Source organism: Sulfurimonas denitrificans DSM 1251, from assembly GCF_000012965.1.
Lineage (GTDB): Bacteria > Campylobacterota > Campylobacteria > Campylobacterales > Sulfurimonadaceae > Sulfurimonas > Sulfurimonas denitrificans.
Genome location: NC_007575.1, coordinates 1,383,859 through 1,441,529, shown reverse-complemented (window position 1 = coordinate 1,441,529; position 57,671 = coordinate 1,383,859). Strand labels below are relative to the sequence as shown.

Sequence of the window (57,671 nt, the reverse complement as noted above, 5' to 3'; positions counted from 1 at the left end):
GCTACTCAAAAAACAGCGGCAATCCTTGGCGATGATTTGGCTGTAAATGCTCAAAAGGCAACAGGATTTGAGCAATCAAGAGAGTTGGCGGTTATTTGGGCGATAACAAAAGGTTCACTGAAAAATAAAGTTATTATCTTGCCAGTTGCATTTTTACTAACAGCAATAGCTCCAACTTTGATTACAGTTATACTTGTGTTTGGTGCGCTTTTCTTGCTTTATGAGGGCGTTGAGAAGATTGAAGAGTATCTATTTCATAAAGCTAGTGAGGAGAAAAATGAAGAGCTACTAAACTCAACGCCAGAGACTATTTTAGAGATAGAAAAGCAAAAGATAAAATCAGCAATTTTAACAGACTTTATACTCTCGATAGAGATTGTAGTAATCGCCCTTGCTGCGGTCGCTACAAAGCCATTTATGGTGCAAGTATCTTCTACTATAATAGTTGCACTCATTGCTACTTTTGGTGTTTATGGACTTGTTGCAATGATAGTTAGAATGGATAATGTCGGATTTTATCTCATAGATAAAGAGCATCAAAAAAGTGGACTTTTTCTTATAAATGCCATGCCAAAACTTATAAAAACATTGGGCTTTGTTGGAACATTTGCGATGATTTTAGTTGGTGGTGGAATTTTAACTCATAAAGTAGAATTTTTTCATAACTACTTTATAGATGGAATCCCTGCAATTTTAAATGACATGTTGATTGGCTTAGTTATCGGAGTTGTAGTTCTGTTTATTGTAAAGATTTTTAAGAGACAAAAAAATTAAGAATAAACCAATAAATTCAGTTTTTAATAAAAATGAAAAAGAGAGTAAAAAAACTCTCTTTTTACTCTCTTAAAAATTATAAATTTCCACTTAAACTCATCGCGAGGTATGTGTTATAAGCAACATAAGCAACGACTAAAAATATACCTTTTATTCGAGTAATCTTTCCATCTTGATTTTTAAACCTATAAGTCATGATTAAAAGTGCAATTGTTAAAACTAACATTACAAGCCAATCTCTTTGCAATACTTCTAAAGCAATATTATTCATAGGTGCAATAAGCGTTGCAATGCCTATAACGGCTAAGATATTAAACATATTAGAACCAACGACATTTCCAATAGCGATGTCATGTTCACCTTTTCTTGCAGCTATGATAGAAGCTGCAAGTTCAGGCAGAGAAGTTCCAAGAGCGACAATAGTGAGTCCAATAATCAAATCACTCACACCAAATTCTGTAGCAACTCCAACAGCGCCCCAAACTAAAAGTCGAGAGCTTGCGATGAGCATAACAAGACCAATAATAAGCCAAATAACTCCTGCCCTTAAACTCATTTTATGTTCAATGAGCTCATTATCCATTTCAGCTTCTAGTGCATCACCTTTGCCTTTAATAGCGGCAAAAATTGACCAACCGATAAGTGAAAAGAAACCAATTATGAGGACAATTCCTTCATTGAATGTAAGCGCATTATCAACTAACATATATCCTGCGAGTAAAACAATTAAAAGTAATAAAGGAATCTCTTTTCTTACAATTTTTGACTTCACACTAATAGGAGCGACAATCGCTGTAACTCCTAAAATCAAAGCAATATTAACAATATTAGAACCCAAAGCATTACCAAGAGCAAGTGCTGGATTACCTTCCATCGCTGCAATAGCTGAGACGACCATTTCAGGTGCACTTGTTCCAAATCCAACTATCAAAATACCTATCAGTAAACTAGGCATTCCTAAATGTTTTGCAACAGAAGCCGCACCACTAACAAACTTATCCGCACTCCAAACAAGAATTACAAATCCTGCAATAATTGCGAGTATATAAAGTATCACTAAACCTCTTTTTTAAAAATCGAAAAGTTCTGAGAAAAAGCTCTCTTTTTTCTTTTTATGATATCCATTATTATCATGACTATTATATTTATTGAAATGTTCTTTTTGAGCATTTTCATATCTTGGTTGAGCATGTGAGTTGCTATTATTTGCACTTGAAGAAGATGCACTTTTTTCGATTATCTTATCAAGTTCGCCTCTGTCAAGCCATACACCTCTACAAGTTGGGCAATAATCTATCTCAACACCCTGTCTATCACTCATAACTAAATCAACATTTGTACATACAGGACACTTCATTTTATAACTCCCTAATTAAACTATTTTTTGTTTGGAATTTATTTAAGTTATCGATACTATGTTTATTAAACTTAATATTTTTAGCTCCATAAAATAAATGTGAGAATTGTACAATTAGTATGTTAACCAAAAAAGATAGTTCTAATTTTTATTTTAAAATTATTTTCTATTAAAAACTTAAGTTTACTTATTTCTGTTCTTAAACTTTGATTTTTTTTGGAAAGTATATCTGATGCAAAGATATCCAATATATTTAATCAATAAATTTTAGATTTTATATTAAACATTTCGTAGTAAATATCTACCATCTCTCTTAGAGTTTTATCATCTAAATTACTTTTTGCTTTTATTCCAAATCTGTTTATATACTCATAAGGCAATATCGCTTTTTCGATTGTAGGCTCTCTTAAATATTCAAATATTGCCTCTTTAATTTTTTTCTCACTGCTATATTTTTGGGTATATTTTTTTATTATCATGTTGAATTTAAAGTCATTTTCGTGACAACTTAGACAATTTTTTTTAAAGGTAGAACCATAAAGTGAGCTTAAAAACAGAGTGATAATAAATATAGCTTTTACCATTTTAGCGTTACCTTTGTACCTTTTTGAAGTTTTGACTCTATGTTTATATCTATATTGTACTCATCTATTATTGATTTTATGATGCTGTATCCTATGCCAAAACCGCCTTGTGTTTTATCAAATCTTTTGTATCTTTGAAAAATCACACTTATCTCTTTTTGACTCATCCCATTTCCCTCATCTGAAATTAAGAGATATGATGGCTTTAGTACAATGGTTATAGTTGTTGCTTTGTTTGTGTATTTTATAGCGTTTGAGAGTATGTTGTCTATAAGTTTTTCTATCTTTTTTTTGTCTGCAAAAAAGGTGACGTCATCATCTATATCAACTATTATATTGAGCTTTTTTGCATTTGTCATAAAAGAGAAGTAGCTAACTCTATTGTGCAAGATTTGAGATAAGTTTAGCTCTTCATTTTGTGATGATATTTTGTGGTTTAAGAGTAGATATACCAAATCCTCATAAAGATTTGAGATGGTAGCTGCTGCGCTTTTTATCCTTAGTAATTTTTTGAGGGATTTTTCATCACAGTTTTTACTCTCAAGTGTCTCTATGTTTGCCATAATTGTAGTTATTGGTGTATTTAACTCATGCGTTGTTTCTTTTATGAAGTTGTCAAGCAGTCGCAAGTTGTCTCTCAATGGTTTTAGTACCGCTCTTACAAGAAAATAGGAGGTTATAAAGGTGAGGATAATAACGAAAATAGCTGTTGCTATGAGGTCATTTAAAATATTTAATGATTTTGTATTTTTTTGGACAACCATAAAAGCAGCGCCCAAATAGTGAGGGTTCATAGAAGATACATAGTACGTTTTAGCCTCTTTAAAATATAGTTTATTATCAAGAGTCTCTATTTTTGAATCTATTGTAGAGAAGATAAGGTTTTTGTCAATATCATAAATGGCACTCTCAAACTCTTTAAATCTAGGGTACATGTACTTATCATCGCCATTTTCATGTACATCAAAGAGCTTTTCTTGTAACTTTGAGCTGTACTCCTTTAGGGTATCTTCTTCCAAGTGCATAAGCTCATCTTGCTTATAAAAGTAGTAGCTGCCAAAGAGCGTGGCAATAAGCAGAAGTGTTGAACTTAGATAAAGTCCAAGCACATAAAAAATGGTTTTTTTTTCACTACTGTACAAGTTTATATCCAACTTTTTTTATGCTTATTATCATCTCTTTTCCTATAAGTTTACGTAGATTTTTTATATACGTTCTTAAACTCATATCGCTATATGGCTCATCATGTGTCCAGAGCTCGGAGTAGATATCCTCTAGCAAGACGCACTCATTTTGATGTTTTAGAAGAAGTTTTAGCAAAAGAGTCTCTTTTGGGTTTAGTGCTGTTTTTCGCTCCCTAATATATAGCTCATTTGTAAAGGTGTTAAACTTTACTCCATCTTCTATTTTAATAATAAAATTTTGTGATTTAAACTCTCGTTTTAGAAGTGCTTTTATGCGAAAGAGTAGCTCTTTTAAGGCAAAGGGCTTTTTGATATAGTCATCAGCGCCACTCTCATAACCCATAGATAAATCATTTATACCTTGAAGTGAAGTTGTAAAGATGGTAGGAGTTAAAATATTTGCTCCTCTTAACTCATGTAATAGCTTAAATCCATTGATTTTTGGAACATTTACATCAAATAAAAACAGATCAAAACTCTCTTTGTAAACTTGCTCTAAAGCTTCTTCTCCATCATAAACTGCTTTAACATCAAACCCCTCTTCAATGAGATATTCCGCAATAGTATCACAGAGAGTTATGTCATCTTCAAGATATAAAATTTTCATAAAAAATTATATCTACAAATCATGAAGAAAATTTTAAAGTATCTGATTTTCATCTAGCTCTTCAAAAACAATGCCTCTGTTTTGTATCTTCATAATCTTGTCAAAGTAGGGTAAAATTCTCTCATCATGGGTAACTGTGATGATGGCTACGTTTTGCTCTATTGCTATTTTTTTGAGCATTTTTATAACGCTGATTGAGCGATGGGCGTCTAGTGCGGCTGTTGGCTCATCGGCTAAGATAATTTCTGGGTTGTTAGCTAAAGCTCTAGCTATTGCTACTCTTTGGTTTTGTCCGCCTGAGAGTTGTGATGGCATAGCGTGGGCTTTATCGGCAATCTCAAGATACTCTAGCAGCTCCATCGCTTTTTGTTTTGCCTCTTTTTCGCTTACTTTGTTGACTTGAGGCAGAAGTGTTATATTTTCTATAACATTTAAAAATGGAATGAGGTAGTGGGCTTGAAAGATAAAACCTATCTTCTCTCTGCGAATACGGCGTGTATCTTTTGCAATCCATTTGTTGTTATAGACCACTTCTTCTCCTAACCAAATCTCTCCGCTAGTAGGCTCAAGCACACACCCAATCATCATCAAAAGTGTCGTTTTTCCTGCACCGCTTGGAGCGATAAGTGCTACAAGTTCGCCTTTGTTTATCTCAAACGAGGCGTTGTCAATTACTTTGACTAAGCTATCATTTTTGCCAAAATTTTTAACTAATTTTTTGATTTTTATGGCAGATTTTTTTTCCATTTCACCCTCCGATTGCCGCTGCAGGGTCGGCACTGATAACTTTTTTAACACCAACAAAAGAGGCTAGTATAGAGGCTATGATGATAACACCAAAGAGCATCCATGCATCTGGAATTTCTAAGACAATTCTCTTTGGAAACTTATCGTAAGTAAGATGAGAGAAGATATTTCCAAATATAAACGCAAAGACCCCAAGAAGCAGTGTCTCTTTGACAATCATTGAGATGATAATCGAGTTTGGAAGTCCCATAAGCTTCATAATAGCTATCTCTTTCATCTTCTCTAGAGTCATAGTGTAGATGATAAGAGCGATAATAATGGTTGAGACTACAACTAAAATAGCGGTAAATAATCCTATCTGTTTTGAGGATTTCTCTATGAGGTTTTTTGTCAAAATCTCTTTTTGATCTTTTGCACTATATACGCTTTTGTGTTGCCATTTTCTTATCTCTGATGCCACTTCTTCTATGTCGTAGCCGCTTTTTACTCTTGCAATTATGACATTTACCATATCAGATTCTGAGTTTTTCACCCCTCTTGCTACACTATTTTGAATCTCTTTATTTGAGTATAGAAACTGAAGCTCTTGCGCATCTTTTAGGTTAAGATAAACAAGAGGGTCTCCGCCATTTGAAACAGTGTCGTGTGTGATACCGACTACTGTATAGTTGTTTCTTCCTAATTTGATTATTTCACCTAATTCAAACCCTGTTTTATCCGTTACCACGATTTCGTAATGCTCATTTTTTAAAGCTCGTCCTGCTACTAATCTTGCCTCGTTTATGGGGTTTATTGAGCCATAGATGTCATAACCCACCGCTACAACACGAACTGGTTTCTCACGAGATGGGAGCTGGATATTTTGAAATGTCATCGCTTCACTTTTCTCAATGCCTTGCATAACATAGATAGTCTCTCTCATATCTCTATAAACTCTTGAAGATTCAGCAAAAGGTCCTAGTGTATCTTCTTGAACTATCCATAAATCAGCTTTTATATCATTTAAAAGAGTTTCAGCATCAGCCATCATTCCACGATAAACGCCAATCATAATAAGAACAATGCCAAGCAACATTCCAACACCCATAGCAGTTACTAAAAACTTGCCAAGAGTATGTTTGATATCTTTTGCAGCTAAATCAATCATCTAAAAATCTTCATTCCATTGCTTAGAGGTTTTTTACTTATATCTAGTTCGAGAAGTTCTGCCTCTGCGCTTATTCCAGATTTAACAGCAACTTCGTTGTCATTTTGTGCCAAAATTTCTATAGGTTTAAAGAGAGCGCTATCCCCATCAGCTACCCAAACGCCTCTTTGCTCTTTGTAAGTTCTAAGAAGTTTGGCAGGTATTTTTATAGCGTCTTTATATGTTGCAACTTCTACATGTACCTCTGCTTGTTCATTTATGTAAAATTTATCTGGAGTAACATCAAAACCGACATTTATCTCTCTCTCGAGTGTTACGGCGTTGCTCGTTGCTACAACTCTTTGAAGCGTTGCAGGGATATTTTCGTTTGGTTTAGATCTTAAGTTGATCGTTGCCTTTTGCCCTACTTTTAGCTCTGAGGCTACTCTCTCATCAATATTTGTACGAATCCAGAGTGTTTTTGGATCAACGATTTTAAAAATAGTAGAAGAGGGCAGAACGTAAGAGGCAAGCTCAGCATCTTTTGAGATTATATATCCATCTACTGGAGAGTAAATTTTAAATCTTTGAAGCTTCTCTTTAAGTGCTTCTATGCTCTTTTTAAGTCGTAACTCTTCAGATGATGCAGATGCAATTTTAGCTTTTGCAGAGGCTATTTGAGCATCTATATTGGTTAAATCACTCTTTGCTTTGTCATACTCTGCTTGAGATAAGTACTTCTGCTCTAAGAGTTTTTTGTATCTTGCGTGAGTTGATTCTATAAGAGTTCTTTGAGCTTCAAGAGCCTCTTTGCTCTCTTTTGAAGATGATGCTTCAAACCCAGCTTTCAGCAGTGAGGCTTTTGCTTCTTCAACTAAAAGAGGCATATCTACGCTATCTATAATAAGGAGCAGGTCTCCTTTTTTTACAAAATCGCCCTCGTCAAAAAAAATCTCATTTATCTTCCCGCCACTCTGTGCTGTGATGTTGTAGATATTTTTAGCGTCCACATTTCCTATACCACGGATAGTTACATGTAACTCACCAATTGAGGGTTTTATAGTTTGAAATGTTGATTTTACAACATAAACTTTATTGTAAAAAATAGCTCCAATAGCGACTACTATAACTCCTGGTATTATATATTTTAAGTAATTTTTCACTCACTCTCTCCTCTTAAATATTCTAATCTATCCATAATTTTTTGTATAGCAAATTTTGACTCTAAGAGTCCTAGCGTAGCTTGTAAGTTTAGAGATGAAGCATCAAGCACCTCTATGTAGGTTGATAGCCCCTCTTTGTATCTTGCTTCTACTATTGTTTTTGTAGCTAAAGTAGAATCAATGAGAGCCTCTTTTGCCTTTGTTGTGTAGTGAAATCTTTGTAAATCAATAAGAAGGTTGTCTATCTCCTCTTGCAGTTGGAGTTTTTTTGTGTTGTATGCCTCTTTTGCCATCTCTATATCTATGCGAGAGATTTGCTCTTGTGCTGAGATTCTACCTCCGCTGTATATTGGAATTTTTATTCCAATGCCAACCATTGAAGCGTCATATTCGTTTAGTGAACTTTGACGTGTGTAAGAGGCAACTGCATCGAGAGAGCCATAATTTTGGGCTTTTACTGCGCTATATAGAAGTGTATCTCTCTTGATAAGTTCTTGTGCGCTAGAGAGAGCATAGTTTTTTTGCATAACATCTTCTTTTGTAGTTTTAAAATCCTCTCTTTTATCTATGCTGTTATCTTTGAGAGTAGCGTCAAACTCTACCTTTTCGCCCATATATAAAGAGAGTGTCGTTAGCGCTTTATGAAGTTCAGCTTTACTTTGTGCTCTTGCATCATCTGCGCTATATAGTGCACTAAGCATACTCATCTCATCTGCTTGTGTCTTTAAACCTTCACGAACAAGTGCCGCTGCTTGTTTATATAGCTCCTCTTTAGTTTGATAGTCTCTCTCTCTAGTTTGTAGGGCTTTTGTTTGAAATAGTGCTAAGTTGTAGATGTTTTTAATGTTATAGCCAAGAAGAGCCTCTGCATCTTTGAGTGAAAGAGAAGCTATTTTTTGACTCTTTTCGTTTGCTTTTATAGTTGAGGTGGTTTTTGAGAAATCATATATTTTTTGATTTATCTGAGCACCAACTTGCCAGCTATCACCAGTTATGGTTTTAAAAGCACCATTTTGTGGCATTACAAAAGTGTTGTGAGGATTATAATCTGCACTTAGATTTACTTGAGGCAAGTAGTCAGCTTTTGCTACATCAACTCCAAAAGAGCTCTGCTCAAGAAAAAGAGAGAGTTTCTTGATATCTGGATGATTCCGCAGAGATTTTTCGATACAGGTTTCAAGCGTCAGGGTTTGTGCATGTAAGCCCAAACCAAAAAGAGCTAAAAAAAGAGCTAAAAATTTACTCATAAAAATAGGTCCTTATATGAAATATAGACGTATTATTGCGTACATTTGTGAAATTTTTGTGAAATTGAAATTTGCACAGAGATTCAATATGGTTATTTTTTAGATTGCTACATTTATAAACCAATAATGATAAGCCAATAATAAACTCCTCTTAGCTACTATACGAAAAATATATTTATAGAAGTTTTTATATGAAAAATATGATTTATAACTCAAATATCGGTGAGATTGATTTGAGTAAACTTATCCGTCTTTATCCAGCTGTTGTCGTTGAGCTAAATGGCGATATCGCAGAGATGAGCCTTGAGTGGGTAGAACTTTATGGTAGCAAGGTAAAGATTATCTCTTTTGTGCTTGTTTTTGATTTTACTCCACCTTCCGAGGAAGAAAAAGATAAAAAAATCCTAGAATTTAAAACAAAAAATGAGCTAATAATGGCGATGCAAGAGGTATCACAATTTTTTCAAGAGTAATCTCTAAAGATACCCGCAAAGTACTCTCCATAGCAATTCCAGCCGCACTAAAGCATCTCGTAGATATATTACAGATTCTCATAGATATGCTTATGGTTGGAATGATTAGTATCTCAGCTCTTGCAGCTGTTGGTATGAGCATGCAGTTTATGATGGTTATAAATGTTTTAATGACGCTCTATGTTGTGGGTGGAAATGCTCTTATTTCCAGATTTATAGGGCAGGGGAGAAAGAGAAGAGCGTCATCCCTTCTCTACTCACTGCTTATAGTCGCTTCTATCTTATCTATCTTTGTAACAATAGGCGGATATTTTGGGAGTAAATATCTCTATGCTATTATGGGTGCGCAGGGCGATGTGGTAGAGCAGGGCGCACTCTACTTTAAGATACTCTCACTTGGAATCATTCTTGTCTTTATAGACACACTCATCTACAACGCACTCTCAGCGGCGGGAGATACAAAAAATTCACTCTATATAAAGCTAGTCTCAGCGGCAATTAACGCTTTTTTAAACTATGTTTTTATTTTTGGTCATTACGGTTTTGATGCAATGGGAATTGAAGGGGCAGCTTATGCTACTCTTATGGCATACTGTTTTAATCTTTTAGCGTACTATATACTTCTAAAAAAACCATACTCAAAACTAAATATCATCCCAATTATTCGCATAAAAGATATTATCAGAGCTTGGCATGTAGGTTGGAGTGCAGCACTTGAGAGAGGAATATCTAGCATCTCATTTCTGTTTTTTGTCTCTATCATAGCAGCTTATGGGACAGCGGAGTTGGCGGGGTATCAAGTAGGGCTTCGTATTGAGGGGATTGCTTTTATGCCAGGATTTGGATTTGCAATAGCCGCTACTGCTTTGGTTGGTCAGAGTTTGGGTGCAAATAACAGAGAAAAAGCTTACAAAATGGGCATAATAAGTGGTAGAGTTGCTTATATATTTATGGGCTTTGTCGGCTTTTTTCTTATAATGTTTCCAGAGTTTTTAGTCGGCTTTTTTACTCAGGATGCACAGACTATAGCGGTGGCATCTTACTATCTTATCTTTGTAGGTCTTGCTCAAATTCCTCTTGCCATTATGTTTGTATATTCTGGGGCTCTAAGAGGTGCTGGGGCTACAAAAACAACGTTAAAGGTAAGTATTGTCTCTCTTTGGATTTTTAGAGTAATCCCCTCATATATAGCATATAAAATGGGGTATGGAATCGTTGCAATATTTATAATTATGAATGTTGAGACTCTTATAAAAGGGATTATTTACGTCTATATTTACAAGCAAAAAAGATGGCTGGATACAAAAATTTAAGATAATAAAGATATAATTTAACGACATTTTAAACACTAAAGAATATTATTTTATGAATATACCAAATAGAACTAAGCGAAATACGCTTATGCTCGCACTCTTTATCTTACTATCATCATCATTGATTGCATATCTGTTTTTAAACTATCAACTTAAAAAATCCATAAATAGTGAGTTCGAGAGAGTTGTAGAATCAACACATAGACTCTTTGAAATCAATTTAAAAGATGAAAAAGAATATTTAGATATAAGCTTAGATGAGCTTCTCTTAAGTGATGGACTATCTAAGGCTGTAGCAAATGGTGACTATAAAGCGATAGACTCTATTGTCTCTCCATACTATAAAAAATTAAAGCAGAGCAAAAAAGCTGTAAACATTTTAACATTTCGCTCAGAGGATGGTATTACGCTTTATCGTGCTCACAAGCCTGAATTTTTTGGGGATAAGGTGAGCCAGCAGAGAAAACTCATAGCGGATACAAATTTTTTTAAACGTTCATTTGATGGTTTTGAAGTGGGTAAATTTGAGATGACATATCGTGTTACAAGACCAATATTTTATAATGAAAAATATGTCGGGAATTTAGAGCTTGGAATTTCACCAGAGTATTTTTTACATGAATTAAATGCGGTTTTTAAGACGGAACTAGGCATTGCTATTGATAAAAAATTGCTTGATATTTTCTCCAATAAAGAAGAAAAAGGGACAGTAGCGATAGATGATAGATATGTGTTAATTGATAATAAACAAAATTTAAAAAAATATTTTATGGATGAGAATAGAAGTGAGAGTTTGTATAAAGTAAGCATGAATATATCACTAAAAAATCATCTCTCAGAGAGTCTTGGACATTTGATTGTTGGTTTTGATATTAGAGATATAGCGGAGAAAAATACAAATTTTATATACATGCTATTTTTTATGATAGCTTTGATGATGTTTATTCTAGTAGGAATTTTGCATTTTGGTTTCAATAAAATTCTCAAACACTTTTCAAAGCAGGTCTATAAAGATCATTTGACAAATTTAAAAAATAGATATGCACTAGATGATGCTTTAACTTCGCAAAAGAGTAAAGTACTGATTTTAAGTAATATAAAAGAGTTTAGCCTTTTGAATGAACTCTATGGTGTACATGTTGGAAATGAGACGCTTATTCAAGTTGCACATGCTTTTAAAGAGTTTGCACAAGAGCACAGTTTTGAGGTATATAGAATCTCTTCTGATGAGTATGTCCTCTTGAAAAATGATGAAAATTTTGATGAAGATAGCTACTCAAAACTTACAGAGGAGCTTCATTGTAAAATAAATTCACTAAATATAGTCATTCATGGAGTTGATGAAATTATTAGTATTGAGATATATTCTGGCATTGCGCATGATCATGCACACTCCTTAGAAGATGCACAAATGGCACTGAAGAAGGCTAAGAAGAACTCTTTGAGTTATATGATATATTCAAAAAATGTAGATACAAAAGAGTCATCACAGACAATATTAAATATTAAAAAAACTATTAAACATGCTCTTGAGCATAAAAATGTAGTTCCATTTTTTCAACCAATTACTGATAAAAATGGAACTATTGTGAAGTATGAGGCTCTTGTTAGAATAGTAGAGTTTGATAATGGCAAAAAAAACATACTCTCTCCCGCAGAATTTTTAGATATATCAATGAAAAGCGGCTCATATATAAAAATAGCAAAAGAGATGCTAGAACAAAGCTTCAGTATCTTTGCCTCAAGAAGTGAGAAAATTTCTGTAAATTTTTTACCAAATGATTTTTTAAATCCATCTATCATGGAAGCGCTAATAATAGGCATAGAGAAGTTTGAATCACCAAATAGAGTTGTAGTAGAAATTACAGAACAAGAGGGTGTTGAGAACTTTGAGAGACTCTTACATGTTGTAAAAAAATTAAGAGATATAGGAATTTTGATTGCGATTGATGACTTTGGAAGCGGTTATGCAAACTATGCACATATCTTGCAGATAAAACCAGATTATCTAAAGATAGACGGCTCACTTATAAAAGATATACTAGAGGATAATGAGTCAAGGATTTTGGTTCAAAGCATCGTTAGATTTGCAAAAGAGTTAGGAATAACAACAGTTGCAGAGTATGTTGAAACCAAGGAGATATTTGAGCTTCTAAAGAGTTACGGTGTGGACGAATTTCAAGGCTACTATTTTGGTCGTCCAACCGATTTGATAGGTGTTTAGCCTTACTTTTGGGTAATAAACTAGAATATGTTGAAAGTTTGAGTTTTCGTTTTTCCGTTTTCTATATCGTCTAAACATTTTTGAAAATAAGCTTTGTCTTTTTCAAACTGTTTTGTTTGCATATATGTTTTTGTCTCATTATCTAGCTCATCACTTGGCATTAGCGTTAGATTTTTTACCATACCGTCTTTAAGATTACTGATAAGGGTTAAAAAAGTTTCAAGTTTACTATCATCTACTTGTAGTTGTATAGTCTGCACATTTACACCTTTTTTGATTTATGAAATAATTATGTCTTATTGGAGCATATAAGGTTATGAAAACTTATTGTTAGTTTGTCTTTACAAGTAGTAAAATTTATAAAAACTATCTCTTGCCTTTAAACTGCTCTTGTAAAGCTTTTAACTCATCAGCGTTTTGCTGGGCTTTTTTTACCGCTTCTTCAAACGCAAAGCCTTTCATGACTATTTCATATAAATGTGGTTTTTCTTTTCTCCAATTTCTTATAGTTGCGGTTGCAACACCTAAATATCCAGCCATATCTCGTTGAGTCATTTGTGCCATTTTTCGCCTTTTTTAGCAAAAAAAGTAACTTATTATCTCTGATTATCCAACACAACAATATTTAGCGATATTTACATATTTATAGCTAATAGTTAGCTCTTTAAGTATAAAGAAGATAATATTTATCTCAAAAACTTAAAAAAGAGACAAATAATGGCTTTATCACTTATAGAAGAGTTACCAAAAATTGTTAAAGAGGGGCGTGCTGAAGCGGCTAGGATTTTGGAGCGGATAAATAGCGGAAATGCTCTTGCACTTCAAACAAATGAGTTGGTTTTGCCCTCTAAAGATGTAAGCGGACTTTTTCGTGGTGAGATGCCGAGTTCTGATGAGAGTGAGTGGAAAAACAGGCTTATTTATGGGGATAATATTTTAGTCATGCAAGGGCTTTTAGCAGGAGATGCGACAAGTGGGCTTGAGAGTATGCGAGGCAAGATAGACCTTATCTACATCGACCCACCTTTTGACAGCAAAGCGGATTACCGCACCAAAATCACGCTTCCAAATATAAACCTCAGTCAAAAACCAACCGTAATTGAGCAATTTGCCTATGCCGACACATGGAAAGACGGCACGGTGAGTTACCTCAAGATGATATATCCCCGTTTAGTTTTGATGCGTGAGCTTTTAAGTGAAAAAGGCTCTATTTATGTGCATATTGATTGGCATGTTGGACATTATGTCAAGATTTTGCTTGATGATATTTTTGGGAAAGGGAAATTTAGGAATGAGATAATTTGGCATTATTCAACATTAGGACGACCAAAAGATAAATTTGCACAAAAGCATGACCAAATTTTTGTTTATGGTAAATCAGATGACGCATTTTTTAACACTGAAGAAGCAAAAATTCCTTATTCAGATGATTATATAGAAAGCCATTTTAGAGATATTGATGATAATGGTAAAAAATGTAGAAAAAGGTTTGATGCTGGAAAATGGAGAATATATTATCCTGATGAAGGAATGATTCCTAACGATGTATGGGATATTCCTTATGAAAACTCAATGTCAAAAGAAAGAGTTAGTTATGCTACGCAAAAACCAGTTGCTTTAATGGAAAGAATTATAAAGTCATCTACCATAAAAGGACAATTAATAGCTGACTTTTTTGGAGGAAGTGGAACAACAGCAGTTGTTGCAGAAAGATTAAATAGACAATGGATAAGCTCCGACATCGGTAAACCCTCTATTATGGTGCAACGAAAAGTTTCAACGCCACATCATAAACATAGATTCTCAGCTTGCAATGTTTCTAAAAGAGAGGGATATATCTCTTTAATAACATAGATTGAGTTTGTGTGAATTTATCTTATAAAAAAATCATAAAGTAAAATAATATTTCAAAATGCAATATTTTTAAATCAAATTTTTATTTTGTATTATAGTTGTGTAAATCTAATATTAGCAGGGATATGTATGTCTGATGTAGTGGTTTATAATGATGGAGAATTAGAGCTAAAAATCTCAATTAATGAAGAAAATATTTGGCTTAATCAAGTTCAAATAGCTGAATTATTTGAGACGAGCAGTGATAATATTAGTCTGCATTTGAAGAATATTTACAAAGAAAAAGAGCTATCTGAAAATTCAACTGTCGAGGATTTCTCGGTAGTTCGGCAAGAAGGTGGCAGAAGCGTAAAAAGAAATATAAAAAACTACAACTTGATATAGAAAAATACAACAAACAATACCGCAATCTTGAAGTAAAAATCACCAAAAACTTTCATGATAGATTTTCGATCTGTGATGAAACCGTATATCATTTTGGAGCGAGTTTCAAGGATCTTGGCAACAAAGTATTTGCAGTCAATAAAATGAGTCTATCGGTCAATGATTTGCTAAAAAATATATAAGATGCAAATTGTTTCAAGTATTTGGGGTGTAGCATTAAACTGCTAGTTTTTTAGAAATTTCTATATCTTGTTTTAATAATGAATTGATAATGTTGCTTAAAGAAACATCTTTATCTCTGTTTTTCAATTTTTGCATAAAAAAAGTTTTGACATCATCATCCAAATATATTGGGATATCTAATTCGTTGAGAGGTCTATAAAACTTGCCTTGTTCTGCATTTGTAAAATCGTACTCTTTTTTCATAATGGACACCTTTCATTATAAATTTTTTGTTCTTTTTTTGTAGCATTTCTAGCAGATATAATCCTAACTATTTCAATGCCATCTTTGTCTCTAAATGTATGAACTACAACTAGTAGAATTTCATTCAAAGATTTACCTAGCAATATCCATCTATCTTCATCTTCTGAATGTTCTTCATCGAAAAGAGTCAGAGAATAAGCATCGCTAAACACATAAGCAGCTTGTTCAAAAGATACTTCATGTTTTTTTATATTTGATTTTTCTTTTTTAGTATCCCATTCAAACTTCATAATGTTATTGTAGCGTAAAATAGTATTAATTAGCGTATGCAATAAATCATACAAAATAGGGTTTGTGTGAATTTATCTCTTAGCTCGTCCCTTGGGGATAATTTTAAAGCATTGCTTTTTGGTGGGCTTTTTTTGTTGAGTCTGGATTTATAAAAGTTGTGAAATAAACTTACTAAAATTATTATTGTATCGGCTTAAAAAACTCAGCGATATCTACATCAAAAAGCTTTGAAAGTTTCAAAAGGTGAAGCAAATTGAAGTGTTTTCCATGCTTATAATTTTCAGTATTTGCATAAAATCCAGATGACTTTTGCCCTATTGAAAGTGCTACTTCAAGTTGGCTTATACCTCTTTCATTTCTCATTCTCTTTACATTATATGATATTGTTCTAAAAAATTCTTCACTCTCTTTATCACTTACAATATCAGGTATATTAAACACTAGTATCATTCCTATAGATAATATTTCTATAAGTTTAGTTTGGATACTATTTTTTCACAATTATATATAGAAATCATTTCTATAGGAAGCAAGGTTGTTGTGAGAGAAAAGTTTGCCATCGGATTAGGTTGGATAATTGGTTTAGTTATTTTTGGTGGGTGGATGAGTATTATCGGTAATCCACATGTGATAGAAACATCAATAGGTTTGGTGATGGGAGTTTCTGCAGGACTTTGGATTTATTTTAAACTTAGTTCTAATAAATAAAGGGAAAAAATGAAGATTGTAAAATATAGTTTAATAATTGCTAGTGTGTATTTGTTAACTGGATGTGTAGCCACTGACCCATGCGTTAATAATCCGAATTGCATGTCAAATGCTGAAAAAGATGCATATTTTGAAAAAATAAGACAAAAAGAAAAAGATGAATCCAAATCTATGTCAATGTCTCTTGAGCAATATAGGGAATATAAAAAGCAAAAAGCAAAAGCAGAAGAGCAAGAAAGACTTGAACACTATGCAAGTTATGAAAAAAACTATTTATCTGAATATAATGATATTCTTAAAAATTCCCCTGAACACAAATCAACTTATATACAGCCAATGAACAAAAAAGAGACCTGTAAGGTTTGGATTGGTTATACCGAAGATAATAAATGGTTCAAAGAAGAATCATATAAAATATTTTGGGATGGTGGTTGTAAAAATGGGTATGCAGATGGGTTAGGTAGAGAAATTGAAAAAGATACTTTAAGGGATAAGTGGGGATTGGCTATATACAAAGATGGCAAACCTACATATTACATTGTAAATGATGTGCTTAGAAATAATATCTTTGAAGGTATTGATGATCAAAATACACAAATTTCTTATGGTATTCATACTCGGATAACTGAAAAGATGGGAGATATAGATTTAGTAAATATAGCAGGTGCAAAGAACGAAAATGATAAAGTTGCTTTATTGTTAAGAACATCTCCTTTTTGGAATGGAACATATCAATTAGCTAAAGCATATCCTAATTTTGAATATTTATATTTAAATCATGAAAATAATGATGAAGCCAAATATGACCTTCAGTTCTTTTTAACTGATCATAAAAACAGAAATGGTTGGGCAATAGAAAAATTAAAAAATAATGATAAATTACTTACTGGTGAATATGTAAATAATAAAGGACAATTAGTAGATTTACCATCAAGTTATAATACTAAAGCAGATGAAATTATAAAAGAAATTAATGGAGCTCAACAAAAAGCATATCAAGCACAAGAACAGGCTCAGCTAGTTAAAAAACAGTATATGAAAAAGATATGTAAAGATACTGTCAAAGTTGACTTCATGGATAATGAGAATTATAAATTGATTTGCAACAACTATCAAAGAGAGAAAGAACTTTTTACTAAAATCAATGATAAACTAGAAAGATTAACAAAAGAAAAAATTGCTAGACTTGAACAACAAAGATATACAGCTCAACAACAAAAAGAGGAACAATACAGACAACAACAATTAGCTATTGAAAGACAAAAAATGGAAGCACAACAGGCACAAGCTAAGGCAGCTCGAGATGTAGCAGACGAAGCAAGTATGGCAAATTTTCAAAATTCTTTGAATAACCTAAACCAACAGCTTCAAAACAATAAACCAAAATTTTATAATGTGACGCCTACTTTTGGCGGTGGCTATAATATTATGGGATACTAAATTTGAATTAGACAAATTAGACGCACCCTTTATGTGTAAGTTTATATACACATGCAGAGAGTGTCTGTCTAACTGTCTAGCTCGCTAATTTATAGTAGTATGAATTTTCCTCAATCTGCTTTACTATAAATCCAGACTCAATTAAATCATCAAGTAACTCAACCCTTTCTTTACTTTTAAGAGTGCTAAAAGGTCTTGCTTTTTTCTCGTTCCATCCTCTCCCGAGGAGGAATGTTACCTTTAAAAATAGGTGCCAAAATTTACATTCCCTCACATCACAAACGCTATCCAAAGGTTCATACATGATATGCAAAACTCCACGACCTACATAAAACCCGTTGTCAATAAAATCTATTTCTCAAAAGTTGCAAGTTTAAATATGAGAGCAAATTACGCACTTGAACTTCAAAAAACAATCTATGAAAAAACAGCTTATCCGTCAAACAAAGGCGGATTTGAAAAGGCGTTTTTGGAGTATTTAGACACCGATAGCAAAGTTTTAAAGTTTATAAAAATACTTGAATTTAAACATGACTTTGCAACGATAAGTTATTTCAGAGATGACGGACTTATGGCTAGTTACTATCCTGATTTTATGGTTGAGACTGACTTACATGTACATTTGGTCGAGACAAAATCCGATAAAGATTTAAAAGATGTAAATGTCAAACAAAAGCAAAGAGCCACTCTTGATTTTGTAAGGCGGATAAATTCACTTGATGAAGAGCTAAGAGAAGGCAAAACTTGGAGTTACTTGCTTTTGGGAGAAACACAATTTTACAGCCTTCAAAAAAGCGGTGCGGACATAGATGACATTGCAAGAAGTGCAAAGATGAATGAGAGTACTTTTAGCGGAAGTCTGTTTGATACTTAGACCCCCGCATGATAGGCGGGATACTAAAAAAAGTGTTTAGCCTTTAATGCCATCAGCTCTAGGAGCCATTAAAAAGCTCTTAAACTGCTTTATATAGAGCATAAATGGAATGGTCCAAATTAGGGCAGAGAGCATATAGAGTGTGCTTGAATACTCCTCAAAATAAGGAATCAAGCCTCTTATAAGTGTCGCCACTACAATCAAACCTACCATTAAGTGCGTATAGATATTTGACGTTAGATGTCTTCCTGTATGTATCCAACCTATGATTATCATAACCATCATGTAAGCAAGACCATAACCACCGCTTGTAACAAAATGTCTAAAATGAGATATGTTTTGAATCTCACCGCTTAAAATTGCATAGCCCATAAGAGCATAACCAGCGCCAAGAAGTATAAAAATCAGGCTTAAATAGATGACGAATGGTTGATTGATAATTACTTTATCTTTTAGTATATAGTCACCAGTAATGCCTAAAATCCCAGCTCCAGCAGCAAAACCAAGCCATCCAAGAGCTGAGTTGTTTGGGTATAAAAACTCCACAATTGTAAACGCCATAACGCTAAAGATGGCAAGGTTTGTAACAGGAGGACGGGCGATATATACATCATCTATACCTTTATCTTCCATAAGTTCATTTACCGCTTCCATGTTTACACGTCGCATAGCAAGAAGTATCAAGATAACACTAGCACCAAGTGCAACTTTTAGTATATCCATCGCAGGAGTTGTAGCATGTCCAGCCATTGAAGCGAAAAACCACGCTTCTATGATGAGCAGAGCTAACATGGTGTATCCAAGTGAAGCGTGTCTTTGAAGCTTGTCAAGTACAGCATCTTTTGCAAACCAGATAAGCCATCCAAGCATAGCCAGGTTTAGTATGGCTGCAAGATAAACACCAGTTACATCTATAAACCAAAAGCTAACTCGTCCAGCAATCCATAAAATCATCACATTCTTGAGTTTTTTTCCGATGATAGGAACAAAACCAGGAAAAAGTTCAGGAAGTCCAGTCGTTAAAAACGCCATAGTCCCAGCTGTGAGTATTCCAAAAATCATCTCATAAACGTGCCAGACTAAGACATTTTCCATGAAAGGGATATTTAAAACTCCACTCCAAACAAGTCCCCATAAAATCATAGAGATTATCATGTACGGTGCAAGAAGCAGAAATATAGGTCTAAAACCATACGCTAGATACGCAGGAACATCCTTCTCATCAGGGTAGTATAGATAGTGGTTTGTTGCGCGTAATTGTTGCTCTTTTTCTTCTACATGACTCATGATTTTAGCTCCAGCTCAAATGTACTTATTATCTCGCTATCTTGTAGTATCTCGGCACTTTTGCCATAAACATACTTATCGTCTCTTTGATTTTGTACTATATCAAATCTAAATTTTTTGACAATATGCCCTGGGTCTGCCTTTAAAAGCAACATCTCATCACTTAGGCGGATAGCCTCCATCAAGTCGTGAGTGATGAAGAGAACGCTTAACTCTTTTTTACTTATCATATCTATCAAAACGCTCTGAAGCTCTTTTTTGAGCCCAATATCAAGCGCAGAGAAAGGCTCATCTAAAAACAGTAGCGATGGTTTTGTAACTAACGCTCTTGCAAAGGAAACTCTCTGCTTCATACCACCGCTCAAATCTTTTGGAAATTTATCAAAATCATCTTCATCAAGCCCAAATTTTAGGGCAATTGCCTGAGATTTTTTTATAGCTTCACTCTTTTTCTCGCCTTTTGCAATAAGAGCTAAAGCGATATTGTCAATCACATTTTTCCATGGAAGAAGGCGCGCTTCTTGAAAAGCAAACGCACTGCTTGAAAATGTATTTGTTACACTTCCCTCTTCGACATCAAGCAAGTCAGCGCAAAGGTGCATAAGTGTTGTTTTACCGCCTCCACTTGGTCCGACTATCGAGAGAACCTTGCCTTTGTTTAATGTGAAGTTTATATCGTGTAGTATTTTAGTGAAGCCAAAACTGTGGTTTAGCCCCTTAACTTCTAATCTCTCCATAACTCAACCTCTCGCTTTATAGGCTCTAAGATGATGTACTCTATAAACATAAGTGAGCCAATCATGATGCTCACAATCGCTAGAGCAGTTGGAGTGTCAAGCTGACTTCTAGCAGTTGCCAAAGATGCGCCTATGCCATCACTTGTTGCTAAGAGTTCAGCCATGATAACTATCTTCCACGCCATTCCAAGCGCACTAACCCATGCAGGAAATACATAAGAGAAGATATGTGGAAAATAGACATCAAGAAATTTCATGTGCCATGGAAAGTTAAAGCTCTTAGCCATCTCTTTTAAATCCCCATCAAGCGTTCGTGTTCCTTGAAGCGCACCAACAAAAATGATAGGAAAAGATGCAACAATAACTGTAAATATAACGGTTTCATCGCCCATTCCAAACCATATCATTGCCAAAACTATCCAAGCAATCGGAGGCATACCAACAAGTATTGTCACAATTGGTCGGCTCATCATGGAAGCTGTTGCAAAAAACCCAGCTAAAAGCCCAAGCGCAGTTCCAAAAAGAAGAGAAATCCCAAAGCCAACAGATGAGCGATAAAGAGTTGTTTTTATCTCAGCTATAACACTATCATCATTTAGCATTGCGTGAAGTGTTTTAAAAGTCTCCAATGGAGATGGGAGTACTAAATCGCCATAGACTTGATTACCCATATCCCAAAGAGCGATAAAAAGAAGGATAGAAGAAATTGCTCCCCAACCACTCCAAAGAAATGCAGGAAAATCTTTTAAAATCTTAAGTGCAAATTTCATCTACTTAACCTTGTAGTAAAAATCATCATTTGGCAGTTTATCGCCTATACTCTTTGGATCTTCCTCCTTTAAGACATTAAAGAAAAACTCCAAATCTTTTTTGGCTTCACTCGCTGTTACGTTTTTAATTCTTACATGTGAGATAGAGTCGCTCACTGCATCTTCATTTAAAAGGTCAATCTTTTTTGCAACAAGCTTCCCTGCTTCTTTAGGGTTTGCTTTGTACCACTCTAGAGATTTTGCATACTCTTCTTGAAATCTTTTTATGAGGTGCTCATCTTTTATATGCCCCATAACAGCGATACCTGCTTGAGGGATATCTCCAGAGTTACCAAAAACTTCTCCCCACTCCTTTTGTAAATCAACACTTCTAAACAAATCAGGTGCAACTAGGCTGATGGGAAATGATTTTGTTTTTCTAAGCGCCATTGAAATTGCTGGTTCAGCTAGAAGTGAGTGATCTACTCTTCTCATGATAAGCATTTGCATGGCGTCTATTGGGTTTGCAACATAGACTAGCTCAAAATCTTTTTGTGGGTCTAAACCCTCTTTTTTAAGAAGTTTTTTAAAGACTATGTCTGGCATATCTGCGCGAAATGGAACAGCTATCTTTTTGCCTTTAAAATCTTTAAGGGATTTGAGTGAATCATCTCGGCTAATCATCCCTAAAATACCCCAAACAGAGACATTGAGAAGTTTTATGTCAACGTCTTTGTTATTTAAAATCGCTGCAGTATTTGTAGGGATTGCCACAAAATCAACATTGCCTCTAATCGTCATGGCACGAAGTTCATCTGGGTTTTTCCAGAGTTTAAATTCAACTTTATCAGCAACATCTGCAAGTGCATTTGTCTCTATCATGTGAAGTATGGGATGGGAAACCGTAGCAAAAGGTCCAGAGACTACAAGTTTTTTTACCTTTGCCTCCAAGGTTCCTACCATTAAGAGCGAGAGTAAAATAAGTGAATAGATAAAACTTTTCATAAGATTTTTCCTTTATTAAAGTAATATGATATATTACCAATAATGATATTAATTATCATTGATTATAATCAAGATTAAAAGAGATACCCAAATCTTACAATAAATCTCTCTTTTTCGAGTGGCTGATACTCTTCTAAATCGTAATGTGCCAAAAATGAGACACCAACACCTATATGGATTTTAGGTTTTGAAAATGGTAAAAACTCTATTTGCGGAGTCACATAAGCTGCTGTTCCGCTAAAAGCTTTAAATGGAAGCATAGAGCGAAGCGGTGCATTTGTGTCTTTCCCCATATCTGTTTTTGTATTGTGTTTTATATTGTACTCAACACCTATGTTAAATTGGCTTGTGATAGCTTTTGTAGTTGAGAGATTAAGCGCTATCTCATCACCAAAATCGTAGTTGTTATGAGCTTTTGGTCTGTGAGTGTACATAGTATGTGCATCTATCTCCCAACTCTCGCTAAGCATCTTTGTAACTCCAAGCCCTATCATGTACTCAAACTCTCCCGTCCCCATCTGTGTAGGAAGAGGAGTGTTAACGCCATTTGCAACAACAGGAGCCGTTTTAAATGAGCCGTTTGTAGCGCCTGTTGGGAGTTTTAAGCCTACATCTAAAGAGAGTTGATAATCTGCATCACTCATTGAGACTAAAACGTGTCTTGCCGCTAAGACAATATCGCCTAAACCTTGGTTGTCTATGGCAACGTTATTATTGCCTAATCTTGCTGTTGCTTCAATGTTTTTATAAGGGATAATTGTGCTGATGGTTGTTTTGCTTGAGAGTCCATAACTCAAAGCGACTGTAGTTATGTTTGCTGTTGCATTAAGATTTTCTCTGTTTTGTACTTCGCTTGCTCCATTAAACATACTCTCTCTATCAAAATTAATATGTGTAATCCCCATCTTTAACTTCCCCTCTGGCAGAGCTAAAGCGCCACCTTTAGCGTTTATAGCGGGCAATACATCTGCACTTAATAGAATAGGAGCTATTAAAAGTGACCTTATAAATATTTTTTTCATTCTTACTTTCCTTTTTTATGAATGATATTCATTATCAATGCGGAAGTGTAGTAGAAAGCATCTTAATTAAATATAAATATCAATAATTATTATCAACATAATTTCTTTAAGAAGATTTTGATAGAATTTTGCCCATGAAAAAAGAGCAATATATAAAAGCAGTAGAGCTTCTAAACCTCTACTCTTACCACTATTATGTCCTAGATGATGCAATCACAACTGATGAAGTTTATGATAAGCTTTACCATGAGGTTTTAGAGTATGAAGAGAGTCATAAAGAAGATATCTTAAAAAACTCTCCGACTCAAAGAGTAGGGGACACGGTCTCTGAGGGATTTTCAAAAGCCCCTCATCTAAGCCGTATGTGGAGTTTGGAAGATGTTTTTGACTCCGATGGTTTGCAAAAGTGGCTTATAAAAACTTATAAACTAGATAGTAATATCTCATTTTACTGTGAGCCGAAGTATGACGGTGCGAGTTTGAATCTTATCTATGAAAATGGTGAACTCTCTCAAGCAATAACACGCGGTGACGGAGAAGTAGGCGAGCTAATAACCCAAAATGTAAAAACTATCCGCTCAGTTCCTCTTAGCATAGAGCATAAAGAAAAAATCGAGATTCGCGGCGAAGTAGTAATTTTTAAAGATGAGTTTGAAAAAATAAACCAAACGAGACTAAAAGATGGCGAAGCACTTTTTGCAAACCCTAGAAATGCCGCTGCGGGAAGCCTTAGACAGCTTGATTCAAGCATAACAGCCTCAAGAAACTTAGTTTTTTTACCTTATGGAGTTGGAGAAAATTTTCTTGAACATAAACTATTAAGTCAAAAGATGGAGTATATTTATTCACTAGGTTTTAAAAAACCGCCGTTTTGTGCTACATGTAAAGATTTCAACGAGATAGAAGCGGTGTATCAAGAGATGAGTAGAAATAGAGATAGTTATCCTATGATGCTTGATGGAATGGTTGTAAAAGTAGATGAGATAGCCGCACAGATAGATATGGGCTACACTGTTAAAAATCCCCGTTTTTCAGTTGCATATAAGTTTCCAGCAGTTGAGAAGATAACCACCATAAAAGAGATTATTCTTCAAGTTGGACGAACTGGTGCGGTCACTCCAGTGGCAATTGTAGAGCCGACAAACATTGATGGTGTAGTTGTTGAGAGAGCAACTTTACATAATTTTGATGAGATACAGAGAAAAGATATTCGCATAAACGATCATGTTATCATCCTTAGAAGCGGCGATGTAATTCCTAAAATCATAAAAGTTTTAACACATGAGAGAGACGGGAGCGAAGTAGAGTATAAGCGACCGACAATTTGCCCAGTATGTGAGAGTGAGCTTTTAGATGAGGGCGTACTTTTAAAGTGTCAAAATCTTACATGTGAAGCAAGAGTTATCAACTCAATCATCTATTTTGCTTCAAAGCCATGTCTAAATATCGACGGCTTAGGAGTTAAAATAGTTGAGGCTCTTTTTAACTCAGGGCTTGTTAAAAGTGTTGTTGATTTGTTTGATTTGACACTTGAGAAACTCTTAACACTAGAGGGTTTCAAGGAGAAAAAAGCTCAAAACCTGCTTGATGCGCTTGGTAGTGCAAAAGGGTGTGAGTATTGGAGATTTGTAAACTCTCTTGGGATTGAGCATATCGGAGAGGTTGCATCTAAAACTCTAAGTGCAAAATTTGGAAGCGGTTTTATAGACGCTACAAAAGATGAGATAGTCGCATGTGATGGCGTAGGCGAAGAGATGGCGGAGTCACTTTTAGAGTTTATCAGAGTAAACAGAGAAACTATCCTAAAACTCCAAAATATACTAAAACCGCTTGAACCATTGCAAAGGCAAGAGGCGAAAGAGAACCCATTTAAGGGCAAAAGCGTAGTTCTTACTGGAAGTATGAGCGAGTCAAGAGATATGATAAAAGAGATGCTAGAGTCTTTGGGTGCAAAGGTAGTATCGAGCGTAAGTAAGAAAACTGATTTCGTAATTTATGGCGAAGATGCAGGAAGCAAATATGACAAAGCTATGGATTTGGGCGTTGAGTGTTTAAATGAAGATGAGATGAGGAGCAAAATTGAGCAGGCTTGATAACTATCTGGTAGAAAATGGACAATGCGAGAGTAGAAACAAAGCGCAAAACATCATAAAAGAGGGACTTGTAAGCGTAAACGGCGAGCAGATAATCAAGAGTTCGTATGCCCTAAAAAGTAGCGATAAAGTTGTAGTAAAAGAGCATAAAGAGTATGTCTCCCGCGCAGCTTTTAAGCTTAGTGCTTTTTTAGGCGAGTTGTCTCTTAATCTAAAAGATAAAACAGCCCTTGACATCGGCTCTTCAACTGGTGGTTTTACGCAGGTTTTACTAGAAGAGGGTGCAAAAGAAGTAACCGCTGTAGATGTTGGACGTGAGCAGTTACATGTAAGCCTAAAAAATGATGCAAGAGTCCACTCTTACGAGGAGTGCGACATAAGAGAGTTTAAGAGTGATAAGAGTTTTGACATAGTTGTAAGTGATGTCGCTTTTATCTCTCTGCTATATATTTTAGATGATGTAGATAGACTCTCGCATGACAAAATTATTCTGCTCTTTAAACCACAGTTTGAAGTAGGACGAGAAGCAAAAAGAGACAAAAACGGTGTAGTAACGGATGAGAAAGCAATACTTCAAGCGATGATAAAGTTTGAAGATACATGTAAGTTAAAGGATTGGAAATTGCTTAAAAAATCTCCGTCAAAGATTACTGGCAAAGAGGGAAATCTGGAATACTGTTACCTTTTTGAGAAGTAAAAGATAACAAATTACAATACTTTAAAGTTGCTTAGATTATAGATGTGTAAGACCTTAAAGCCATAACTCGCTATTAATTGGATAAAATCACAAACTTATTTTTTTGAAAAAGGAGACTTCATGGATTATTTTAAAACGAAACTTCATGAACTTCTATTAAAGAGAGAGTGGAATACTCTAAGGCATTTACTAGCCCGCAATGACTCTTTTGAATTAGCAAATCTTATCGAAGAGATAGATGATGAGAGTGAGATAATAGTAATAAGATTGCTCTCAAGAGCACAAACAAAAGAGGTATTTTGTCTCCTCTCTTATGAAAAACAGCTTCAGATTATAAAAAAACTAGCACAAAGTAGCCATAAACTCTCTATTTTGTTAAATGACATGGAGCCAGATGATAGGACTGCTTTTTTTGAGGAGCTTCCAGAGGAGATAACACAAAAACTCATAAAAACTCTCTCATCTAAAGAGCAAGCCATAACAATTCAACTGCTTGAGTATCCAGAGGATAGTATCGGAAGGTTGATGACCCCCGAATATGTCGCTGTAAAATCTGAACACACTGTTGAAGAGGCTTTTGCGCATATTAGAAAATATGGTAGAGACTCTGAGACTTTAAATGTTATTTACGTTGTGGATGATGAGCGAAAACTCATAGATGATATTCGTATAAAAGAGTTGATATTAGCTCTGCCTACACAGAGAGTTGAAGAACTTCTTGATTATAGATTTATCGCACTCAATGCTATGGATGATCAAGAAAAAGCTATCTCGACTTTTCAAGATTATGACAGAGTTGCACTTCCTGTTTTAAATAGTGATGGTGTCCTTGTCGGGATAGTATCAATCGATGATATTATGGACGTTGTAGAAGAGGAATCTACTGAAGACTTTCATAAGTTTGGTTCTTTTTCAGAGGCAATAAGTAATCCACTTAAAGAGAAAGTATTTAATTTATACAAAAAACGTATTCTTTGGCTTGTCGCACTTGTTTTTATGAATATTTTTTCAGGTGAAGCGTTGTCAAATTTTGAGACACTTATCCAGTCTATGGTATCTTTGGTTTTCTTCTTGCCACTACTCATAGATAGCGGAGGAAATGCAGGCTCACAATCAGCTACTCTAATGATACGCTCTTTAGCTATAGGTGATGTAAAAATTAATGACTGGTACAAACTTATAGCAAAAGAGGTAGGGGTGGCACTTTTATTAGGTCTCACTATGGCTTTAGCAGTTGGTTTAGTTGCAAGTTTTAGAGCCCCTGAAATAGCGTTAGTAGTCTCTATGACAATGGTAATTGTAGTTTTAAACGGAAGTCTCATTGGTATGCTTTTACCATTCTTATTTACAAAACTAAAGTTAGACCCAGCGACAGCGAGTGCTCCGCTTGTTACATCCATAGCAGATATTAGTGGAGTTATAATCTATTTTTCTATAGCATCATGGTATTTTGGAATAGTCTGAGAATGAGTACATGTAGGTATGAACTAATCATCTATAACTTAAAAAAAGGAGTAGTAGTTTGACAGATATAAGAAACTCTACAGCAATCGCCATTGGCGGTTTTGATGGAATGCACATAGGACATCAGCAGCTCTTTAGAGCGCTTGATGAAAAAAGTACTATTGTAGTGATTGAGACAGGTTATGCAAATCTTACTCCAAAGAGAGAGAGGGAGTCTTTCTCCCATTATCCCCTACTTTATCTTGAACTTAATGAGATTCGCCATTTAAATGGAGAGGAATTTATAGCTTTTTTAAAAGATAAATTTCCAAAACTTCAAAAAATAGTAGTTGGTTACGATTTTCACTTTGGAAAAGATAGAAAATATTCGTTTAATAATTTAAAAGAGCTCTTTGATAACGAGGTGGTAGTGGTTAATGAGGTAACTCTTCATGGAGATTCTGTACATTCACATAAGATTAGAGCAAAACTTCAAATAGGTGATATTGTGGGAGCAAATGCTTTTTTAGGGCATAATTACACTATCAAAGGTACTTTAGTCTCTGGGCAGGGAATAGGCAAAAAAGAGTTGGTTGCTACAATAAATCTAGAAGCCAAAGAGTATCTGATGCCAAAAGAGGGTGTTTATGTGACACTGACACGCATTGATGATGAGGAGCATTTTCACCCTTCCGTTTCGTTTGTAGGTCATAGAATCACAACTGATGGTAGTTTTGCGCTAGAGAGCCATATATTAGATGGCGAAGTTATCTGCAAAGAGAGAGCTACTATAAGTTTTGTCTCATTTATCAGAGAAAATAGGAAGTTTGACTCACTAGATGAGTTAAAAAAAGCGATACACAAAGATATCGCCACTGCTTCAAAGGAGCTAAAATTTCTACAATTATAAAAGAGTTAGATAGAGAGTATCTACTAAGCACACAAGATATAGATTTTAAGTTTTATCAAAATGAGAGAGATTTTAGAGTCGATGAAATTGCTAAAGAGGAGTTTTTAGGCAAAGGAAATTATCTCATCTTACATGTACAAAAAATTGAGATAACAACTTGGGATATGATAGCTGTCTTTGCAGAACTCCTAGAACTCCCTGCACAAAAGATAGGTTACGCTGGACTTAAAGACAAACATGCAACAACTACTCAGTACATCTCAGTAGAGTCAAAATATGAGCCACTACTTAAAAATTTTCAACATAAAAATATAAAAATTTTAGAAAAAACAAGACATTCACACTCTATTAGAATGGGCGACTTAAAAGGCAATAGATTTAGTATAAATCTTTATGATGTTGATCTTATGGACGCTGGCAAAATAGAGAAAGTTGCTAGAAAGATAGCAAAAAATGGGCTTCCAAACTACTTTGGTTATCAGAGATTTGGACGAGATGAGGGAAGCGTTGCACAAGCAAAAGATATGCTAAAGGGAGAGGTCTTTATCGAAGATTCAAAGATAAAGAGCTTTTTGATTTCGGTATATCAAAGCCACTACTTTAATGAGTGGTTAAGAGAGAGAATTATTTTAAGCAGAGAAAAAAACAACAGTGAATTCTTACTTTTGAGCGGAGATGTTTTACTTTCAAAAGATGGCAAACTCTCAACCCCAAAGATAGTTCCAACTAAAGAGTTTGCTCAAAATAAAGTAGTTCCAACTGGTCTTTTATGCGGTAGAGATACCTTTCGTGCTAAGTATGAGGCAAGAGAGATAGAAGAGAGGTTTGATGATGAGTTCTTGCAAGAGAAGGGGCAAAGAAGAGAAGCTCTTATTTATCCAAGCAATATTGAGTGTAAATTTGTAAAAAAAGAGACTATGCTAACTCTCTCTTTTTCTTTACCAAAAGGCTCTTACGCAACTGTATTTTTAGAGAGTATCGCAGGAAAAAACTACACTGCAAAAGATGTAAAACAGGACAAAAGTAAAAAAAAGAGATAAAAAACTTATTTTATTATAAAAGTTTAATCCTAATTTTACTATAATCACACAATTTTTACGAGACAGGGAGTACACCTATGGGTGAATTGTTCACATTTTTCGGTCTAATTTCTCACGATAAGACTTTTATCTATATGACACACATGTTACTAGCGGCTGGTATTGCACTGATGCTAGTTAAAATGGCTATGTCAAATCTAAAAGTAGTTCCAACTGGAACTCAAAATGTAATGGAAGCGTATATTTCTGGTGTTCTTAAAATGGGAACGGATGTTATGGGGCAAGAAGCTGCTCGTCGTTACCTTCCACTTGTTGCAACTATTGGTCTTTTTGTTGGTATTGCTAACTTAATCGGAGTTGTTCCAGGTTTTGAGGCTCCAACTGCATTTTTAGAGTTTGCATTTACACTTGCACTTTCCGTGTTTATTTACTATAACTATGAGGGTATTCGCCGTCAAGGTGTTGTTAAGTATTTCAAACATTTCTTAGGTCCTGTTTGGTGGTTATATTGGTTAATGTTTCCAATCGAGATAGTTTCTCACTTCTCACGTTTAGTTTCACTAAGTTTTCGTCTTTTTGGAAATGTTAAAGGTGATGACATGTTCTTGATGGTTATCTTGATGCTTGCTCCTTGGGTTCTACCTATGATTCCATACGCACTTCTTACATTTATGGCATTTTTACAAGCGTTTATTTTTATGATGCTTACTTATGTTTACCTTGGTAGTGCTATAGCTGTTGAAGAACACTAAAAATACTTCTAATGCAAAAAGAAAAATTCGATAGAATTATCAGCTTTTTGCTTGGAGCATCATGGGCAATAGTCATTTTTGGTGCTCTTATAACCTTTCAAATCTTTCTTTTTCTAGGCTTATCACTAGCTCTTTTTATAACAATGGCTTTTATAGTTATTTCACTATTTTTAATTTTAGCATTAGACGCTTTTGCGATAAACAGAGAAAAGTATTATGAGATGAAAAAACAGAGCATATTACTTGAAAAAATCTACTCTAAAGATACAAAATAGCTTTGAGTAGTAAACAACTCTCACTTCTCTTCACACTTCTACTAGCAATTTTATATCTCTTTTTTGAAAATGAGTTAACCCTAAATCAACAAGACAATAACGTTAAAAAAGATGAAAAATATTATCAGACAAAAATGTGTCAAGAGCTTAAGGGCAAGATAGAGTATGTGCTTGCTGATAAAACAAGAGTTGATTGTTTGACTAATGAGTACGCCATTGAGGTTGATTTTGCAAAGAAATGGGCAGAGGCGATAGGACAGTCACTCTACTATGCGCAGATGACTGGTAAAAAGCCAGCTATTGGATTTATAGTTGGAGATGGTGATGAGAGATATCTTAAGAGAGTAGAGAGTGTTGCAGAGAAATTTGATATAAAAATTATTATTTTAGAGAAGTAGTAGCCCTGTTTTTGCAAAAATTATCTCTAAGCGTTATGAGTAACTACTTTATTGCGACCGCTATTTTTTGCTCTGTATAGTGCTTTATCGGCGTTATCGATAAGTGATTGGATATCATCATCTTCACTGCAAGATGCTACTCCAAAACTTGCTGTTTTTTTGCCAACTGTTGTAAAAGTAAACTCCTCTATCTTGCTTCTTAAGTGATTAGCCAAAGAGAGAGCTCCATCTTGATCTGTTTGCGGAGATACGATTATAAACTCTTCACCGCCCCATCTGCCAACATTGTCAGTATCTCTAACATTACTCTTAAGAAGAGCAGAAAACTCCTTTAGAGTCAAATCTCCAGCAAGATGACCATAAGTGTCGTTAACGAGTTTAAATAGGTCTATATCAATCATAATAACGGAACATACATATCCATATCTTTTCTGTTTTTTTAACTCTATATCTATTATTTCATCAATTTTAACCCTATTATATACACCAGTAAGCTGATCTGTGATATATAATCTCTCTAGCTCTTTTTTTGCTTCAGAGAGCTCTTCATGACTTTTATGTAGTTTATTTATAAATACATTTATTGATTTTATTATTTGACCAAGTTCATCATAGGAGACAATGCAGAGTCTTTTTTCAAAGTCAACATCACCACTTGCAATCTCTTTTGAATCTTTGACTATGGTGTTTATTTTGTATTTAATATCTCTATAGACTATAACAATAATAAGTGTAGATAGTATAAACCACACAAGAAAAATAAGGTTTCCATTGAGCAATAAAAAAGTTGTACTTTCATAGATAAAATTAACGCTAGTTGCAATATCTTGCTTTATTTTTAGTTTTATATTTTTTAGTGATGTATCAAGTGCCTTATAATTTTCAATCACTTTTTTTGTATCACTCTCTATATTTCTGTAGTTGTTATCTGTTTCGATAATTTTTTGAGAAACATCTCTGGCTACTTTATAGTAAGCATCTAGAGCTTTAATGGCTTCTTGAGCATCTTTTTGATAACTGCTTTGAAAAAATTTATGGAGATTTTCTCTTATCTCTTCTATATGAATCTCTGCAGAATCTATCCACTCTATCTCTTTTGCTGCGATAGCACTATTTATATCATTTACTGCTTTTTCAAGTAAAAAGATGTTTTTGTATGCCGTCTCTTGTAGCGGATTTAACTCTTTATTGAACTCTTTTACTGAATTATTAATATTGTTCATGCTAAAAAATGCAAAGATATAAAAGGGCAATACAAGCAGAAGACCTAATGCAGGTGCAAGCAGAAACTTTTTAAGAAGAGAGAGTGAGCGATAGATATAGAGAAGCTTTTTAATTTTCCTCATAAATGATTTTCCACTCCTCTCTTAAATCTTTTTTATCAATATAAGCTATGGTGTTTAGCTCTTTTAACTTTGAAATAACCTCTTGCCACCCCAATCTTTTTGCTATGGGTTTTCTCCCCGTAAAAACTAATCTAGCCCAGTAACTATTATATTGAGATTCACTTTTACACAAGATGGTATTACAAAATTTGCTGTGTAGATTTTTATCATCTGATATAATTGGTTTTACTTTAATATCTTCAACTTTATCTATTTTTGCCAAATAAATATACTGAATAATCTCTTTTGGAATTGTGTTAAGCTCTGAGTTTTTATTTGTAACGACTACCAATTGTGCACTTAAGAGATAGATGCTAAAGAGTAGTGAGAAAATAATTTTCATTCTTTAAGCTCTCTCAAAATATAAAATCCAATGCAAATGATAAAACATTTAACTCTTGAAGTTCTTTCGTAGAGCGCAAATGGTAACTTCCATCGGGACCTTTTGGTACAATATTTTCATACTGAACTTTTAAATCAAAATTTTCATTGATAAAATACTTTAGACCAACTGTTTTTGAGGATTGTGCCAAGTTTTGAGCACGCAGTAGAGTATCTAAGGATGCAACACCTGTATTTGCATCATAAGTTGTGGTATCCATTTCACTTTTTGCATAGGTTACAAAAGGGATGAATTTATCAAAACTATAACCTAATGTAGTGTAGTAACCATGTATGTCTGCAAAAAAACTAGATATTTTTCTTCGTCCATATTCAGTTGAAAATAAAATATTGTTGTAATCTAAAAAGAGACCGATTCCTAAATACTCAGAGTTTTTATCTTTAAATTCATATCTATCGACTAGTGTGTTTAATCCAGATGTGCGTAATCCACCAAAGAGTTGCTCTAGTGAAGCACTTGAAGCTGTTATGTCAGCATTTAGATAGGTAAATCTTGCTTGAAGAGCAGTTGTGCCAAAGGTTAGGTTTATGGCGTAGAGATTATCTATCTCTACTTTTGCTTCTTGATTAATTGAGTGAAGTGGAACATTTAGCCCCTCTTCACCATAATTTGCTTGAAGGGTGTAGAAATATTTATCTATAATATTTGAGTAAATAACCTCGATACCGTTATATGATGAGAATGGGACTTGCCCATAAACTTCAACACTCTCTCGTATCATAAGATTTGAGTAACCTACATTTAGATTTTCGGAATTTTTATAGTATGGAGTTCGAATCCTTCCTATTTTAATGACAATATTTTCGCCAGAGTCATACTTTAGATATCCCCAATCGATGCTTGTTTCAACTTCATCATGATAATTGTTGTTCACGATGCCTTGAGCTAGTAGGGAAAAATTTTCATTGAGAGTAAGTGAAGCCTGCAGACCAAGGAGTGTATCTGTTTTAAAGCTTAAATCCCCAGAAGAGCCATCTTTTTGAAAGATATCTTTTCTGTAGATGTAGTTGCTGTTACTGTTATAAACAGTTCCAATGGTTCCAAAGGTTTTTATATCAACTTCACTTGTATAAAGGAGGGTTGTTGCAGAAAAAAAAACAGTAATAATAGAGAATAAATATTTAAGTTTCATAATAAAACATTATACAATATTAAATACTGTTTTTACAATATTGCTTAGTGTTTATGAAACTTAAAAGCATAAAGTAGATAGAATTACTCATTATTTTTATATTTTTTATTTAAGGAAAATTATGTTTGAAGTAGTAATCGGACTGGAAGTTCATGTTCAGTTAAACACAAAAACTAAACTTTTTTGCTCATGTCCAACAAGTTTTAACCACAAACAAAATACAAATACATGTCCAACTTGTTTAGCACTCCCTGGCGCACTTCCTGTTCTTAACAAAGAAGTTCTAAACAAATCTATAATGTTTGGTACAGCAGTTGATGCTACTATAAATAAAACATCATATTTTGATAGAAAAAGTTACTTTTATCCAGACTCTCCATCTGCTTATCAGATAACTCAACTATATACTCCAGTGGTAGAACATGGAAAGCTCAGAATAGATTTTGAAGACGGTAGCCATAAAACTATTCGTATTAACAGAGCACATATTGAAGCGGATGCTGGAAAAAATATACATGATGGAGCTATCTCAAAGGTAGATTTAAATCGTGCAGGAACACCGCTCCTAGAGATAGTAAGTGAACCTGATATGAGAAGTGCAGAGGAAGTTACACTATATCTTAAAAAACTTCACTCAATCATACGTTATCTTGATATTGGTGATGCAAATATGCAAGAGGGTTCATTTCGCGTAGATGTAAACGTCTCTATCCGTCCAAAAGGTGATGAGAAGTTATACACCCGCGTGGAGATTAAAAATATAAACAGTTTTAGATTTATCCAAAGAGCAATAGAGCTTGAAGTAGAGCGTCAGCGTGATGCGTGGGAAGATGGCACTTATGAGAGTGAGATAGTTCAAGAGACTCGCCTTTTTGATCAAGTAAGACAAGAGACTCGCTCTATGCGTGGCAAAGAAGAAGCTGCTGATTATCGTTATTTTCCAGAGCCAGATTTGCTAAAAACAGTTATAACAGATGAGATGTTGGAGAAATACTCTAAAATCCCAGAGCTTCCAGATGAAAAGATGGCGCGTTTTGTAAAAGATTATGAGATGAATGAGTATAGTGCGAGTGTTTTAACTTCTGCTATAGAGATGGCTCACTATTTTGAAAGTATGATGGAAGAGGGAGTTAGTTCTAAAAATGCACTTACTTGGCTTACAACAGAACTTCAAGGCAGATTTAAAGGAGAGATAAATATATCAAACTCTCCAGTTGATGCAAAAAAATTAGCTCTTTTAGTAAAGAGAATTGAAGATGGCACGATAAGCGGAAAAGCGGCTAAAGATGTACTTGATTATCTGATGCAAAACAGTGTTGATGTAGATAGTGCAATTGATACGCTTGGGCTAAAACAAGTGAGTGATAGTGGTGCGATAGAGGCTATATGTGACGCGGTAATAGCTGCAAATGGCGATAAAGTAACAGAGTATCAAAGTGGAAAAGATAAACTCTTTGGCTTCTTTGTAGGACAAGTTATGAAAGAGTCAAAAGGGAGTGCTAATCCACAAACTGTAAATGACATACTAAAAGCAAAGCTTGGGTAAGAGCTTTGCTTAAGTCTCTGCTCTTAGATACAGCATACAAAATTAACACCTCAAAGAACTACACAAAAACAAGACATTTTTTTTATAATCTTTTAGAAAACAGTAACTATAAATATAAAAAAGTTTTTGATTTTTTTATGATAGCACTTATCTTTTCAAGTGTTTTTATTCTCATAAGAGAGGTAAAATCACATGTAAACGATGAACTTCTCTTTTATAACAACTATGTGGTATCAGTTATATTTTTTATAGAATATATGCTTAGGTTTTGGATAAGCAGCAGTGTTACAGAAGCAATTATAAAACAGAGCGAAGATGATGTTATGCTAGGGCATGAATTTAATCTCTCTATTGCCTTAAAGAAGATTTTTTATCAAAAAATAAAATATATTATTTCCATAAAAGCTATCATAGATTTACTTGCTATTCTTCCGTTTTTTCATGAATTAAGACTTCTTAGGCTTTTTATTCTCTTTCGTGTTTTTAAACTTTTTAGATATGCAAGGAGCATTCAAGTTTTCACTTCAGTAATCACTGCTAAAAAATTTGAATTTTTAACACTGCTTATTTTTGCTTCCATAGTAGTTTTCGTCTCATCTGTGCTTATTTATGTAATGGAGGCAAATAATCCAGATTCGCCAATAAACACTTTATTTGAAGCCCTATACTGGTCTGTTGTTACAATCTCTACTGTTGGATATGGAGATATAACCCCAATTACAGAGGCTGGAAGAGTTGTTGCTATTTTTGTTATCATAGCAGGAATTGCAGTTTTTTCATTTACAACATCTTTGATAGTTACCGCATTTACTGAAAAACTAGATGAGATAAAAGATACAAAGCTAATCGATGATATTGCAAAAAAAAGAGAGTTTTATCTAATTTGTGGATATGAGAATCTCTCTAAAGAGGTTGCAAAAAAACTTGTACAAAACAGTGAAGTGGTTATTTTAGAAGAGAATGAACAAAAAGTTTTACAGGCTAAAAAAGATGGGTTTTTCGCACTTCACTATGATCCTGGAAGTATTGATAGTTATCGAAAACTTCGTATAAATATAGGTACTCAGGTAAGTGCTATTTTATGCTTAAGTCATAGCGATGTAGAAAATGTTTACACTGCTTTGACTATTCGCTCTTTTAACAAAGATGTTTTTATACTCTCAATTTTAAAAGCTAAAGCAAATAGAAACAAACTACTTTTTGCAGGTGTAAATGAACTTTTGTATGAAAAAGAGTTGGTTGGAATGATAGCAAAAGAGTTTGTTGGGCAACCTGTTGCATTTGAAGCTATTCACGCTCTGCAATCTAACTATAACGGTGTAGAGATGCAAGAAATTATTATAAATGAGAGAATTATAGATAGTTTTAAAATTGTAGGTGAGATAGAGTGCCATAAACATAGAGTTATACTCTTAGGTATCTATAAAAAAAGTGAAAAAAATTTCTATTTCAATCCGCTAAGTGAGACATCTTTAGAGGTTGGTGATTATCTTCTTCTTATAGGAAATATACAATTTATCAAAGAGTTTACAGATACTTTGCACAAAGGAAAAGAGTGATGCACAAGATAGCTTTAATATTTGGGCATAATGATTATACTTTTGAGATAGAAAAAAATATAAAATCTCACTACAAAAAGATATATATTTTTGAACTTGATGAGCAGGGCGGCTCTAAGGAGAGTAATGGATATGAGATACAAACTTTTGACTTGAGTGAAGATTGGGATGAGTTAAGAGAAATTGTTAATATAGATGAGTGTGAAGCATTTTGCATCTTGGAGGAGATGTCAAAAAATATATTTTTAACTCTTTCTCTTCGTGATACATTTGAAAATTTAAAGATTGTAGCACTCTCTCAAGATAAAGAGAGTACAGATAAACTTATCTTAGCAGGAGCTTCTAAGATTCTTCCAACTACACAAACTACTGCCAATATCATTGTCGAGATGATTAAAAAACCAATAGTGACGGAAGTTTTACATAATATTTTATATGAAAAAAGTAATCTTAAAATTGCTCAAGTGATGGTGAAAAATGCTCAATATTTTAATGGAATTTATTCATCAGATGTAGATTGGAGCAAAGAGTATAATATTACAGTTTTATCTGTTATAGATGAAGAGGGTGATACGGAATTTATCTACTCAGCTAAGGCAAAACACCAACAGATAAAAAATGGTTATCAATTTGTTGTTGTTGGATTTGATATAGATATAATAGAGTTTGAAAAACTAATAGGAGGCGCAAATGAGTAAAGTTGGAGTAATCGGAGCTGGAAAATGGGGGAGCGCTTTAGCTTTTGCACTGAGTGAGAAATGTGAAGTATATATAACTTCAAGAACTCCAAGGGATATGAAAAATTTTGTCTCTTTAGAGGAGATTTTGAGATTAGAGTATTTAGTCATAGCAATACCTGCACAACAAGTTTCCTCATGGCTAAGAGAGCATTTTATCTACAATAATCATAAAGTATTAGTTGCTGCAAAAGGGATTGAAGCAACAAGTGGAAAATTTTTAAATGAGATATATGAAGAGCATGTACCAAATGAAAAGATAGCTTTTCTCTCAGGTCCATCATTTGCAACAGAGGTTATGAAATCTCTGCCTACCGCACTTGTCATAAACTCAATAAATGAAGAGTTAAGTGCAGAGTTTGCTTGTTTTTTCCCATCATTTATAAAAACATATACATCAACTGATATTGCAGGTGCTGAGGTTGCAGGTGCTTATAAAAATGTTATAGCAATTGCCGCTGGTATCTGCGAGGGACTTGGGCTTGGAAAAAATGCAGCAGCTTCACTGATTTCAAGAGGTTTAGTTGAGATGCAGAGATTTGGCAAAGTCTATGGTGCGAAAGATGAGAGTTTCATAGGATTAAGCGGAGCGGGGGATCTTTTTTTAACCGCATCTTCGACTATGAGCAGAAATTTTCGTGTCGGTTTAGGCATAGCTGAGGGAAAATCTAAAGAGCAAATAGTCGAGGAGTTAGGAGAAGTAGCCGAGGGAATAGGGACTACTTACGCACTCTACTCAATTGCAAAAGAGAAAGATTTATATCTTCCAATTGCAAGAGAAGTTTATTACATGTTAGAAGGCTTAGATCCACATGTAAGCCTTCGCAATTTCTTATCTAATTAGAGTGTTTAAAACTTTTTTTCTAAAATATAAGTTGATATTTTTCTAATCTCTTCGGCAGTAACTTTACCCTCAAGTGAAGGCATAACGCCAAATTTCTGTTTTGTATCTACAGGAAAGAGCATTTTGTCTTCACTTGGATGGAGTGCATAATCAATTATATAGCTGATTTTGTCCTCTTCATTTTCATATCGTTCCCTTGCTTTTTTTGCAATTGCCCAGTATGGAGGTGCTTTCATGTTGTCTAACTTCTCTTTTGTAATGGCGCCCATAAGATGGCACTCGCCACATTTTTTAGTTGCAAGCTCCTCTGGCGATTCTGAAGCGAACATAGTGCACAGTGCACCTACAATTAAAGATAAACTAACTATTTTTTTCATAACAACACCCTTTTATAAAATTTAATAATTAGGATTATAACATACAATTATTCAAAGAACATAATTAACGTCTGTACCTAAATAAATTTATAGTTTTACTGATATAACTATTTTATTTCTTCAGCACAAACTCTATTTCTGCCACTGTTTTTTGCTCTATATAGAGCATCATCTGCTCTCTTTAGGGCAAATTTAATATCGTCTTCGTGCTCTACATCTATCTGAGCTACACCTATGCTTATTGTAAATTTGAACTCTTTGTTTGTGGGAGCTTCCATAGTCAATGATTCTACTAATATTCGTATCTTCTGTGCTATATTAGTGGCATCTTTAAGTGAGGTGTTCGGTAACAGTATTACAAACTCTTCACCTCCATATCTGCAAACAATGTCACTCTTTCTTTGATGTTCAACAAGAAGTCGTGATAAAGCAATTAGCACTTCATCACCAAACTGATGTCCATATGTATCGTTTACGACTTTAAATCGGTCAATATCAATCATAAGTATAGATAAATTATTTTTCTCTCTCTTAGATAGATGCAACACCTTTGCTGATATCTCTGTAAAATACCTTCTATTGTAGAGCTTAGTCATAGAATCAGTAGATGCTAAAAGCTTTAACTCTATCTGTTTTAGTTTTTCTTCCTCTTTCTCCTGTTCCATTATTATAAATTTATAAGAAACTAAATAAGAGAGTAACATCGCCTCTATAATAAGACCTATGCTCGTTCCATGAGATGATATGTAATTAGCATCTGCAATGCCCAAATAATATAAAAGAGCATAAACACTAAATATCAAATACAATGTATGTGCAATTAAAAATATTTTTATTAGTTTATCGCCTTTTTTGCAGATTCTAATACTAATCCACATAAAAACAATAAGGGCATAAGTGAGCGAGGAGGACATAATTTCTAATGCACTATTGAAATCTATAAGTCCATATATAAAGTTTGCCAATGATACAAAGATAATACTATTTAGTAATTTATGCTCATTGATGTATTGTTCTTTTGTTTTGAAAATTGTTTGAATAAAAAGTGCTAAAAAAATTGGAGACAACATCATACCAAAATTGAATTTTACTGGAATATCGCCATAAACTTGAAAATAGTGTGCCATTGAACCATAGGCGTAAAATATCCACAGAGTAGTTGATAGTAGATATAGGGAGTAGTATAAATACTCTTTATACCTTGAAGATATAAATATAAGAAAATTATATAGAGCCAAAGCTAATAACAACCCAGATATAAGTACTGAATCTACTTTTTCATATATTAAATATTTAGTGGACTCTTTTTGGGAGAATATAAAAAAATTATAAAAATGATAAGCAGGAGTTTTTTGATGAACATATATTGTTTTGCTCTCATGTGAATCAAGCGTAAACTCAAAAATAGCATCCGCACCACTTAATTGCTCATGCGCTTTATCAGAGTATGGAGAAATCAGCTCTTTTTTTATTAGGTTATTGCTGCTGTCTGTTTCAAAATACTCTAAACTTATATATTTATATGCTACGTCTTGATGTAGAAAAAGCCTCTGTTTCTCTTTGGTTGCATTAAATAGTTCTATTTTTATCCAAGCCTCTTTTACTTTAACTCCTAAAGAGTCTCTGTTTTTGCCTTGCACAAATTTCATGGATGCTACATCTTCAAATTTTAACTCATCTGTATCATCAATAAAATAGCTTAGTTCAAAATCTGTAATGGCAGATTTATCTGAATCTATATTTACTACTGGCTGCGCTAGGGATAGTGAGAAGAGCGATAAAAATAGCACTAATAATCTCATATTTTTTCTTTACTGTTTTATTTTAGTTGGTATATAACTACTTTTTAAAGCATACAAATTTAAACCCAATGATTTATCTTTAAATTGTACTTATCTAAATATTCAATAAGACTGAATTTCTAACTAATATAAAGATAACTCTCTATTTTGAAGGATTTCTACAATCTTATTAGTTATTAAGGAGCTAGAGTATAGACTAAAAGGAGAATCATTTTACTAAAAAATCTTATTTAAAAACATTTTATTACAGATTTAAATATGGTAAATAGGGGGATAAATATATGAATATAGACAAAAAAACTTTTGATGAGGCAAAAACTCTTGCTGCTTCGTGGCAAAAAAATATAGAGAAAAATAGAATAGACTCCGAGAAAAAATTTCATGCTATTATGAAACGCCTTCTTAGTGATTCTAAAAACAAGATATTTCTTATAGAGTTGCTTGATCAGAGCTTTAGATCACTTGATAACAATCGTATAGCCAATCAGTTAGAGTATAATTTTAACAAGTATAACAACACAACTTTTTTTACAAAGTTTGAACAGTTATTGGTTTCTCTCTTTCGCAATCTTGGTATCTACTTTCCTTCTATCTCAATTCCACTTTTCATTGCCTACTTAAGAGATGATGTAAAAAATATAGTTATTAAAGGGGAAGATGCCTCCTTAAATGCGCATCTTCAAAAGCGTTTGGCTCAGAAGACAAGAGTAAATATCAATATAATCGGTGAGGCAGTGCTAGGCGAAGCAGAAGCTAAAGAGAGAGTTGAAAAATATATATCTCTACTTCAAAACCCAAACATAGATTATGTCTCTATAAAAATCTCTACAATATTTTCACAAATAAATCCTATCTCCCATCACTGGAGTATTGAGCAAATCTCATTAAGACTTCAAAAGATATATAGAGCCGCAATTCAAAACAACTCAAAGTTTATAAATCTTGACATGGAAGAGTACAGAGATATAAATCTAACAATAGATGTTTTTATAAAAACTCTCTCCCTTGATGAGTTTAAAAATCTTCATGCTGGAATCGTTCTTCAAGCGTATATTCCAGAGACAATGACACATTTAAAAAAACTATATGAGTGGGCAAAGAGAAGAGTTGATGATGGCGGGGCCAGCATAAAGGTAAGGCTTGTAAAAGGTGCAAATCAAGAGATGGAACTTACAGAAGCTTCACTTAGAGATTGGGAGTGTGTAACTTATTTAGATAAGGCTCAAAGCGATGCAAATTTCAAGCTTTTAATGGATTTTCTAATAGATAAAGAGGTCTCGCCATATATACATGTAGGCATTGCATCTCATAATCTTTTTGATCAAGCGCTTGGCTATATACTCGCAAAACAAAGAGGAGTTTTGAAATACTTTAGTGCTGAGATGCTTGAGGGTATGAGTGAGACGGCTTATCATATACTAAAGCAAGAAGATATTAAAGTTATACTATACGCTCCAACTGCAACTTCAAAGACATTTACAAATGCTATAGCTTATCTTGTTAGAAGATTTGATGAAAACACCGCACAGCAAAACTTTCTAAGACATAGTTTTGGGCTTAAAGTTGGAAGTGAGGCTTGGGCGATTTTGCTCAAAAGTTATGAGGACTCAATAGATGCGCTAAATTCACTTCCCAAAGAGCCATATAGAAAACAAGATAGAAACACAGAAGTGTTTGAGAATATTGATAATGTTGATGGATATATTTTTAAAAATGAGAGTGATACGGATTTTACCCTTACACAAAACCAAATTTGGGCTGATAAAATTCGAGATAAATATAAAAATATCTCAAAAGAGGAGCCTCTAAGAGTCCACATTGTAGTTGGTGGCAAAGAGCTTATGAGCCAAGAAGTAAAAGAGGTTATGGATAAATCTCAAAATATCACTCTTCATAGATGCTTTATGGCTGGTGAAGATGTGTTAAAAGAAGCCATAGAGGTTGCAAAGAGTGATGTAGATGCTTGGAGTGAGCTAACACTTAAAGAGAGAACAAAAGTGCTCATGAACGTGGCAAATGAGTTTAGAAAAAACAGAGGTTTACTGATAGGGATTGCTGCAGCAGAGCTTGGCAAAATCTTTAGCGAGAGTGATGTTGAAATATCTGAGGCGATAGACTTTTTAAACTTTTATCCATACAGTCTAAAAAAACTAAACGAATTAGATGGCATAAAGCTAGAAGAAAAAGGAGTTGGTTTAGTTATAAGTCCTTGGAATTTTCCAATAGCTATAGCAGTTGGAGGAGTCGCAGCAGCTCTTGCATGTGGAAATAGGGTTATTTTAAAACCATCCTCAGATGCCTTGCTTTGCGGATATATGCTTTGTAAATGTTTTTGGGATGCTGGAGTTAGTAAAAACACTCTACAGTTTATTCCAACGCAGGGAGAATTAGCTGGTGAGTTTCTTCTAAAGAGTAAAGATATCGATTTTGTTATATTTACAGGAAGTGAAAAAACTGCTTATAAGATGTTGAAAAATCGTCCAGAAATTCATTTAAGTGCAGAGACTGGTGGAAAAGATGCAACCATAGTTACAGCGTTGAGTGATAGAGATCAAGCTATCAAAAATGTAGTTGCCTCAGCCTTTAACAATTCTGGACAAAAATGTTCGGCTACTTCACTTTTAATTCTTGAGAGAGAGGTATATGAAGATGAAGAGTTTAAAAAAATGCTCATTGATGCAACACTCTCTTTACATGTAGGCTCAGTTTGGGATACACAAAACAGAATTAGCTCACTAGTAAATATCCCATCAGGAAATTTGAAGTATGCGTTAGAGCATTTAGACGATGGTGAAGAGTGGCTTATAGCCCCTAGTTTTGAAGATTCAAATCCTTACATGTTAAAACCATCCATTAGATGGGGAACAAAAAAAGGGGATTTTTGTCATATGAACGAGCTTTTTGGTCCAGTTTTAAGTGTAATGTGCGCAGAAGATTTAGATGATGCACTCTCTTTAGTAAACTCAACAGGGTATGGGCTAACTTCAGGAATTGAGAGCCTTGATGAGAGAGAGGTTTTGAAGTTTAAAGAGAATCTAATGGCTGGAAATCTCTACATAAACCGTATGACAACTGGAGCTGTAGTGTTGAGACAACCTTTTGGCGGCATGGGTAAATCAGCGATAGGAAGCGGCAAAAAAGCAGGTGGGTTTAACTATGTTTCTCAGTTTGTAAATATCTCTTGTGACTTTTTATCAGAGCAAAAATCAGCTCCTCATCCATACTTGAGAAATCTTCAAGAGATTTTAAAGGATGAAGATAACTACAGAGAAACTTTAGAAAAAAGTATCAAGACTATTGGGAATTTTGCCTACCATTTAAAGAACGAGTTTTTACAAGAGCATGACTATTCAAATATTAGAGGACAAAGCAATATTAACAGATACTTACATGTAAAAAAAATGATGCTAGTTATAGACACTAATGACGCACTTTATGAGATACTATGCTCGATTGCAGCAGCTAAACTCTCGAGGGTAAAGCTACATGTAAGCTTACCAAAAGAGCTTTACTCAGACGAGCTTTTATGGCTTATAAGTAAAAAAACTCTTCTACTTGATGAGCATGACTCTCTTGCATGTGAGACTCTTGAAGAGTCTATTGAGTCTATGAGAGCATCAGCGAGAGTTAGATATTTGAGTAAAGAGAACATAAGAAGAGAAGTTTATGAACAGATGGCAAAAGATGCAAGACATATTGCAAGCGAGCCTTTTATACCTCATGGTAGAGTTGAGCTTATGCACTACTTTTTAGAGCAAAGTATCTCTCATAATTACCATAGATATGGAAATATAGGTCTTTACACTTTTAAGAAGAAGGAGGAGAAGTAGATGCAAACACCGCTTTTAATATCATTTGCTATATACATGTTAGGGATGATTGGTATTGGGATTTATTTTTATTTTAAGACTGATGATTTGAGTGATTATGTTCTAGGAGGACGAGGGTTGGGACCAGGAGTAACTGCTCTGAGCGCTGGTGCATCAGACATGAGTGGATGGCTTCTTTTAGGGCTTCCGGGAATGATGTTTAGAGATGGTTTGGTTGGCAGTTGGATTGCAGTTGGGCTCTTTATTGGAGCATATTTAAATTGGCATTATGTAGCAAAACCGCTTCGTGTATATACTCATCATCTCAATGATTCAATTACTATCCCTGATTATTTCTCAAATAGATTTAAAGAGAGAAAAAACTATCTTCGAATTACAACTGCGATTGTTATTCTTATTTTTTATACGCTCTACACATCTTCAGGGCTTGTTGGCGGAGCCAAGCTTTTTGAAGCTACTTTTAACTTAGAGTATTCAACTGCTCTTATTGTTGGGAGTGTTATTATAGTTTCATATACGTTCTTAGGCGGATATAACGCTGTAAGCTGGACGGATTTTATTCAAGGCATTCTTATGATGATTGCTCTTGTTATAACTCCTGTTGTGGTTTTGTATGAGATAGGTGGTGTTGGTGAGGCTATAAAAATCATAGAACTTCATGACGCTTCAATGCTTGATATATTTAGGGGTAGCTCACTTATAGGTATCATCTCACTTCTTTCTTGGGGGCTTGGGTATTTTGGACAACCTCATATTCTAGTACGATTTATGTCCATTAGAGATGAAAATGAGATTCATCGTGCAAAAGCTATAGGTATGAGCTGGATGGGTATATCAATACTAGGCTCTCTTGCTGTTGGATTTTTTGGGTTTGTTTATGTTGTAGCAAATGGGGTTGATTTACAAGATAGTGAGAAGATTTTTATAACTCTCTCCCAACTTCTGTTTAATCCTTGGATAGCAGGATTTTTGCTTGCAGCCATTTTAGCAGCAATAATGAGTACAATCGATTCCCAACTCCTTGTTTCATCTTCTGTTTTAACTAGAGATATTTATCATGCTATCCTTAGAAAGGATGCAAGCGACAAAGAGCTAGTCTGGGTTGGTCGCTCTACTGTTATAGTAATAGCCATAATAGCTTGGTACATCTCAAGTGATGAAAACTCTAGTGTATTGCAACTTGTATCTTATGCTTGGGCTGGTTTTGGTGCGGCTTTTGGACCGCTTATAATTCTCTCTCTTTACAATCAAAATATAACAAAAGTTGGTGCAATAGCAGGAATGATAGTTGGCTCTTTGAGTGTTATTATCTATAAAAATTTAGAGGGTGGAATCTTTGACATGTATGAACTTCTACCTGGATTTATCTTAGCTTGGATTGCTATATTAATCTTTAGCAGAGTTGGTGAGGGTGCTTCTAGTGAGAATAAAGAGATATTTAGCGAGGTTAGAGATAAGTTAAAATAGTTTTAAAAATGATAAAATATATAAATATCAAAAAAAAGAGAATTGAATGGCAGATACAGTTATATATAAAAAAATAGCAGTTGCGATTTTAATAGCATTCATAGTTTTTTTACTCTCTTTTATCCCTTTTAACCTAACTCAAGCGGTTTTGCTTGGAGTTATTGCTTTTTTAGTGGTGCTTTGGACAAATGAGGCTCTGCCACTTGGAGTTGTCTCTTTACTTCCTATTGTTTTGTTTCCATCTTTTGGCATTTTATCTACAAATCTTACAACTCAAAACTATGCAAATCCCATAATTTTCCTCTTTTTGGGAGGGTTTTTTATAGCAATTGCTGTTGAGAAGAGCAATCTACATAGATGGATAGCGCAAAAAATGTTCTCTATTTTTCCAGCTACCGCACGTGGAGTTATATTTTCTCTAACGATTGCTTCTGGAGTTTTAAGCTCTCTTTTGTCAAATACAACAACAGCACTTCTACTTATTCCAATCGCACTCTTCTTAAGTGATGAGGCAAAACTAAAGATGAGGTTTGCTCTTGGCGTTGCTTATGGTGCTAGTGTTGGTGGTATTTTGACTCCAATTGGAACTCCGCCAAATCTTATTTTGCTTGGATTTATGCAAGATAAAGGGATGGAAGCTTTCTCTTTTGTAGAGTGGATGTGGATGATGGCTCCTTTGGTTGTAATTATGCTCATAGTTGTTTCATATCTTCTTAGTATTGGATGTAGTGATGCAAAAATATCTTTTAAAGAGGATAAAAAAACTCTAAACAAAGATCAAAAAAAGATACTTCTACTTCTTGGTGGAGTGGTTATGCTTCTTTTACTAAACGCTCCGCTTGGATCGCACTGGAGTGGACTTGGGTTAAATGAGAGTGTTATTTTGCTTGGCGGAGGACTTTTGCTTTTTGCTCCGCCTTTTTCTATTCTTGATTGGATGGATGACAAAGGAAAAGTTCCATTTAGGATAATGTTTCTCTTTGGTGCAGGATTCTCAATAGCTACCGCTTTTAGCGCAACTTCCCTAGCAAGTGAACTTGCCTCTTATCTTATAGCTTTGAGTGATTTTCCTACTCTGTTTGTACTCCTGTGTATCGCAATTCTTGTAACTTTTACAACAGAGATAACTTCAAATACTGCACTAATCTCTGTAATGCTTCCAATTATTTACGCTCTGGCAATCCAAACAAATATGGACGCCAAACTATTTATGATGGTAGCAACTGTTTGTGCGAGTTACGCTTTTATGCTTCCAATAGCAACACCTCCAAATGCCATAGCCATGAGCAGTGGCGCTCTTAATGTAAAAGATATGCTTAGATATGGATTTTTGCTAAACCTCATAGGTGTCTTTTTTGTAGTAGTTATCGCTGAATTTTTTTGGAGATAATCACTTAAGAGCCTCTATCTTTAAACAACATGTAGAAATCTTTAAGTATCAATCCCGCCATAAAAAACCATAAAATATTTAAAATATAGTTGTTATTTAAACCATTGTTATAAAGATAAGGAAATACTATAAAAAATGGCCATTTGAAGAAGTAGAAAAATAGTATGCCCGAGCCATATAGCTCTTTTAAAATTCTTTTCATAAGTCTATTTTATCGTTTTTGGGTAGAATTTCACAAAAAAAGAGATAAAAATGATAGTTCACATAGTTATGTTTAAGTTTAAAGATGAGAGTAAAGAGTCAAATATAAAAGAGGTGCAAAAGAGGTTAAATGCTTTAGTTACACTTATCCATGAGCTAAAATTTATGGAGGTAGGTGTTAATTTTACTGATTCAGATAGAGCGTTTGACCTCTGTTTATACTCAACATTTGAGAGTAAAGAAGATATGGCAATTTATGCTATTCACCCTGAACATTTAAAGGTAGTGGAGCTTATAAAGACCGTAACGCTTGAGTCAAAAGTGGTCGATTATATTTTATAAAAACATAAAAAGAGTATAAATTTTTAAAGTATTAAGAGTATCTACATGTAAAGAAAATTCTTACATGCAGATAGATAATTTTAAGATTTTACACTCAAGCCTAAAGCTTTTGCAACACCTACACCATAAGCTGGGTCTGCTTTTGTACAGTTGTCTATATGTCTTTTTTTAATCATATCTGGGGCATCACCCATAGCTCTTGCTGTGTTTTCAAAAAGAACTTGTTTTTGCTCTTTACTCATAAGTTGAAAGAGCATTCTAGGTTGTGTGAAATTATCATCATCCATCTCCCATCGGGAAGCTCCACCATCAATGTCGAGTATCGGTTCAGCATACTCTTTTTGCTCTTGCCACTCCTCATAAGAGTTTGGCTCGTACCCAATCGTTGCTCCAGCATTGCCATCAACTCTCATTAAGCCATCTCTATGATAACTGTTTGTTGGGCATTTTGGAGCATTTACAGGGATGAGGTTATGGTTGACTCCGAGTCTGTATCTTTGTGCATCGCCGTATGAGAAAAGTCTTCCTTGAAGCATCTTATCAGGTGAAAAGCCAATTCCATTTACAACGCTTGCAGGATTAAATGCAGCTTGTTCTACATCTGCAAAATAGTTTTCTGGGTTGCGGTTTAGCTCAAACTCTCCAACTTCTATGAGTGGATAATCTTTTTTAAGCCACACTCTTGTTAAATCAAAAGGGTTGAACTTATAGTGCTTTGCATCTTCTTCGCTCATAATTTGGACAAACATTTTCCACTTTGGAAAATCACCTTTTTCTATACTTTCAAACAAATCTTGCTGATGGCTCTCTCTATTTTTTCCAACCAAAATTTCAGCCTCTTCATCTGTTAAGTTTTTGATACCTTGTTGGCTAACAAAATGAAACTTAACCCAATGTCTCTCATTTTTAGCATTGATGAAGCTAAAAGTGTGACTGCCAAATCCATGCATGTGACGGTAAGAATAAGGGATACCTCTATCGCTCATTGTAATGGTTACTTGATGCAGAGCTTCTGGCAAGCTAGTCCAAAAATCCCAGTTATTTTTTGCACTTCTCATATTCGTTTTTGGATCTCGTTTTACTGCATGGTTTAAATCTGGAAACTTGAGTGGGTCTCTTAGAAAAAACACAGGTGTATTGTTACCAACTAAGTCCCAATTGCCCTCTTCCGTATAAAACTTAAGAGCAAAACCACGGATATCTCTCTCTGCATCTGCAGCACCTCTCTCGCCTGCAACAGTAGAAAATCTTGCAAACATCTCTGTTTTTTTGCCAATTTCAGAGAAGATTTTTGCTTTGGTGTATTTTGTGATGTCATGTGTAACCGTGAACTTTCCAAATGCACCAGAACCTTTTGCATGCATACGTCTCTCGGGAATAACTTCCCTATCAAAATGTGCCATTTTTTCCAAATACCATACATCTTGAAGCATCATAGGACCCCTTGCCCCTGCGGTAAGTGAGTTGTTATTATCTGCAACAGGTGCACCAAAAGCGGTTGTTAGTCTCTTTTTCATTGATTCTCCTTATTTATGACGCAAGAGTTTATTTAGAAGCGAGTAAGCTAATGGCAGTTACTATCTTTTTCTTCTCAATTGGTGCTCTTGGAACTCTTTTTTATCGACTACTCCATCTTTGCTTGTGTCGATATCTGAGAACTCATAATGGTTTTTGCTATTTCTTAGCATTTTGCCATCCTCTTGACGCTCTTTTGCTCTTAGCGCTCTTGCCTCATTCATTTCACTCTCTGTGAGCGTACCATCTTTATTTAAGTCAAAACTCTCAAAAGTAGGCATACTTCGACCCATATTCTGAGCTGATGCAACAGAGGGAACAATTACAAGAAAGCTTGTAGCAATAAGAGATAATTTTATATATCCAACTAAATTTTTCATAACAACACTCCTTATTTTGGTATTGAGAATATTTTACATCTAAAGAGATTAATTATAGATTTTTCATCATCTTTCGTGTCTCTTTGTAGCCTATCTCTATTAGCTCCCTCATTTGGGCTAAATCTATGGCATTGTAGTTTGAGAGGTCAGGTTTTATGATTATATCTGCCTCTTTTGAGTGTATGAGTTTATTTGCTTTGACTAAAAAATTAAAGCTGTTGTATAAAACCTCGATGATATTTTGAGGCTTTTTATGGGAGTGCGCACAAACTAAATCAACACCGATTATTAAATCTACATCTTTTTCTATTATACAGCTAAGCGGAACGTTCTCTAGTATGCCTCCATCAACAAGCAGCCTTCCGTCCAACTCTACAGGTATAAAAATCCCTGGAACACATGTAGTTGCCATGACAGCAACAGAGGTGCTTCCTTTTTCTAGAAGTATCTTTTTTCCATCTGTTATATCGGTTGCTATCATGCTAAGTGGTATCTTTGAATCTTCTATATTTGTATCTCCGATATTCTCTTTTATCATCTCGCCTATCTTCTCGTTTGATAAAATGGCAAATTTGCTTAAAGTAAGCGTTACGAGGTTTTTCCACTCAAAGTTTAAAACTATCCGCTCTATCTCTTTTGGGCTTTTTCCAAAAGCATAAAGTGAGGCGATAATCCCACCAGCACTTGTTCCGCTTATATATTTTATATCTACTCCATACTCCTCTAGAGCTTTTAATACACCTACATGTACACCGCCTAAAACAGAGCCTCCGCCAAGAGCTAAGGCGACTTTTTTACCTTTTAAATTCTTCATAAATATCTTTTTTGTAATTTTAAAAATTGTATCTAAATATCTGTTAAAGGATATTTGATGTGCATGAGTGATAAAATCTCAAAAAAATTAAAGGCAATTAAGATGTTAATGAGCATTATGGGAATCTATACACTTTTTATTCTTATCACTATATATACAAGCGTTATGCAGATAGGCTATGTAAATGCAGCAAAAAGGGGCAAGGCTATCCTTCTTAGCGATAATGATTTTTTAAAAGCTGGTAATTACAGTGTGGCTAAAGAGAAGATGAGTATTGCTACAACTTTTATAGATTACCTCTTTTTTATCTTTTGGATTGGTTTTGGAGTTAAGTTTTTAGAGCAAAACATTCACTTTGAAAATGAGGCTTTTTTAAATATTGCCATTGTTATGGGTTTTTTGGTTATAGGTTCTGTTACATCTCTTCCTTTTGGCTACTATGAAAAATTTGTACTTGATGAGAAGTTTGGTTTCAACAAATCAAGTAAAGCTCAATGGGTAAAAGATACGCTTATCTCATTTGTTATGACTCTTATCTTTGGCTCACTGGTTATCTGGGGTATTTATGCGATTATCTCAAATTTTACTCTTTGGTGGTTTTGGAGTTTTGCATTTATTTTTAGTGTAGTAATTCTTATAAATATGCTTTACCCGACTTTTAGAGCGATGTTTTTTGACAAACTCACTCCGCTTCAAAATGAAGAGTTGGATGCAGAGATAAAAGAGTTGATGGAAAAAACTGGTTTTGTAAGTTCTGGTATTTTTATCAGTGACGCAAGTAAGAGAGATGCAAGATTAAATGCCTATTTTGGTGGTTTTGGAAAAGCTAAGCGTGTGGTTTTATTTGATACGCTTTTAGAAAAACTAAGCACAAGAGAACTTTTAGCGGTTTTAGGACATGAGCTTGGGCACTTTTCACATGGAGATATTTATAAAAATATTGCACTAGTTGGAGCGATGCTCTTTGGGATGTTTGGCATCTTTGGAAACCTTCCATCTTCACTATATATGGAGCTTGGTATCTCACAGGCACCATATTCTATTATGATACTTCTTCTTCTTTTTATGCCAGTTTTGGGCTTTGTTATGATGCCTATTATGGGTATTGTGAGCAGACATAATGAGTATGCGGCAGATAGAGTGGGAAGTGAGTTAGGTGGAGTGGGTGGAGAGATAGAACTCGCAAATGCACTTAAAAAACTTGTAACAGAGAACAGAAGCTTTCCTCTATCTCATCCGCTGTATATCTTTTTTCACTACACGCACCCTCCAGTTTTAGAGAGATTAAGAGTTCTTGGAGTCTCGCTTGGAGATATAGATACAAATGCATTAGGCTCGGCATGTCAAGCAGACATATAGTAAAAGATGTTCTGCATAAGATAACTCAAGAGTTAAAAGAGAGTATTCCCAGAGCTTCACGTGAGGCGCAACTTCTTTTAATGTACCATTTAAATGTTGATGAACTATGGCTTTTGATGAATCAAGATAAAGAAGTTAAAGAGATAGAAAAACTATTAGAGTGGGCGCAAAGACGTGCTAAAAATGAGCCTTTAGAGTATATAGTCGGGTCTGTTAGTTTTTATAGTGAGGAGTTCTATATCGATAGTGGAGCACTCATCCCACGCCCAGAAACAGAGCTTTTGATAGATGAAGTTTTAAAAAATATAGAAGATAAAAACTCACCTCTAAATATTGTAGAGGTTGGTGTTGGAAGCGGAATCATCTCTATCATACTTGCCAAATCTCTTCCAAATGCAAAATTTATAGCAGTAGATATTTCACAAGCCGCTCTTGGCGTTGCAAGAAAAAACATAGAGAAATTTTCTCTTGAGGATAGAATAGAGCTGCGTCACGGCTCTCTGCTAGAACCCATAAAAGAGAAGATAGACTATCTTGTCTCAAATCCGCCATACATAGCAGATGATGTTTCGTTGGAGTCAAATCTCTCTTACGAACCTCAAAATGCGCTTTTTGGCGGCAGTGTTGGAGATGAGATTATAAAAGAGCTTCTTGATGGAGTCTTAAAGGCTGAGATTAACTTATTTAGCTGTGAGATGGGTTATGACCAAAAAGATAAAATACAAAATTATTTAAACAATAAACCTCTTAAATCATTAGTTTTTTATAAAGACTATAGTGACTTTGATAGAGGTTTTACACTAAGGTTATAGCTTTTGAAAAGAAACATTTACATAGATTTTAGTTATCTTCTGCTTTTGGCTGCAACTTTTGGAGCTGTTATTGTCTTGGGTGCATTTGTTGCTCCAGTTATTTTTAACACTGAGTCTATTCTCTTTAGCATTGAGCTAGGCAGATATAACGAGGGAAAAATAATGGCTGAGATATTTAGCCGCTTTAGCTACTGGATATATATCTTAGCTTTTTTTGTGACTATATATGAGATAGTTATGTACAAAAATGGACAAAGAGATTCAGTAATTTTTGGAAGTTCTGTAACAGTGGTTTTTTCTGCACTTATGTTTAGCGGTGTTTATGCGCCAAAAATTCTCTCAATGCAAAAACTAGGGGAAGAAGCGACACTAAGCGATACTTTTATAAATCTTCATTTAGTTAGTGAGCTTGATTTTAAGATTTTAGCAATAGCTATACTTATATTATTTATAAGAAGATTAATGCTTCTTAGGATAAAATAGCCTCCATAAATCATTTATAAAGAGGCTCTACATGTTAAAAAAACTCTTCCTTGGAGTATTTATACTACTTCTTTTAACAACTCAAAATTTAAGTGCAGATAGTTTTACAAAATCTGCAACGATAAAACCAGAACTTATCCAAAAGGGCTCACAAAAAGAGTGGTGTCCAGTATGTGGTATGAAGCTGGAGAGTTTTTATAAAACTTCACACACTTCAAAAGTAAATCATACAGATAAACAGTACTGCTCTATGAGATGTTTAGCAGTTGACATGCAAGAACATAAGATAGATACGAATGATGTAAAAGTTGTTGACGCTCTATCTCAAAAGTTGATTTTTGCAAAAGATGCTCATTATGTAGTAGGCTCAGATGTAAAGGGAACTATGAGTAAAGTTAGTAAAGTTGCTTTTTCATCAAAAGAGGCAGCGGATGACTTTAACATAGAACATGGCGGAGAGGTAGTTAGTTTTGAGAAGGCTCTAAAGATGGCATCTGAGTCGCTTGATTCAGATATAGAGATGGTTCAAAATAAAAAAGAGAAACAAGTCTATCCGATGGGCAAAAAAATATATGATAAAAATTGTAAACAAAACATAGATGCCAACAATTATGTACAGCTAAATGAGTTAAAAGCAGATTTGGCAGATAAAAAACTTTGTGGAACTCTTAGTGAGGAGGAGCTTCAGCCACTGTCTTTATATATTTGGGAAGTAAAAAGATTTGAAGCAAATGATAAAAGAGTAGATACGATTCAAGTAACAAAAGATGAGAAATGTCCAATATGTGGAATGTTCGTTTACAAATATCCAAAATGGGCGGCACAGATTTTTTATGAAGGTAAACACCACTCATTTGATGGTGTAAAAGATATGATGAAGTACTATTTCCAGAATAAAGATGGCATTAAAAAAATTCTAGTTACAGATTATTACTCACAAAAAGCCATAGACGCATCAACTGCCTTTTATGTCCTTGGAAGCGATGTTTATGGTCCTATGGGCAAAGAGCTTATCCCTTTTAATTCACAAAAAGAGGCAAAAGCTTTTAATATGGACCATAAAGGTTTTAAAGTAATAGAGTTTAAAGATATAACATCTTCTGAGATATATAAACTTGATGAATAAAAAAAGCATATTTTTACTCAATACTCTTTTTTTTCTACTCTCTCTTCTATCTTTTGAAGTTGTGTATCTTTACAAAACCAAAAGTTTAGATGGGAACTCTTTAGCTATAAAAAGAGAGTTTGTAACTACTCTTCTTCTTCCAGATTTGGCAATCTCAACAGAGGCATCTTATATCAGACATAGAAGTTTGAGCGATTTTTCCTCAATATATAGAGATGACGCCTCACTTAGAGAGTACTTTGCTTCAACATACGTATATAAGGCAAATGATGCAAAATAAGATAAATTTTTACATAGTAGAGTATGCGATAAACTCCCTGCTTCGCCAAAAGTATAAAACTATTTTTATCTCTATAGTCTTTAGTATGTTGGTGTTTTTGCTATCTTCACTCTTTTTTATAACCAATTCCATAAAATATGAGTTAAAACAGACGCTAGAAGCACTTCCTGATATAACAGTGCAAAAGATTAAGGGTGGTCGTCATTATGATATTGATGTTAGCACTATTGATGAAATTTTAGATATTCATGGAGTCAGTGGAGCAGTTGCTAGAGTTTGGGGATACTACTATTTTGAAAATGCTGGGGTAAATTTTAGCCTTGTAGGTATTGATGAGTATGAAGAACAGTACAAAAAATCGTTTGTAGATGTCGCCGCAAACCTTGATTTTACAAAACCTTCCATGATAGTAGGCGAGGGCGTAAAAATAGTTATGGATAAAAACTACTACAAAGATTATTTTAACTTTATAAAACCAGATGGTACGCTAAAAAGAGTAGATATAGCTGCTACATTTAAAGCGCAGAGTGAGCTTGAATCAAATGATGTTATCGTTATGAGCAAAGAAAATGTGCGAGAGATTTTTGATATATCTGCGCAAAAAGCTACAGATATAGTTGTGCGTGTTGCAAATTTCAACGAAGTAGCAACTGTAGCATCTAAGATAAAGTTGCTATACCCAGATACAAGAGTGATAACTAAAGATGATTTAAAAATAAGTTATCAAAATATTTTTGATTATAAAAGTGGAATATTTTTGGCACTCTTTAGTGTCTCGCTTTTTACATTTTTTATCATTATATATGACAGAGTAAGTGGACTCAGCAGTGAGCAAAAAAGAGAGATAGGGATACTAAAGGCTGTTGGATGGAGAGTGGATGACGTGCTCAAAGAGAAGTTTTATGAGGGCTTTATAGTTTCAATTTTCTCCTATCTTGTTGGTATAACACTCTCTTTTGCTTTTGTATATATATTTAAAGCGCCTCTTTTACAAAATATATTTTTAGGTTATTCACAACTAAAGACATCTTTTAATCTACCTTTTGTTTTTGACATGCAGACCTTGGCACTTATCTTTTTTCTAAGTGTACCAATATATATAGCCGCTATCATTATCCCATCGTGGAGAAGTGCGACACTTGAAGCAGATGAGGTTATACGCTAATGATAAGTTTGATAAATGTAGTAAAAAAGTATGAAGTAAACGAGAATGAGAGCGTTGTGGCACTTGATAACATAAACCTTGAGATAAAAGAGGGACAAGTTGTAGTTCTTAGAGGCTCAAGTGGGAGCGGAAAAAGTACGATTCTCTCACTAATAGCAGCTCTTAGCAAGCCTACAAGCGGGGAAGTCTTAGTTGGTGGAGATAGAGTCTCAAAGCTTCCAGATAACTTTGCCTCAGATTTTAGACGCCATTTCATAGGTTTTGTTTTTCAAAAATATAATCTTATTCCAACGCTTAGTGTAGAGGAGAACATAATATTGCCTCTAGTTCCTATGAACTTAAGTGAAAGTGAGATAAAAGCAAAACTACAAAGAGTTCTTCGTATGTTCAACATTGAGCATAAAGCTTCTCAGCTTGTAAAAAATCTATCAGGTGGAGAACAACAACGTGTGGCGATTGCTAGAGCAAATATAAACAATCCAAAAATTATCCTAGCAGATGAGCCAACCGCAAATCTTGATAAGAAGCTCTCACTCTCTTTTATTGAGATAGTCAAAGAGTTGAAAAACGAGGGTAAAACAATAATTATAGCGACACATGACCCACTCTTTTTTGGTTTAGATATAGTTGATGTAGAGATAGAGATATATCAAGGGAAGATTATCTAATGCTTCTTACACCAGAAGTTTTAACCATTCTTATCTTAAATATTATTTTTGCTATTTTTGCAGTTGTGGCGTTTGTCTTAAGCCTTAGAATCTTTTTAAAGTGGGATGCAAACTCAACATCAATTACACAGTATGAGCTGGAGAAACAGAGCTATCTGGCTGCAACTATCATCAAATATATCTTTACTATAAAAGTTCCACTTTTTATCTTTTTTATTTTTGCTCTTGATAAAATCTCAAATGTTATAACAGGTGCCATGTGTGCGGCTGGAGTTGTTGATGCAACACAAAGCGGAATGTACCTAATTGTGCTAAAGATTATAAACCTATATCTTTTTGCATATTGGCTTAGAATCCACACTACAGATATAAGTGATAAAAATCAGCCATACACAAGATATAAGTTCGGGCTTTTTTTAGGGCTCTTTTTTCTTTTGATGTTAGAACTTGCTCTTGATTTTTCGATGTTTAAAGATATAGAGATTGACAAGATGGTGAGTTGTTGTGGAAGCATATATTCAAGCTCTTCAACATCAGCACTCTCAACGCTGTTTAAAATTGATAATTCACTTCTGCTTATGGTTTTTTACACAAACTATTTTTTGATAGTTTTACTATTCTTTTTGAAAAAAAGGTATCTCTTTAGTGCTCTAAATGCACTCTTTATTCCTCTCTCACTTGTTTCACTTATACTCTTTTTTGGGACTTATATATATGAGCTTCCATCTCATCACTGTCCGTTTTGTTTTCTGCAGAGCGACTATTACTATGTTGGCTATTTTCTATACTTTTTTCTATTTATGGGTACCTTTTACGGTTTAGTTGTTAGTTTTGTAAAAGATAGTGATAGTAGCTATAAAATATCACTTC

62 protein-coding genes (2 of these 62 only partly in view) are annotated in these 57,671 nt (G+C 34.3%); 33 read left to right on the top strand and 29 right to left on the bottom strand.

Translation table 11 applies throughout. The annotated features are described in order from the left end of the window. On the top strand, positions 1–774 hold the 3' portion of the coding sequence (locus SUDEN_RS07170; RefSeq protein ID WP_011372999.1) for a DUF808 domain-containing protein. Its footprint begins 75 nt before the window's first position; only the last 774 of its 849 coding nucleotides appear in the window; its start codon lies beyond the left edge, outside the window; the stop codon is at positions 772–774. Positions 775–850: 76 nt separating this feature from the next. Here SUDEN_RS07170 and SUDEN_RS07165 read toward each other — a convergent pair whose 3' ends face one another. From SUDEN_RS07165 to SUDEN_RS07125, 9 genes are all read right to left on the bottom strand, one after another. Beyond that, positions 851–1,831: a calcium/sodium antiporter gene (locus SUDEN_RS07165; protein WP_011372998.1), complete on the bottom strand. Its 981-nt coding sequence runs from the start codon at positions 1,829–1,831 to the stop codon at positions 851–853. A gap of 12 nt (positions 1,832–1,843) precedes the next feature. Then, on the bottom strand, positions 1,844–2,131 hold the full coding sequence (locus tag SUDEN_RS07160; protein WP_011372997.1) for a zf-TFIIB domain-containing protein: 288 nt from the start codon (positions 2,129–2,131) through the stop codon (positions 1,844–1,846). 257 nt (positions 2,132–2,388) lie between these two features. Beyond that, positions 2,389–2,715 carry a hypothetical protein gene (locus SUDEN_RS07155; RefSeq protein ID WP_011372996.1) on the bottom strand — a complete coding sequence of 109 codons (327 nt, stop codon included), beginning with the start codon at positions 2,713–2,715 and terminating at the stop codon, positions 2,389–2,391. After that, positions 2,709–3,857, bottom strand: a complete 1,149-nt coding sequence (locus SUDEN_RS07150; protein WP_049752207.1) for a sensor histidine kinase — start codon at positions 3,855–3,857, stop codon at positions 2,709–2,711. Before SUDEN_RS07150 ends, SUDEN_RS07155 begins: the two co-directional genes overlap by 7 nt. Continuing rightward, positions 3,847–4,506 (bottom strand): response regulator transcription factor, encoded by a 660-nt coding sequence (locus SUDEN_RS07145; protein ID WP_011372994.1) that lies wholly within the window; start codon positions 4,504–4,506, stop codon positions 3,847–3,849. The genes SUDEN_RS07150 and SUDEN_RS07145 overlap by 11 nt, the downstream gene beginning before the upstream one ends. A gap of 33 nt (positions 4,507–4,539) precedes the next feature. After that, a complete protein-coding gene (locus SUDEN_RS07140; RefSeq protein WP_011372993.1) occupies positions 4,540–5,253 on the bottom strand; it encodes an ABC transporter ATP-binding protein in 714 nt (237 codons plus the stop codon). A gap of 1 nt (position 5,254) precedes the next feature. Next, positions 5,255–6,400 carry an ABC transporter permease gene (locus SUDEN_RS07135; RefSeq protein ID WP_011372992.1) on the bottom strand — a complete coding sequence of 382 codons (1,146 nt, stop codon included), beginning with the start codon at positions 6,398–6,400 and terminating at the stop codon, positions 5,255–5,257. Then, a complete protein-coding gene (locus SUDEN_RS07130) occupies positions 6,397–7,542 on the bottom strand; it encodes an efflux RND transporter periplasmic adaptor subunit (RefSeq protein ID WP_011372991.1) in 1,146 nt (381 codons plus the stop codon). Before SUDEN_RS07130 ends, SUDEN_RS07135 begins: the two co-directional genes overlap by 4 nt. Continuing rightward, positions 7,539–8,789 (bottom strand): TolC family protein, encoded by a 1,251-nt coding sequence (locus SUDEN_RS07125; protein ID WP_011372990.1) that lies wholly within the window; start codon positions 8,787–8,789, stop codon positions 7,539–7,541. Before SUDEN_RS07125 ends, SUDEN_RS07130 begins: the two co-directional genes overlap by 4 nt. 191 nt (positions 8,790–8,980) lie before the next feature. Between SUDEN_RS07125 and SUDEN_RS07120 the strand changes: the two genes are divergently transcribed. Genes SUDEN_RS07120 through SUDEN_RS07110 form a run of 3 tightly spaced genes read left to right on the top strand, consistent with a single transcriptional unit; the run spans position 8,981 to position 12,799 of the window. After that, the gene (locus SUDEN_RS07120; RefSeq protein ID WP_011372989.1) at positions 8,981–9,262 is read left to right on the top strand and encodes a hypothetical protein; all 282 of its coding nucleotides are present in this window, start codon (positions 8,981–8,983) and stop codon (positions 9,260–9,262) included. Further along, complete coding sequence (locus SUDEN_RS07115; protein WP_430742002.1) at positions 9,241–10,575, top strand: MATE family efflux transporter; 1,335 nt, start codon at positions 9,241–9,243, stop codon at positions 10,573–10,575. Before SUDEN_RS07120 ends, SUDEN_RS07115 begins: the two co-directional genes overlap by 22 nt. Positions 10,576–10,627: 52 nt before the next feature. Beyond that, positions 10,628–12,799, top strand: a complete 2,172-nt coding sequence (locus tag SUDEN_RS07110) for an EAL domain-containing protein (protein WP_011372987.1) — start codon at positions 10,628–10,630, stop codon at positions 12,797–12,799. A gap of 20 nt (positions 12,800–12,819) precedes the next feature. Here SUDEN_RS07110 and SUDEN_RS07105 read toward each other — a convergent pair whose 3' ends face one another. Next, a complete protein-coding gene (locus tag SUDEN_RS07105; protein WP_011372986.1) occupies positions 12,820–13,059 on the bottom strand; it encodes a hypothetical protein in 240 nt (79 codons plus the stop codon). Between the two features lie 106 nt (positions 13,060–13,165). After that, positions 13,166–13,363 (bottom strand): hypothetical protein, encoded by a 198-nt coding sequence (locus SUDEN_RS07100; protein WP_011372985.1) that lies wholly within the window; start codon positions 13,361–13,363, stop codon positions 13,166–13,168. 153 nt (positions 13,364–13,516) lie between these two features. Here SUDEN_RS07100 and SUDEN_RS07095 point away from each other — a divergent pair, with 153 nt between their 5' ends. Then, on the top strand, positions 13,517–14,653 hold the full coding sequence (locus tag SUDEN_RS07095) for a site-specific DNA-methyltransferase (protein WP_011372984.1): 1,137 nt from the start codon (positions 13,517–13,519) through the stop codon (positions 14,651–14,653). 129 nt (positions 14,654–14,782) lie between these two features. Continuing rightward, on the top strand, positions 14,783–15,037 hold the full coding sequence (locus SUDEN_RS11505; protein WP_049752204.1) for a hypothetical protein: 255 nt from the start codon (positions 14,783–14,785) through the stop codon (positions 15,035–15,037). Between the two features lie 216 nt (positions 15,038–15,253). On the opposite strand, the gene SUDEN_RS07085 is transcribed toward SUDEN_RS11505, so the two are convergent. The 3 genes from SUDEN_RS07085 to SUDEN_RS07075 form a co-directional block, all read right to left on the bottom strand. After that, entirely contained in the window at positions 15,254–15,463 is a 210-nt protein-coding gene (locus tag SUDEN_RS07085; protein WP_041672275.1) for a hypothetical protein, read from the bottom strand. Then, on the bottom strand, positions 15,460–15,753 hold the full coding sequence (locus SUDEN_RS07080) for a BrnT family toxin (protein ID WP_011372983.1): 294 nt from the start codon (positions 15,751–15,753) through the stop codon (positions 15,460–15,462). The genes SUDEN_RS07085 and SUDEN_RS07080 overlap by 4 nt, the downstream gene beginning before the upstream one ends. Before the next feature lie 181 nt (positions 15,754–15,934). Further along, positions 15,935–16,204, bottom strand: a complete 270-nt coding sequence (locus SUDEN_RS07075) for a helix-turn-helix domain-containing protein (RefSeq protein WP_011372982.1) — start codon at positions 16,202–16,204, stop codon at positions 15,935–15,937. A gap of 30 nt (positions 16,205–16,234) precedes the next feature. Here SUDEN_RS07075 and SUDEN_RS07070 point away from each other — a divergent pair, with 30 nt between their 5' ends. Both SUDEN_RS07070 and SUDEN_RS07065 read left to right on the top strand, forming a co-directional pair. Then, positions 16,235–16,462: a hypothetical protein gene (locus SUDEN_RS07070; protein ID WP_041672274.1), complete on the top strand. Its 228-nt coding sequence runs from the start codon at positions 16,235–16,237 to the stop codon at positions 16,460–16,462. A gap of 9 nt (positions 16,463–16,471) precedes the next feature. After that, complete coding sequence (locus SUDEN_RS07065; protein WP_011372981.1) at positions 16,472–17,902, top strand: hypothetical protein; 1,431 nt, start codon at positions 16,472–16,474, stop codon at positions 17,900–17,902. Positions 17,903–17,978: 76 nt separating this feature from the next. Here the strand turns inward: SUDEN_RS07065 and SUDEN_RS07060 are convergent, their stop codons facing one another. Continuing rightward, positions 17,979–18,206 carry a hypothetical protein gene (locus SUDEN_RS07060; protein WP_041672273.1) on the bottom strand — a complete coding sequence of 76 codons (228 nt, stop codon included), beginning with the start codon at positions 18,204–18,206 and terminating at the stop codon, positions 17,979–17,981. A 3-nt stretch (positions 18,207–18,209) separates the two neighbouring features. On the opposite strand from SUDEN_RS07060, the gene SUDEN_RS07055 reads away from it, so the two are divergent. Further along, positions 18,210–18,776: a hypothetical protein gene (locus SUDEN_RS07055; RefSeq protein WP_011372980.1), complete on the top strand. Its 567-nt coding sequence runs from the start codon at positions 18,210–18,212 to the stop codon at positions 18,774–18,776. A gap of 36 nt (positions 18,777–18,812) precedes the next feature. Here SUDEN_RS07055 and SUDEN_RS07050 read toward each other — a convergent pair whose 3' ends face one another. From SUDEN_RS07050 to SUDEN_RS07030, 5 genes are all read right to left on the bottom strand, one after another. After that, positions 18,813–20,063 (bottom strand): NnrS family protein, encoded by a 1,251-nt coding sequence (locus SUDEN_RS07050; protein ID WP_011372979.1) that lies wholly within the window; start codon positions 20,061–20,063, stop codon positions 18,813–18,815. Beyond that, positions 20,060–20,800: an ABC transporter ATP-binding protein gene (locus SUDEN_RS07045; protein WP_011372978.1), complete on the bottom strand. Its 741-nt coding sequence runs from the start codon at positions 20,798–20,800 to the stop codon at positions 20,060–20,062. Before SUDEN_RS07045 ends, SUDEN_RS07050 begins: the two co-directional genes overlap by 4 nt. Then, on the bottom strand, positions 20,788–21,570 hold the full coding sequence (locus SUDEN_RS07040) for an ABC transporter permease (RefSeq protein WP_011372977.1): 783 nt from the start codon (positions 21,568–21,570) through the stop codon (positions 20,788–20,790). Before SUDEN_RS07040 ends, SUDEN_RS07045 begins: the two co-directional genes overlap by 13 nt. Then, positions 21,571–22,554, bottom strand: a complete 984-nt coding sequence (locus SUDEN_RS07035) for an ABC transporter substrate-binding protein (RefSeq protein ID WP_011372976.1) — start codon at positions 22,552–22,554, stop codon at positions 21,571–21,573. Between the two features lie 74 nt (positions 22,555–22,628). Further along, complete coding sequence (locus tag SUDEN_RS07030; RefSeq protein WP_011372975.1) at positions 22,629–23,576, bottom strand: transporter; 948 nt, start codon at positions 23,574–23,576, stop codon at positions 22,629–22,631. A gap of 134 nt (positions 23,577–23,710) precedes the next feature. Here SUDEN_RS07030 and ligA point away from each other — a divergent pair, with 134 nt between their 5' ends. The 8 genes from ligA (at position 23,711) to SUDEN_RS06990 (ending at position 31,184) form a co-directional block, all read left to right on the top strand. Further along, positions 23,711–25,669, top strand: a complete 1,959-nt coding sequence (gene ligA, locus SUDEN_RS07025) for an NAD-dependent DNA ligase LigA (protein ID WP_011372974.1) — start codon at positions 23,711–23,713, stop codon at positions 25,667–25,669. Beyond that, positions 25,656–26,366 carry a 23S rRNA (cytidine-2'-O)-methyltransferase TlyA gene (tlyA, locus tag SUDEN_RS07020; protein WP_011372973.1) on the top strand — a complete coding sequence of 237 codons (711 nt, stop codon included), beginning with the start codon at positions 25,656–25,658 and terminating at the stop codon, positions 26,364–26,366. Before ligA ends, tlyA begins: the two co-directional genes overlap by 14 nt. A 120-nt stretch (positions 26,367–26,486) precedes the next feature. Continuing rightward, positions 26,487–27,830: a magnesium transporter gene (mgtE, locus tag SUDEN_RS07015; RefSeq protein ID WP_011372972.1), complete on the top strand. Its 1,344-nt coding sequence runs from the start codon at positions 26,487–26,489 to the stop codon at positions 27,828–27,830. Positions 27,831–27,888: 58 nt separating this feature from the next. Continuing rightward, the gene (locus SUDEN_RS07010) at positions 27,889–28,719 is read left to right on the top strand and encodes a bifunctional riboflavin kinase/FAD synthetase (protein WP_011372971.1); all 831 of its coding nucleotides are present in this window, start codon (positions 27,889–27,891) and stop codon (positions 28,717–28,719) included. Then, positions 28,704–29,759 carry a tRNA pseudouridine(13) synthase TruD gene (locus SUDEN_RS07005; RefSeq protein WP_347360052.1) on the top strand — a complete coding sequence of 352 codons (1,056 nt, stop codon included), beginning with the start codon at positions 28,704–28,706 and terminating at the stop codon, positions 29,757–29,759. The genes SUDEN_RS07010 and SUDEN_RS07005 overlap by 16 nt, the downstream gene beginning before the upstream one ends. Before the next feature lie 77 nt (positions 29,760–29,836). Then, on the top strand, positions 29,837–30,511 hold the full coding sequence (locus SUDEN_RS07000) for a F0F1 ATP synthase subunit A (RefSeq protein ID WP_011372969.1): 675 nt from the start codon (positions 29,837–29,839) through the stop codon (positions 30,509–30,511). A gap of 11 nt (positions 30,512–30,522) precedes the next feature. Continuing rightward, entirely contained in the window at positions 30,523–30,786 is a 264-nt protein-coding gene (locus tag SUDEN_RS06995) for a hypothetical protein (protein ID WP_011372968.1), read from the top strand. Between the two features lie 2 nt (positions 30,787–30,788). Then, positions 30,789–31,184: a hypothetical protein gene (locus SUDEN_RS06990; RefSeq protein WP_011372967.1), complete on the top strand. Its 396-nt coding sequence runs from the start codon at positions 30,789–30,791 to the stop codon at positions 31,182–31,184. A gap of 26 nt (positions 31,185–31,210) precedes the next feature. Here SUDEN_RS06990 and SUDEN_RS11090 read toward each other — a convergent pair whose 3' ends face one another. The 3 genes from SUDEN_RS11090 to SUDEN_RS06975 are packed head-to-tail and all read right to left on the bottom strand — an operon-like array spanning position 31,211 to position 34,104. Continuing rightward, positions 31,211–32,530, bottom strand: coding sequence for a diguanylate cyclase (locus tag SUDEN_RS11090; protein ID WP_011372966.1), 1,320 nt, complete (start codon positions 32,528–32,530; stop codon positions 31,211–31,213). Continuing rightward, entirely contained in the window at positions 32,517–32,912 is a 396-nt protein-coding gene (locus SUDEN_RS06980; RefSeq protein WP_011372965.1) for a hypothetical protein, read from the bottom strand. The genes SUDEN_RS11090 and SUDEN_RS06980 overlap by 14 nt, the downstream gene beginning before the upstream one ends. Before the next feature lie 13 nt (positions 32,913–32,925). Then, on the bottom strand, positions 32,926–34,104 hold the full coding sequence (locus tag SUDEN_RS06975) for a hypothetical protein (RefSeq protein ID WP_011372964.1): 1,179 nt from the start codon (positions 34,102–34,104) through the stop codon (positions 32,926–32,928). Between the two features lie 121 nt (positions 34,105–34,225). Here SUDEN_RS06975 and gatB point away from each other — a divergent pair, with 121 nt between their 5' ends. The 4 genes from gatB to SUDEN_RS06955 are packed head-to-tail and all read left to right on the top strand — an operon-like array spanning position 34,226 to position 38,790. Next, a complete protein-coding gene (gatB, locus tag SUDEN_RS06970) occupies positions 34,226–35,650 on the top strand; it encodes an Asp-tRNA(Asn)/Glu-tRNA(Gln) amidotransferase subunit GatB (protein WP_011372963.1) in 1,425 nt (474 codons plus the stop codon). 5 nt (positions 35,651–35,655) lie between these two features. Beyond that, a complete protein-coding gene (locus tag SUDEN_RS11585; RefSeq protein ID WP_011372962.1) occupies positions 35,656–37,209 on the top strand; it encodes an ion transporter in 1,554 nt (517 codons plus the stop codon). Continuing rightward, positions 37,209–37,907, top strand: coding sequence for an NAD-binding protein (locus SUDEN_RS06960; RefSeq protein ID WP_011372961.1), 699 nt, complete (start codon positions 37,209–37,211; stop codon positions 37,905–37,907). The genes SUDEN_RS11585 and SUDEN_RS06960 overlap by 1 nt, the downstream gene beginning before the upstream one ends. Then, entirely contained in the window at positions 37,900–38,790 is an 891-nt protein-coding gene (locus tag SUDEN_RS06955) for an NAD(P)H-dependent glycerol-3-phosphate dehydrogenase (protein ID WP_011372960.1), read from the top strand. The genes SUDEN_RS06960 and SUDEN_RS06955 overlap by 8 nt, the downstream gene beginning before the upstream one ends. 5 nt (positions 38,791–38,795) lie before the next feature. On the opposite strand, the gene SUDEN_RS06950 is transcribed toward SUDEN_RS06955, so the two are convergent. Continuing rightward, positions 38,796–39,167 (bottom strand): c-type cytochrome, encoded by a 372-nt coding sequence (locus tag SUDEN_RS06950; RefSeq protein WP_011372959.1) that lies wholly within the window; start codon positions 39,165–39,167, stop codon positions 38,796–38,798. Between the two features lie 107 nt (positions 39,168–39,274). After that, the gene (locus tag SUDEN_RS06945) at positions 39,275–40,969 is read right to left on the bottom strand and encodes a sensor domain-containing diguanylate cyclase (RefSeq protein WP_011372958.1); all 1,695 of its coding nucleotides are present in this window, start codon (positions 40,967–40,969) and stop codon (positions 39,275–39,277) included. Positions 40,970–41,250: 281 nt separating this feature from the next. Between SUDEN_RS06945 and SUDEN_RS06940 the strand changes: the two genes are divergently transcribed. Genes SUDEN_RS06940 through SUDEN_RS06930 form a run of 3 tightly spaced genes read left to right on the top strand, consistent with a single transcriptional unit; the run spans position 41,251 to position 47,656 of the window. After that, a complete protein-coding gene (locus SUDEN_RS06940; protein WP_011372957.1) occupies positions 41,251–44,799 on the top strand; it encodes a bifunctional proline dehydrogenase/L-glutamate gamma-semialdehyde dehydrogenase in 3,549 nt (1,182 codons plus the stop codon). Beyond that, entirely contained in the window at positions 44,800–46,266 is a 1,467-nt protein-coding gene (gene putP / locus SUDEN_RS06935; RefSeq protein WP_011372956.1) for a sodium/proline symporter PutP, read from the top strand. Positions 46,267–46,312: 46 nt separating this feature from the next. Then, complete coding sequence (locus SUDEN_RS06930) at positions 46,313–47,656, top strand: SLC13 family permease (protein ID WP_011372955.1); 1,344 nt, start codon at positions 46,313–46,315, stop codon at positions 47,654–47,656. Between the two features lie 4 nt (positions 47,657–47,660). On the opposite strand, the gene SUDEN_RS11210 is transcribed toward SUDEN_RS06930, so the two are convergent. Further along, a complete protein-coding gene (locus SUDEN_RS11210) occupies positions 47,661–47,858 on the bottom strand; it encodes a hypothetical protein (protein WP_083756764.1) in 198 nt (65 codons plus the stop codon). A 50-nt stretch (positions 47,859–47,908) separates the two neighbouring features. Here SUDEN_RS11210 and SUDEN_RS06925 point away from each other — a divergent pair, with 50 nt between their 5' ends. Then, on the top strand, positions 47,909–48,199 hold the full coding sequence (locus SUDEN_RS06925) for a Dabb family protein (protein WP_011372954.1): 291 nt from the start codon (positions 47,909–47,911) through the stop codon (positions 48,197–48,199). 80 nt (positions 48,200–48,279) lie between these two features. Here the strand turns inward: SUDEN_RS06925 and SUDEN_RS06920 are convergent, their stop codons facing one another. The 3 genes from SUDEN_RS06920 to SUDEN_RS06910 are packed head-to-tail and all read right to left on the bottom strand — an operon-like array spanning position 48,280 to position 50,908. Beyond that, positions 48,280–49,716 carry a catalase gene (locus SUDEN_RS06920; protein WP_011372953.1) on the bottom strand — a complete coding sequence of 479 codons (1,437 nt, stop codon included), beginning with the start codon at positions 49,714–49,716 and terminating at the stop codon, positions 48,280–48,282. Between the two features lie 60 nt (positions 49,717–49,776). Next, positions 49,777–50,094 carry an EF-hand domain-containing protein gene (locus tag SUDEN_RS06915; RefSeq protein WP_011372952.1) on the bottom strand — a complete coding sequence of 106 codons (318 nt, stop codon included), beginning with the start codon at positions 50,092–50,094 and terminating at the stop codon, positions 49,777–49,779. A gap of 52 nt (positions 50,095–50,146) precedes the next feature. Beyond that, complete coding sequence (locus tag SUDEN_RS06910) at positions 50,147–50,908, bottom strand: patatin-like phospholipase family protein (protein WP_011372951.1); 762 nt, start codon at positions 50,906–50,908, stop codon at positions 50,147–50,149. Between the two features lie 63 nt (positions 50,909–50,971). Here SUDEN_RS06910 and SUDEN_RS06905 point away from each other — a divergent pair, with 63 nt between their 5' ends. The 8 genes in view from SUDEN_RS06905 to SUDEN_RS06870 are tightly spaced (at most 31 nt apart) and all read left to right on the top strand, a layout consistent with a single transcriptional unit that may run on beyond the window. Further along, positions 50,972–52,267 (top strand): M48 family metallopeptidase, encoded by a 1,296-nt coding sequence (locus SUDEN_RS06905; protein WP_430741997.1) that lies wholly within the window; start codon positions 50,972–50,974, stop codon positions 52,265–52,267. After that, the gene (gene prmC, locus SUDEN_RS06900) at positions 52,249–53,079 is read left to right on the top strand and encodes a peptide chain release factor N(5)-glutamine methyltransferase (protein ID WP_011372949.1); all 831 of its coding nucleotides are present in this window, start codon (positions 52,249–52,251) and stop codon (positions 53,077–53,079) included. The genes SUDEN_RS06905 and prmC overlap by 19 nt, the downstream gene beginning before the upstream one ends. Positions 53,080–53,082: 3 nt before the next feature. Beyond that, positions 53,083–53,562 (top strand): DUF4149 domain-containing protein, encoded by a 480-nt coding sequence (locus SUDEN_RS06895; protein ID WP_011372948.1) that lies wholly within the window; start codon positions 53,083–53,085, stop codon positions 53,560–53,562. Positions 53,563–53,593: 31 nt separating this feature from the next. Then, positions 53,594–54,688, top strand: coding sequence for a nitrous oxide reductase accessory protein NosL (locus tag SUDEN_RS06890; protein ID WP_011372947.1), 1,095 nt, complete (start codon positions 53,594–53,596; stop codon positions 54,686–54,688). Then, complete coding sequence (locus SUDEN_RS06885) at positions 54,681–54,968, top strand: hypothetical protein (protein WP_041672271.1); 288 nt, start codon at positions 54,681–54,683, stop codon at positions 54,966–54,968. Before SUDEN_RS06890 ends, SUDEN_RS06885 begins: the two co-directional genes overlap by 8 nt. Then, a complete protein-coding gene (locus SUDEN_RS06880) occupies positions 54,958–56,133 on the top strand; it encodes an ABC transporter permease (protein ID WP_041672270.1) in 1,176 nt (391 codons plus the stop codon). The genes SUDEN_RS06885 and SUDEN_RS06880 overlap by 11 nt, the downstream gene beginning before the upstream one ends. Next, positions 56,133–56,801: an ABC transporter ATP-binding protein gene (locus SUDEN_RS06875; protein WP_011372945.1), complete on the top strand. Its 669-nt coding sequence runs from the start codon at positions 56,133–56,135 to the stop codon at positions 56,799–56,801. Before SUDEN_RS06880 ends, SUDEN_RS06875 begins: the two co-directional genes overlap by 1 nt. Beyond that, positions 56,801–57,671, top strand: partial view of a hypothetical protein gene (locus tag SUDEN_RS06870; RefSeq protein ID WP_011372944.1) — the 5' portion only. 77 nt of this gene lie beyond the right edge of the window; only the first 871 of its 948 coding nucleotides appear in the window; the start codon lies at positions 56,801–56,803; its stop codon lies beyond the right edge, outside the window. Before SUDEN_RS06875 ends, SUDEN_RS06870 begins: the two co-directional genes overlap by 1 nt.

Bases quoted from the DNA above. Each gene is read 5' to 3' on its own strand.
- SUDEN_RS07155 (WP_011372996.1), bottom strand. From the start codon at position 2,715: ATGGTAAAAGCTATATTTATTATCACTCTGTTTTTAAGCTCACTTTAT.
- SUDEN_RS06905 (WP_430741997.1), top strand. From the start codon at position 50,972: ATGAGTGATAAAATCTCAAAAAAATTAAAGGCAATTAAGATGTTAATG.
- SUDEN_RS07085 (WP_041672275.1), bottom strand. From the start codon at position 15,463: ATGAAAAAAGAGTACGATTTTACAAATGCAGAACAAGGCAAGTTTTAT.
- SUDEN_RS07140 (WP_011372993.1), bottom strand. From the start codon at position 5,253: ATGGAAAAAAAATCTGCCATAAAAATCAAAAAATTAGTTAAAAATTTT.
- SUDEN_RS06875 (WP_011372945.1), top strand. From the start codon at position 56,133: ATGATAAGTTTGATAAATGTAGTAAAAAAGTATGAAGTAAACGAGAAT.
- putP (WP_011372956.1), top strand. From the start codon at position 44,800: ATGCAAACACCGCTTTTAATATCATTTGCTATATACATGTTAGGGATG.
- SUDEN_RS07080 (WP_011372983.1), bottom strand. From the start codon at position 15,753: ATGAAGTTTGAATGGGATACTAAAAAAGAAAAATCAAATATAAAAAAA.
- SUDEN_RS07030 (WP_011372975.1), bottom strand. From the start codon at position 23,576: ATGAAAAAAATATTTATAAGGTCACTTTTAATAGCTCCTATTCTATTA.
- SUDEN_RS07065 (WP_011372981.1), top strand. From the start codon at position 16,472: ATGAAGATTGTAAAATATAGTTTAATAATTGCTAGTGTGTATTTGTTA.
- SUDEN_RS07160 (WP_011372997.1), bottom strand. From the start codon at position 2,131: ATGAAGTGTCCTGTATGTACAAATGTTGATTTAGTTATGAGTGATAGA.
- SUDEN_RS07045 (WP_011372978.1), bottom strand. From the start codon at position 20,800: ATGGAGAGATTAGAAGTTAAGGGGCTAAACCACAGTTTTGGCTTCACT.
- SUDEN_RS11505 (WP_049752204.1), top strand. From the start codon at position 14,783: ATGTCTGATGTAGTGGTTTATAATGATGGAGAATTAGAGCTAAAAATC.
- SUDEN_RS06955 (WP_011372960.1), top strand. From the start codon at position 37,900: ATGAGTAAAGTTGGAGTAATCGGAGCTGGAAAATGGGGGAGCGCTTTA.
- SUDEN_RS06950 (WP_011372959.1), bottom strand. From the start codon at position 39,167: ATGAAAAAAATAGTTAGTTTATCTTTAATTGTAGGTGCACTGTGCACT.
- SUDEN_RS07095 (WP_011372984.1), top strand. From the start codon at position 13,517: ATGGCTTTATCACTTATAGAAGAGTTACCAAAAATTGTTAAAGAGGGG.
- SUDEN_RS06880 (WP_041672270.1), top strand. From the start codon at position 54,958: ATGCAAAATAAGATAAATTTTTACATAGTAGAGTATGCGATAAACTCC.
- SUDEN_RS06890 (WP_011372947.1), top strand. From the start codon at position 53,594: ATGTTAAAAAAACTCTTCCTTGGAGTATTTATACTACTTCTTTTAACA.
- SUDEN_RS07055 (WP_011372980.1), top strand. From the start codon at position 18,210: ATGCAAAACTCCACGACCTACATAAAACCCGTTGTCAATAAAATCTAT.
- SUDEN_RS06920 (WP_011372953.1), bottom strand. From the start codon at position 49,716: ATGAAAAAGAGACTAACAACCGCTTTTGGTGCACCTGTTGCAGATAAT.
- SUDEN_RS06945 (WP_011372958.1), bottom strand. From the start codon at position 40,969: ATGAGATTATTAGTGCTATTTTTATCGCTCTTCTCACTATCCCTAGCG.
- SUDEN_RS11090 (WP_011372966.1), bottom strand. From the start codon at position 32,530: ATGAGGAAAATTAAAAAGCTTCTCTATATCTATCGCTCACTCTCTCTT.
- SUDEN_RS07135 (WP_011372992.1), bottom strand. From the start codon at position 6,400: ATGATTGATTTAGCTGCAAAAGATATCAAACATACTCTTGGCAAGTTT.
- SUDEN_RS07120 (WP_011372989.1), top strand. From the start codon at position 8,981: ATGAAAAATATGATTTATAACTCAAATATCGGTGAGATTGATTTGAGT.
- SUDEN_RS06910 (WP_011372951.1), bottom strand. From the start codon at position 50,908: ATGAAGAATTTAAAAGGTAAAAAAGTCGCCTTAGCTCTTGGCGGAGGC.
- SUDEN_RS07040 (WP_011372977.1), bottom strand. From the start codon at position 21,570: ATGAAATTTGCACTTAAGATTTTAAAAGATTTTCCTGCATTTCTTTGG.
- SUDEN_RS06925 (WP_011372954.1), top strand. From the start codon at position 47,909: ATGATAGTTCACATAGTTATGTTTAAGTTTAAAGATGAGAGTAAAGAG.
- SUDEN_RS07075 (WP_011372982.1), bottom strand. From the start codon at position 16,204: ATGATACTAGTGTTTAATATACCTGATATTGTAAGTGATAAAGAGAGT.
- prmC (WP_011372949.1), top strand. From the start codon at position 52,249: ATGTCAAGCAGACATATAGTAAAAGATGTTCTGCATAAGATAACTCAA.
- SUDEN_RS07145 (WP_011372994.1), bottom strand. From the start codon at position 4,506: ATGAAAATTTTATATCTTGAAGATGACATAACTCTCTGTGATACTATT.
- SUDEN_RS06995 (WP_011372968.1), top strand. From the start codon at position 30,523: ATGCAAAAAGAAAAATTCGATAGAATTATCAGCTTTTTGCTTGGAGCA.
- SUDEN_RS07110 (WP_011372987.1), top strand. From the start codon at position 10,628: ATGAATATACCAAATAGAACTAAGCGAAATACGCTTATGCTCGCACTC.
- gatB (WP_011372963.1), top strand. From the start codon at position 34,226: ATGTTTGAAGTAGTAATCGGACTGGAAGTTCATGTTCAGTTAAACACA.
- SUDEN_RS06975 (WP_011372964.1), bottom strand. From the start codon at position 34,104: ATGAAACTTAAATATTTATTCTCTATTATTACTGTTTTTTTTTCTGCA.
- SUDEN_RS06885 (WP_041672271.1), top strand. From the start codon at position 54,681: ATGAATAAAAAAAGCATATTTTTACTCAATACTCTTTTTTTTCTACTC.
- SUDEN_RS06940 (WP_011372957.1), top strand. From the start codon at position 41,251: ATGAATATAGACAAAAAAACTTTTGATGAGGCAAAAACTCTTGCTGCT.
- SUDEN_RS07100 (WP_011372985.1), bottom strand. From the start codon at position 13,363: ATGGCACAAATGACTCAACGAGATATGGCTGGATATTTAGGTGTTGCA.
- SUDEN_RS07125 (WP_011372990.1), bottom strand. From the start codon at position 8,789: ATGAGTAAATTTTTAGCTCTTTTTTTAGCTCTTTTTGGTTTGGGCTTA.
- SUDEN_RS07060 (WP_041672273.1), bottom strand. From the start codon at position 18,206: ATGTATGAACCTTTGGATAGCGTTTGTGATGTGAGGGAATGTAAATTT.
- mgtE (WP_011372972.1), top strand. From the start codon at position 26,487: ATGGATTATTTTAAAACGAAACTTCATGAACTTCTATTAAAGAGAGAG.
- SUDEN_RS07000 (WP_011372969.1), top strand. From the start codon at position 29,837: ATGGGTGAATTGTTCACATTTTTCGGTCTAATTTCTCACGATAAGACT.
- ligA (WP_011372974.1), top strand. From the start codon at position 23,711: ATGAAAAAAGAGCAATATATAAAAGCAGTAGAGCTTCTAAACCTCTAC.
- SUDEN_RS06930 (WP_011372955.1), top strand. From the start codon at position 46,313: ATGGCAGATACAGTTATATATAAAAAAATAGCAGTTGCGATTTTAATA.
- SUDEN_RS11210 (WP_083756764.1), bottom strand. From the start codon at position 47,858: ATGAAAAGAATTTTAAAAGAGCTATATGGCTCGGGCATACTATTTTTC.
- SUDEN_RS06915 (WP_011372952.1), bottom strand. From the start codon at position 50,094: ATGAAAAATTTAGTTGGATATATAAAATTATCTCTTATTGCTACAAGC.
- SUDEN_RS06960 (WP_011372961.1), top strand. From the start codon at position 37,209: ATGCACAAGATAGCTTTAATATTTGGGCATAATGATTATACTTTTGAG.
- SUDEN_RS07035 (WP_011372976.1), bottom strand. From the start codon at position 22,554: ATGAAAAGTTTTATCTATTCACTTATTTTACTCTCGCTCTTAATGGTA.
- SUDEN_RS06980 (WP_011372965.1), bottom strand. From the start codon at position 32,912: ATGAAAATTATTTTCTCACTACTCTTTAGCATCTATCTCTTAAGTGCA.
- SUDEN_RS07050 (WP_011372979.1), bottom strand. From the start codon at position 20,063: ATGAGTCATGTAGAAGAAAAAGAGCAACAATTACGCGCAACAAACCAC.